At 61.2% G+C, this 55023-nt stretch carries 62 protein-coding genes and 1 pseudogene (2 of these 63 only partly in view); 38 read left to right on the top strand and 25 right to left on the bottom strand.

Annotated elements, in window-relative coordinates; all coding sequences use genetic code 11:
• The 8 genes from V6F78_RS08915 to tkt all read right to left on the bottom strand — a co-directional run.
• Nucleotides 1–1796, bottom strand: partial view of a TonB-dependent siderophore receptor gene (locus V6F78_RS08915; RefSeq protein ID WP_332726976.1) — the 5' portion only. 643 nt of this gene lie to the left of the window's left edge; 1796 of the gene's 2439 nt are visible here — the first part of the coding sequence; its start codon is at nt 1794–1796; its stop codon lies off the left edge, out of view.
• A 100-nt stretch (nt 1797–1896) separates the two neighbouring features.
• Complete coding sequence (locus V6F78_RS08910; protein WP_332726975.1) at nt 1897–2844, bottom strand: FecR domain-containing protein; 948 nt, start codon at nt 2842–2844, stop codon at nt 1897–1899.
• Nucleotides 2841–3344, bottom strand: coding sequence for a sigma-70 family RNA polymerase sigma factor (locus tag V6F78_RS08905; protein WP_094991362.1), 504 nt, complete (start codon nt 3342–3344; stop codon nt 2841–2843). Before V6F78_RS08905 ends, V6F78_RS08910 begins: the two co-directional genes overlap by 4 nt.
• 246 nt (nt 3345–3590) lie before the next feature.
• Nucleotides 3591–4655 (bottom strand): class II fructose-bisphosphate aldolase, encoded by a 1065-nt coding sequence (gene fba, locus V6F78_RS08900; RefSeq protein WP_047278209.1) that lies wholly within the window; start codon nt 4653–4655, stop codon nt 3591–3593.
• Between the two features lie 180 nt (nt 4656–4835).
• Complete coding sequence (locus tag V6F78_RS08895) at nt 4836–5054, bottom strand: hypothetical protein (protein ID WP_048375396.1); 219 nt, start codon at nt 5052–5054, stop codon at nt 4836–4838.
• A 32-nt stretch (nt 5055–5086) separates the two neighbouring features.
• Entirely contained in the window at nt 5087–6250 is a 1164-nt protein-coding gene (locus V6F78_RS08890; protein WP_332726973.1) for a phosphoglycerate kinase, read from the bottom strand.
• Nucleotides 6251–6270: 20 nt separating this feature from the next.
• A complete protein-coding gene (epd, locus tag V6F78_RS08885) occupies nt 6271–7332 on the bottom strand; it encodes an erythrose-4-phosphate dehydrogenase (RefSeq protein WP_332726972.1) in 1062 nt (353 codons plus the stop codon).
• A gap of 151 nt (nt 7333–7483) precedes the next feature.
• On the bottom strand, nt 7484–9481 hold the full coding sequence (gene tkt, locus V6F78_RS08880; RefSeq protein ID WP_047296015.1) for a transketolase: 1998 nt from the start codon (nt 9479–9481) through the stop codon (nt 7484–7486).
• 260 nt (nt 9482–9741) lie between these two features.
• Here tkt and V6F78_RS08875 point away from each other — a divergent pair, with 260 nt between their 5' ends.
• The 4 genes from V6F78_RS08875 to V6F78_RS08860 all read left to right on the top strand — a co-directional run bounded on the left by V6F78_RS08875 (nt 9742) and on the right by V6F78_RS08860 (nt 14277).
• Nucleotides 9742–10737, top strand: coding sequence for an ArsR/SmtB family transcription factor (locus V6F78_RS08875; protein WP_047279390.1), 996 nt, complete (start codon nt 9742–9744; stop codon nt 10735–10737).
• Nucleotides 10738–10756: 19 nt separating this feature from the next.
• Entirely contained in the window at nt 10757–11947 is a 1191-nt protein-coding gene (gene metK / locus V6F78_RS08870) for a methionine adenosyltransferase (RefSeq protein ID WP_047296017.1), read from the top strand.
• 167 nt (nt 11948–12114) lie between these two features.
• Nucleotides 12115–13797 carry an NAD-dependent DNA ligase LigB gene (gene ligB, locus V6F78_RS08865; protein WP_332726968.1) on the top strand — a complete coding sequence of 561 codons (1683 nt, stop codon included), beginning with the start codon at nt 12115–12117 and terminating at the stop codon, nt 13795–13797.
• A gap of 84 nt (nt 13798–13881) precedes the next feature.
• Nucleotides 13882–14277, top strand: coding sequence for a DUF1090 domain-containing protein (locus tag V6F78_RS08860; protein ID WP_047278226.1), 396 nt, complete (start codon nt 13882–13884; stop codon nt 14275–14277).
• Nucleotides 14278–14350: 73 nt separating this feature from the next.
• On the opposite strand, the gene V6F78_RS08855 is transcribed toward V6F78_RS08860, so the two are convergent.
• Nucleotides 14351–14800 carry a c-type cytochrome gene (locus tag V6F78_RS08855; RefSeq protein WP_047283220.1) on the bottom strand — a complete coding sequence of 150 codons (450 nt, stop codon included), beginning with the start codon at nt 14798–14800 and terminating at the stop codon, nt 14351–14353.
• Nucleotides 14801–14928: 128 nt separating this feature from the next.
• On the opposite strand from V6F78_RS08855, the gene mltA reads away from it, so the two are divergent.
• Nucleotides 14929–16074 (top strand): murein transglycosylase A, encoded by a 1146-nt coding sequence (gene mltA / locus V6F78_RS08850; protein WP_047279394.1) that lies wholly within the window; start codon nt 14929–14931, stop codon nt 16072–16074.
• 72 nt (nt 16075–16146) lie between these two features.
• Here the strand turns inward: mltA and V6F78_RS08845 are convergent, their stop codons facing one another.
• The 3 genes from V6F78_RS08845 to V6F78_RS08835 are packed head-to-tail and all read right to left on the bottom strand — an operon-like array spanning nt 16147 to nt 18695.
• Nucleotides 16147–17049, bottom strand: a complete 903-nt coding sequence (locus tag V6F78_RS08845) for a transporter substrate-binding domain-containing protein (protein WP_047296025.1) — start codon at nt 17047–17049, stop codon at nt 16147–16149.
• A 25-nt stretch (nt 17050–17074) separates the two neighbouring features.
• A complete protein-coding gene (locus V6F78_RS08840) occupies nt 17075–17425 on the bottom strand; it encodes a RidA family protein (protein ID WP_047278234.1) in 351 nt (116 codons plus the stop codon).
• A gap of 28 nt (nt 17426–17453) precedes the next feature.
• A complete protein-coding gene (locus V6F78_RS08835) occupies nt 17454–18695 on the bottom strand; it encodes a D-amino acid dehydrogenase (RefSeq protein WP_047296027.1) in 1242 nt (413 codons plus the stop codon).
• Nucleotides 18696–18804: 109 nt separating this feature from the next.
• Here V6F78_RS08835 and V6F78_RS08830 point away from each other — a divergent pair, with 109 nt between their 5' ends.
• Entirely contained in the window at nt 18805–19713 is a 909-nt protein-coding gene (locus V6F78_RS08830; protein WP_048375389.1) for a LysR family transcriptional regulator, read from the top strand.
• A gap of 81 nt (nt 19714–19794) precedes the next feature.
• On the opposite strand, the gene V6F78_RS08825 is transcribed toward V6F78_RS08830, so the two are convergent.
• The 11 genes from V6F78_RS08825 to sctN all read right to left on the bottom strand — a co-directional run bounded on the left by V6F78_RS08825 (nt 19795) and on the right by sctN (nt 30508).
• A complete protein-coding gene (locus tag V6F78_RS08825; protein ID WP_095007393.1) occupies nt 19795–21783 on the bottom strand; it encodes a pyrroloquinoline quinone-dependent dehydrogenase in 1989 nt (662 codons plus the stop codon).
• Between the two features lies 1 nt (nt 21784).
• Nucleotides 21785–22165, bottom strand: coding sequence for a hypothetical protein (locus V6F78_RS08820; protein ID WP_047296032.1), 381 nt, complete (start codon nt 22163–22165; stop codon nt 21785–21787).
• Between the two features lie 240 nt (nt 22166–22405).
• Nucleotides 22406–23671 carry a cation:proton antiporter gene (locus V6F78_RS08815; RefSeq protein WP_047281453.1) on the bottom strand — a complete coding sequence of 422 codons (1266 nt, stop codon included), beginning with the start codon at nt 23669–23671 and terminating at the stop codon, nt 22406–22408.
• A 163-nt stretch (nt 23672–23834) separates the two neighbouring features.
• Nucleotides 23835–24881, bottom strand: coding sequence for a type III secretion system export apparatus subunit SctU (gene sctU, locus V6F78_RS08810; RefSeq protein WP_332726967.1), 1047 nt, complete (start codon nt 24879–24881; stop codon nt 23835–23837).
• Nucleotides 24878–25666 carry a type III secretion system export apparatus subunit SctT gene (sctT, locus tag V6F78_RS08805; RefSeq protein ID WP_047279423.1) on the bottom strand — a complete coding sequence of 263 codons (789 nt, stop codon included), beginning with the start codon at nt 25664–25666 and terminating at the stop codon, nt 24878–24880. Before sctT ends, sctU begins: the two co-directional genes overlap by 4 nt.
• The gene (gene sctS / locus V6F78_RS08800) at nt 25663–25929 is read right to left on the bottom strand and encodes a type III secretion system export apparatus subunit SctS (protein ID WP_047279175.1); all 267 of its coding nucleotides are present in this window, start codon (nt 25927–25929) and stop codon (nt 25663–25665) included. The genes sctT and sctS overlap by 4 nt, the downstream gene beginning before the upstream one ends.
• Complete coding sequence (sctR, locus tag V6F78_RS08795) at nt 25926–26585, bottom strand: type III secretion system export apparatus subunit SctR (protein ID WP_047278251.1); 660 nt, start codon at nt 26583–26585, stop codon at nt 25926–25928. Before sctR ends, sctS begins: the two co-directional genes overlap by 4 nt.
• Complete coding sequence (gene sctQ, locus V6F78_RS08790; protein ID WP_332726966.1) at nt 26582–27508, bottom strand: type III secretion system cytoplasmic ring protein SctQ; 927 nt, start codon at nt 27506–27508, stop codon at nt 26582–26584. The genes sctR and sctQ overlap by 4 nt, the downstream gene beginning before the upstream one ends.
• Complete coding sequence (locus V6F78_RS08785) at nt 27505–28725, bottom strand: type III secretion system needle length determinant (protein WP_332726965.1); 1221 nt, start codon at nt 28723–28725, stop codon at nt 27505–27507. The genes sctQ and V6F78_RS08785 overlap by 4 nt, the downstream gene beginning before the upstream one ends.
• Nucleotides 28722–29189, bottom strand: a complete 468-nt coding sequence (gene sctO / locus V6F78_RS08780) for a type III secretion system stalk subunit SctO (protein WP_047279425.1) — start codon at nt 29187–29189, stop codon at nt 28722–28724. Before sctO ends, V6F78_RS08785 begins: the two co-directional genes overlap by 4 nt.
• Nucleotides 29186–30508, bottom strand: a complete 1323-nt coding sequence (gene sctN, locus V6F78_RS08775; protein WP_047296281.1) for a type III secretion system ATPase SctN — start codon at nt 30506–30508, stop codon at nt 29186–29188. The genes sctO and sctN overlap by 4 nt, the downstream gene beginning before the upstream one ends.
• Nucleotides 30509–30715: 207 nt before the next feature.
• Between sctN and sctW the strand changes: the two genes are divergently transcribed.
• The 32 genes and pseudogenes from sctW to V6F78_RS08615 all read left to right on the top strand — a co-directional run bounded on the left by sctW (nt 30716) and on the right by V6F78_RS08615 (nt 53524).
• Entirely contained in the window at nt 30716–31591 is an 876-nt protein-coding gene (gene sctW / locus V6F78_RS08770; RefSeq protein ID WP_047296036.1) for a type III secretion system gatekeeper subunit SctW, read from the top strand.
• Nucleotides 31572–31847, top strand: coding sequence for a TyeA family type III secretion system gatekeeper subunit (locus tag V6F78_RS08765; protein WP_332726964.1), 276 nt, complete (start codon nt 31572–31574; stop codon nt 31845–31847). The genes sctW and V6F78_RS08765 overlap by 20 nt, the downstream gene beginning before the upstream one ends.
• 9 nt (nt 31848–31856) lie before the next feature.
• A complete protein-coding gene (gene sycN / locus V6F78_RS08760; RefSeq protein WP_332726963.1) occupies nt 31857–32228 on the top strand; it encodes a type III secretion chaperone SycN in 372 nt (123 codons plus the stop codon).
• A complete protein-coding gene (locus tag V6F78_RS08755; protein WP_048375378.1) occupies nt 32225–32590 on the top strand; it encodes a YscX family type III secretion protein in 366 nt (121 codons plus the stop codon). Before sycN ends, V6F78_RS08755 begins: the two co-directional genes overlap by 4 nt.
• A gap of 5 nt (nt 32591–32595) precedes the next feature.
• Nucleotides 32596–32928 carry a tetratricopeptide repeat protein gene (locus V6F78_RS08750; protein ID WP_047278264.1) on the top strand — a complete coding sequence of 111 codons (333 nt, stop codon included), beginning with the start codon at nt 32596–32598 and terminating at the stop codon, nt 32926–32928.
• Complete coding sequence (gene sctV / locus V6F78_RS08745; protein WP_094990212.1) at nt 32921–35044, top strand: type III secretion system export apparatus subunit SctV; 2124 nt, start codon at nt 32921–32923, stop codon at nt 35042–35044. Before V6F78_RS08750 ends, sctV begins: the two co-directional genes overlap by 8 nt.
• A complete protein-coding gene (locus V6F78_RS08740; RefSeq protein ID WP_047278268.1) occupies nt 35041–35475 on the top strand; it encodes an LcrR family type III secretion system chaperone in 435 nt (144 codons plus the stop codon). Before sctV ends, V6F78_RS08740 begins: the two co-directional genes overlap by 4 nt.
• Nucleotides 35476–35511: 36 nt before the next feature.
• Entirely contained in the window at nt 35512–35796 is a 285-nt protein-coding gene (locus V6F78_RS08735; protein ID WP_094990211.1) for an LcrG family type III secretion system chaperone, read from the top strand.
• Nucleotides 35797–35805: 9 nt separating this feature from the next.
• A complete protein-coding gene (locus V6F78_RS08730) occupies nt 35806–36750 on the top strand; it encodes a virulence-associated V antigen (protein WP_169838879.1) in 945 nt (314 codons plus the stop codon).
• 10 nt (nt 36751–36760) lie between these two features.
• Nucleotides 36761–37258, top strand: a complete 498-nt coding sequence (locus V6F78_RS08725) for a SycD/LcrH family type III secretion system chaperone (RefSeq protein WP_047296042.1) — start codon at nt 36761–36763, stop codon at nt 37256–37258.
• On the top strand, nt 37239–38405 hold the full coding sequence (gene sctE / locus V6F78_RS08720) for a type III secretion system translocon subunit SctE (RefSeq protein WP_332726962.1): 1167 nt from the start codon (nt 37239–37241) through the stop codon (nt 38403–38405). Before V6F78_RS08725 ends, sctE begins: the two co-directional genes overlap by 20 nt.
• A gap of 9 nt (nt 38406–38414) precedes the next feature.
• Entirely contained in the window at nt 38415–39305 is an 891-nt protein-coding gene (locus V6F78_RS08715; protein WP_332726961.1) for a YopD family type III secretion system translocon subunit, read from the top strand.
• Between the two features lie 123 nt (nt 39306–39428).
• Nucleotides 39429–39872 (top strand): type III secretion system chaperone, encoded by a 444-nt coding sequence (locus V6F78_RS08710; RefSeq protein WP_332726960.1) that lies wholly within the window; start codon nt 39429–39431, stop codon nt 39870–39872.
• A gap of 7 nt (nt 39873–39879) precedes the next feature.
• Nucleotides 39880–40125 carry a T3SS regulon translocated regulator ExsE family protein gene (locus V6F78_RS08705; protein WP_047279435.1) on the top strand — a complete coding sequence of 82 codons (246 nt, stop codon included), beginning with the start codon at nt 39880–39882 and terminating at the stop codon, nt 40123–40125.
• Nucleotides 40122–40526, top strand: a complete 405-nt coding sequence (locus V6F78_RS08700; RefSeq protein ID WP_047296046.1) for a YscW family type III secretion system pilotin — start codon at nt 40122–40124, stop codon at nt 40524–40526. Before V6F78_RS08705 ends, V6F78_RS08700 begins: the two co-directional genes overlap by 4 nt.
• A gap of 259 nt (nt 40527–40785) precedes the next feature.
• Nucleotides 40786–41598 carry a helix-turn-helix domain-containing protein gene (locus tag V6F78_RS08695; protein ID WP_047279436.1) on the top strand — a complete coding sequence of 271 codons (813 nt, stop codon included), beginning with the start codon at nt 40786–40788 and terminating at the stop codon, nt 41596–41598.
• Nucleotides 41599–41783: 185 nt separating this feature from the next.
• Nucleotides 41784–42551, top strand: coding sequence for a T3SS regulon anti-activator ExsD domain-containing protein (locus V6F78_RS08690; protein WP_277620517.1), 768 nt, complete (start codon nt 41784–41786; stop codon nt 42549–42551).
• Between the two features lie 22 nt (nt 42552–42573).
• Nucleotides 42574–42996, top strand: coding sequence for a YscB family type III secretion system chaperone (locus V6F78_RS08685; protein WP_047296050.1), 423 nt, complete (start codon nt 42574–42576; stop codon nt 42994–42996).
• A pseudogene (gene sctC / locus V6F78_RS08680) lies at nt 42984–44786 on the top strand (type III secretion system outer membrane ring subunit SctC). Before V6F78_RS08685 ends, sctC begins: the two are co-directional and overlap by 13 nt.
• 1 nt (nt 44787) lies before the next feature.
• Complete coding sequence (sctD, locus tag V6F78_RS08675) at nt 44788–46056, top strand: type III secretion system inner membrane ring subunit SctD (protein WP_332726959.1); 1269 nt, start codon at nt 44788–44790, stop codon at nt 46054–46056.
• Nucleotides 46053–46259, top strand: coding sequence for an EscE/YscE/SsaE family type III secretion system needle protein co-chaperone (locus tag V6F78_RS08670; protein ID WP_047296055.1), 207 nt, complete (start codon nt 46053–46055; stop codon nt 46257–46259). The genes sctD and V6F78_RS08670 overlap by 4 nt, the downstream gene beginning before the upstream one ends.
• Nucleotides 46259–46513 carry a type III secretion system needle filament subunit SctF gene (gene sctF, locus V6F78_RS08665; RefSeq protein WP_047296056.1) on the top strand — a complete coding sequence of 85 codons (255 nt, stop codon included), beginning with the start codon at nt 46259–46261 and terminating at the stop codon, nt 46511–46513. The genes V6F78_RS08670 and sctF overlap by 1 nt, the downstream gene beginning before the upstream one ends.
• A 2-nt stretch (nt 46514–46515) precedes the next feature.
• Complete coding sequence (locus tag V6F78_RS08660) at nt 46516–46872, top strand: YscG family type III secretion system chaperone (protein ID WP_088500184.1); 357 nt, start codon at nt 46516–46518, stop codon at nt 46870–46872.
• The gene (locus V6F78_RS08655) at nt 46869–47282 is read left to right on the top strand and encodes a YopR/YscH family type III secretion effector (RefSeq protein ID WP_053069959.1); all 414 of its coding nucleotides are present in this window, start codon (nt 46869–46871) and stop codon (nt 47280–47282) included. Before V6F78_RS08660 ends, V6F78_RS08655 begins: the two co-directional genes overlap by 4 nt.
• Nucleotides 47282–47620 carry a type III secretion system inner rod subunit SctI gene (sctI, locus tag V6F78_RS08650; RefSeq protein WP_047278294.1) on the top strand — a complete coding sequence of 113 codons (339 nt, stop codon included), beginning with the start codon at nt 47282–47284 and terminating at the stop codon, nt 47618–47620. Before V6F78_RS08655 ends, sctI begins: the two co-directional genes overlap by 1 nt.
• The gene (gene sctJ / locus V6F78_RS08645) at nt 47620–48375 is read left to right on the top strand and encodes a type III secretion system inner membrane ring lipoprotein SctJ (protein WP_047279190.1); all 756 of its coding nucleotides are present in this window, start codon (nt 47620–47622) and stop codon (nt 48373–48375) included. The genes sctI and sctJ overlap by 1 nt, the downstream gene beginning before the upstream one ends.
• Nucleotides 48372–48998, top strand: a complete 627-nt coding sequence (locus V6F78_RS08640; protein ID WP_047278295.1) for a SctK family type III secretion system sorting platform protein — start codon at nt 48372–48374, stop codon at nt 48996–48998. The genes sctJ and V6F78_RS08640 overlap by 4 nt, the downstream gene beginning before the upstream one ends.
• Nucleotides 48977–49594, top strand: coding sequence for an HrpE/YscL family type III secretion apparatus protein (locus V6F78_RS08635; protein WP_047281463.1), 618 nt, complete (start codon nt 48977–48979; stop codon nt 49592–49594). Before V6F78_RS08640 ends, V6F78_RS08635 begins: the two co-directional genes overlap by 22 nt.
• Nucleotides 49595–49751: 157 nt before the next feature.
• Nucleotides 49752–51797, top strand: coding sequence for a patatin-like phospholipase family protein (locus tag V6F78_RS08630; RefSeq protein ID WP_332726958.1), 2046 nt, complete (start codon nt 49752–49754; stop codon nt 51795–51797).
• Nucleotides 51798–51803: 6 nt separating this feature from the next.
• Nucleotides 51804–52214, top strand: a complete 411-nt coding sequence (locus V6F78_RS08625) for a CesT family type III secretion system chaperone (protein ID WP_047278298.1) — start codon at nt 51804–51806, stop codon at nt 52212–52214.
• 76 nt (nt 52215–52290) lie between these two features.
• Nucleotides 52291–53124 (top strand): DMT family transporter, encoded by an 834-nt coding sequence (locus tag V6F78_RS08620; protein ID WP_047278299.1) that lies wholly within the window; start codon nt 52291–52293, stop codon nt 53122–53124.
• A 13-nt stretch (nt 53125–53137) separates the two neighbouring features.
• On the top strand, nt 53138–53524 hold the full coding sequence (locus tag V6F78_RS08615) for an MAPEG family protein (protein ID WP_047278301.1): 387 nt from the start codon (nt 53138–53140) through the stop codon (nt 53522–53524).
• Nucleotides 53525–53542: 18 nt separating this feature from the next.
• On the opposite strand, the gene V6F78_RS08610 is transcribed toward V6F78_RS08615, so the two are convergent.
• Together V6F78_RS08610 and V6F78_RS08605 are read right to left on the bottom strand one after the other, a co-directional pair.
• Nucleotides 53543–54262, bottom strand: a complete 720-nt coding sequence (locus tag V6F78_RS08610) for a 16S rRNA (uracil(1498)-N(3))-methyltransferase (protein WP_047278302.1) — start codon at nt 54260–54262, stop codon at nt 53543–53545.
• Between the two features lie 119 nt (nt 54263–54381).
• Nucleotides 54382–55023 carry the final stretch of an adenosylmethionine--8-amino-7-oxononanoate transaminase gene (locus V6F78_RS08605; protein ID WP_047296067.1) on the bottom strand. The gene runs 765 nt beyond the window's last position, so 642 of the gene's 1407 nt are visible here — the last part of the coding sequence; its start codon lies beyond the right edge, outside the window — the gene reads right to left on this strand; its stop codon occupies nt 54382–54384.

Genomic DNA, 55023 nt, shown 5'->3' with positions numbered 1-55023 from the left:
AGGTTGTAGAACTCCTGCGGCATGAACACGTCGGTGTAGCTGGCGTACGCCGTGAGGGAGTCGGTCAGGTCATACGTGATGCCCGCATAGGGGATCACGCGGCCAGATTCATGGTAGGTCGTGGTGGTGCCGGTCAGGGTGTAGTCCACCACTCGCGCACCGAGAAACACATTCAGGTCGTCGGTGATAGAGAGCCGAGTGGTCCCGTACATGCCCGTCTGACGCACCGTGTCATCGCTGATTTGTGATGCCCTGCCCCAATCAGGTTTGGCCAGGTGCCCGTTCCAGTTGAAGTAATCGACCAGGTTGGGCGTGGAGAACTTAACGTCCCAGAAACCTTTGCCTTGCCAGTTTGCTTTGCTGATCGAGCCGCCCAGCACCAGTTGGTGTTCACGCCCCATCATGCTGTAAGGGCCACTGATATAGAGGTCAGCCGCATCGCTGGTGGTTTCACCCTTGTAGCGTTGCGCATTGATGGTCGCTGTGCCATCAGCTGCCGGCTGGTTGAACTGGATGGCGCCCAACTGGGCGTCGTAGCCATTGAGCTTGTGATCGAGTTGCAGCTTGCCGACCCAACCACCGCCGAGGTCTTGTTCGAGCGTGGCAAAGACGGTGCGGGTGTATTGCTGCCAACTGCTCCAGTCGGTGGCATTGCTGAATGAACGCTTGGCGTCGTTGATCTCGCCAGCGTAGTTGTACAGTGGAAAACTCCCCGACCAGGTTGACCCCTGAGGCCGGTTGTCCTGATAGTCGGCGCCCACGGTCAGCAATGTGTCAGGCGTGAGGTCGGCTTCGAGGATGCCGTAGAACACCGAACTCTGGTTGGAGTAGCGGTCGATATAAGACTGGCGGTCCTGATAGGCCGCCACTGCGCGGCCACGTACGTTGCCGCTGTCGGTCAACGGTCCGCTGACGTCCGCTTCCGTGCGGTAGTTGTCCCAGGAGCCGGCGCCCGTGGTGATATGGCCATGAAAATCATGGGTGGGCTTCTTGCGCACCAGGTTGATGGTGCCGCCCAGCGAACCGGCGCCGCTCAACAATCCGGAAGCCCCCTTGAGCACCTCGATACGGTCATAGATCGCCATGTCGCTCAGGGTGTTGCCCGCCGAATAGGCAACGTTGCGCACCGCCGAAGGAATGCCGTCGTACTGGAAGTTGTTGATCGAGAAACCGCGCGAGTAGTAATTGGTCCGGTCCGTGTCGTACGCCGAGACGGTAATGCCAGGGGTGTGACGCATCACATCGTCAACGTTGTCGAGCGCGAAATCATCCATATGCTGGCGGGTGATGACGCTGATCGATTGCGGTGTCTCGCGGGGCTTGAGCACCATGCGCGTGGCCGTGGCGATGTAGCCCGGCGTGTAAGAGCCAGTGCCTTCGGTCACTGAACCCAACTGGTTGGTCACCACTTCAGTGGCACCCAGCTCCAGGCCGGACTGAAGGCTGCGCGCGACCAGCACATAGCCCCCGTTCGTCTGACGCTCGGCGTGCAGCCCGCTGCTGGCCAGCAAGCGGTCCAACGCCTCTTCAATGCTGTATGACCCTTCAAGCCCGGCCGTGGTGAGCTGACGAGCCTGCTCGGTATCAAACGAAATCGTCACCCCCGCTTGCACGCCAAATTGGGTCAAGGCGCTGCCCAGCGGACCAGCCGGTATCTGGTAGGTCGTTTGGCTGTGCGCATAACTCAGCGCGGGCATCATCGCCAGCGCAGACAGGCTGGCCAGGGACGCGCCCAGCAGCGACAGGCGCACAACGCGGGTGATTTTATGGGTGGCAGTGAGGGGGAGCGGGTGCATTGGGTGATCCTTGCGTTGTCATGGCAGTAACTCGCTGCGTTCGCGGCTTATGTCATTGACGGATGAGAATCAAAATCAGCAAGGTTCAACAGAAAACCTTTTAAGCGGGCTCGATGCTGGCCCAATAGCGGGTCATAAAACGCACCTTTACCGGCAGGGTTTTACTCAGGTTCTCCAGTACGGTTTCGGTGTCATCGATACGAAAAGCGCCCGATATGCGTAGGTCCTGAACCGCTGTCGCACACTGCAACACGCCGGGCCGATAGCGGTTCAGTTCCTCGACAAAGTCCCCCAGCCGCCAGTCGTCCACACGCAGCATGCCGTGGACCCAGGCCGTCGACCCTGCTGCTAAAGGGCTAATGCCCTCGATCGCCTCGGGATCAAACGTCACTTGCTGCCCAGCCTCCACCCGCACAGGCTGACCGGATGACCGACGGGCCGTCACTTCAACAACGGCCTGCAACACGCCGACACGGGTGCGCCCGGGCAGTTGGCGCACGCTGAATTGCGTGCCCAGTGCCCGCACGCGCCCTTCTCCGGTATCCACAATAAAAGGCCGCAGGGCCGAGTCCTTGGCGGTCTGAACCAGAATTTCCCCACCGTGCAGCTGGATCAGGCGCTGGGTTGAATCGAAGCGGATGTCCAGCGATGTGTGGGCATTCATCTGCACCTGCGAGCCATCGTCCAGGCGCAGCGAACGCCGCTCGCGGCTGCCCGTACGTTGCCCGGCGAGCATCGAACGGTAGGGCAGCTCTTCAACCGCCAGCCAGGAACAGGCACCTGCGGCCAGCAGCAGACTGAGTATTTTCAAGACCTCCCGGCGCTGCGCCTTGGCTGCACTGAGGCTGGACAAGGCCGTTTGACGGGGCACGCGGGCCCATTGTTGCTGAATTTTCTCGACACGTGCCCACGCCGCCGCATGCTGAGGGCTGGCGTGCAGCCAGGTTTGCCAGGCGCGGGACGTGGCGTCGCAGCATGTGTCGTCATTCAATTGCACGTACCACGTTGCGGCGGCCTCAAGGACCTTGAAGTCGGGAGCACCGCTCATTCGTGCGCCATCAGCAACAGGCAGCGGGTCATGGCCCGAATCAAATGATTTTTCACTGTGGTGACGGATACGCCGTAGCGTTCGGCCGTCGCCACGTAGCTGAGTCCTTCAAGTTGTACCGCGAGGAAAATATCCCGTGTCCGGCTGCCCAGTTCATCGAGCAGCGTATCGATTGAGACCAGCATTTCGATGATCGACAGCCGCGTTTGCGGCGAAACATCGACCGGTTCAGGGCGCAGCGATAAAGCCTGCAAATAGGCCTGCTCGATGGTGCGGCGACGGGATTTATCGATTAACAGCGACCGCGCGATGGCGCTCAGATAACCGCGTGGCTCGCGGATTGGCGTGTCGATCCGGGCCGTCATGACCCGCACAAACGTATCCTGCGCCAGATCGGCGGCATCGGCGGCATTACCCAACCGCACCCGCAACCAGCCCTTCAGCCAACTGTTGTGGTCGCTGTACAACTGATGAAGTGCTGAGCGATCAAGCGCCGACATGAACATGCCACCCATGCGTAAATGGTAATCGCTCGCATTGTCGTGATGGCAAGCTGATTATGCAAGGGTCATTTGATGGCAGGGTGACTTGAGGCAGTGGCCAGAACGCCGCTGATGAAACGCTACGGGTTGGGTAAAACCCGAACAACAGGCAAAAAAAATCCGGCGCCCCTGAGAGACGCCGGATGTTTTTGCTGACTGAGCACCGACCAACCGGCCTTCACTCAACAGCAGGACGCGCAGGTCTTAGTTGACCTTGGCGTTCAGCTCACCTTTGAGGTAACGCTGGTACATGGCTTCCAGAGAGATCGGCTTGATCTTCGAAGCGTTACCGGCGGTGCCGAAGGCTTCGTAACGGGCGATGCAGACATCACGCATGGCCGTTACTGTGGCGCCGAAGAATTTGCGCGGGTCAAACTCGCTCGGGTTGGTGGCCATCAGGCGGCGCATGGCGCCCGTCGATGCCAGACGCAGGTCGGTGTCGATGTTCACCTTGCGCACGCCGTGCTTGATGCCTTCAACGATTTCTTCAACCGGCACGCCGTAGGTTTCTTTGATGTCGCCGCCGTACTCGTTGATGATTTTCAGCCACTCTTGCGGCACCGAGGACGAACCGTGCATCACCAGGTGAGTGTTCGGAATGCGCTTGTGGATTTCTTTGATGCGATCAATCGCCAGCACGTCGCCAGTCGGCGGCTTGGTGAATTTGTACGCGCCGTGGGACGTACCGATGGCAATCGCCAGGGCATCCACTTGGGTGCGTTTTACAAAGTCAGCGGCTTCTTCAGGATCGGTCAGCATTTGGCTGTGATCCAGCACGCCTTCCGCGCCGATGCCGTCTTCTTCGCCGGCCATACCGGTTTCCAGCGAACCCAGGCAGCCCAGCTCGCCTTCTACCGACACACCACAGGCGTGAGCCAGGGCCACGGTTTGCTGAGTCACGCGCACGTTGTAGTCGTAGTCAGTCGGGGTCTTGCCGTCTTCACCCAGCGAGCCGTCCATCATCACCGAGCTGAAGCCCAGCTGGATCGAACGCTGACACACGTCAGGGCTGGTGCCGTGGTCCTGGTGCATGCACACCGGGATATGCGGGAATTCTTCGATCGCGGCCAGGATCAGGTGACGCAGGAACGGAGCACCTGCGTATTTGCGCGCACCGGCCGAAGCCTGAACGATCACCGGGGAGTCAGTCTTGTCAGCGGCTTCCATGATGGCGCGCATCTGCTCAAGGTTGTTGACGTTAAAAGCTGGAACGCCGTAGCCGAATTCGGCGGCGTGGTCCAGCATCTGGCGCATGCTGATAAGTGCCATTGTGCGTGTCTCTCCCGGACGAGGGTCGTTAATCGTGCAAGCCTGCCGGAGCGGCGGCTGCTATTCAAGTTTTTGCAGATCGGGGGTAACCGCTCTGCGCGTCATTAGCATCATCTGTAGTCGCTGCCGCAGTCGGCTCAAAGCCCATCACTGAATCAGCCACGCCTACAGCTCAAAGCGTCACGGGCACCCGCGCTCTTTAGAAGGCGTGGGTGACTCGTATTTCTCCAGTGCCTCAGGCCCTGATCGTTTATTGACCAATGGCACACTCTGCGCCTGCCAGTCAGCCTGGTAACAGCCGCTCTCTTCAGGCGTGGCCGCTTCAGGCGCGGGCTTGTTCGAGCCGGAACACCCGGCCACCAAGCCTGCAATCATCAACAGCGGTAACAACTTGAGCATGTCCATGCTTCCTTTCAGGGCCTGATTCACGTTCAGGCTTTCGCGCGGCTTTCCAGAACGTCCACGGCAGGCAATACCTTGCCTTCAACGAATTCCAGGAACGCACCGCCACCGGTCGAGATGTAAGAGATTTTGTCAGCAACGCCGTACTTGTCGATGGCGGCCAGTGTGTCACCGCCGCCTGCAATCGAGAATGCAGCGCTGTCAGCGATGGCGTGGGCCAACACTTTGGTGCCATTGCCGAACTGGTCAAACTCAAAAACGCCGACCGGACCGTTCCACAGAATAGTCTTGGATGATTTCAGCAGCTCGGCGAAGTGCGCAGCCGTCTGCGGGCCGATGTCCAGAATCATGTCGTCTTCTGCCACGTCAGCAATTAGTTTGACAGTGGCTTCAGCGCTTTCAGCGAATTCCTTGGCCACCACCACGTCGGTCGGCAACGGCACATTGACCTTGGCGGCGATGGCGCGCGCGGTGTCCAGCAGGTCGGGTTCGTACAGCGACTTGCCCACCGGGTGGCCGGCCGCCGCGAGGAACGTGTTGGCAATGCCGCCGCCCACGATCAGCAGGTCACAAATCTGGCTCAGGCTGTTCAGGACGTCGAGTTTGGTCGACACCTTGGAGCCCGCGACAATCGCAGCCATGGGTTTGGCCGGGGCGCCCAGGGCTTTGCCCAGCGCTTCCAGCTCGGCAGCCAGCAACGGACCTGCCGCTGCAACCTTGGCGAACTTGGCCACGCCGTGGGTCGAACCTTCGGCGCGGTGCGCGGTGCCAAAAGCGTCCATCACGAACACGTCGCACAAGGCCGCGTATTGCTTGGCCAGTTCATCGGCGTTCTTCTTTTCGCCCTTGTTGAAGCGCACGTTCTCGAACAACACGATGTCGCCGGCTTTGACGTCAACACCATTGAGGTAGTCGCTCACCAGCGGCACTTCACGGCCCAGCGCCTTGCTCAGGTAGTCAGCCACGGGCTTGAGGCTGTTTTCAGCGCAGAATTCGCCTTCAGTCGGGCGGCCCAGGTGCGAGCAGACCATGACCGCTGCGCCTTTTTCCAACGCCAGCTTGATGGTCGGCAGCGAAGCAAGAATGCGCGCATCGCTGGTGACAACACCGTCCTTGACGGGGACGTTGAGGTCTTCGCGGATCAGTACGCGCTTACCTTGCAGATCGAGGTCGGTCATCTTCAACACGGTCATGGGTCGCAGTTCCTGAGTTTCTAATGTGAGAGAACGGTTTTTGGGTGAGTTACATGCAGATAGTGCTCTGCCACATCGATCATTCGATTGGCAAAACCCCATTCGTTGTCAAACCAGGCCAGCAGGTTAACCAACCGCGGGCCGGACACACGGGTCTGACTGGCATCGACAATCGCCGAATGCGGGTCATGGTTGAAGTCACAGCTGGCATGGGGCAATTCGGTATACGCCAACAAGCCTTTGAGCGGGCCGCTGCTCGCGGCCTCGCGCAACATCTTGTTCACTTGCTCCGCAGTGGTGTCGCGCGCGGTGACCAACGTGATATCAAGGCACGACACATTCAAGGTCGGCACCCGTACGGCTTTGGCTTGAATTCGGCCCGCAAGTTCCGGCAGTAAACGTTCAATACCTTTGGCCAGACCGGTGGACACCGGAATCACTGACTGAAACGCCGAGCGTGTACGACGAAGGTCTTCGTCATGGTAGGCATCAATCACCGGCTGATCGTTCATCGCCGAGTGAATGGTGGTGATCGACACGTACTCCAGACCAAACGCCTGATCCAGCAGACGCAACAGCGGCACGCCGCAGTTGGTGGTGCATGACGCGTTGGAAATCAGGCGCTCGGCGCCGGTCAGGCTGTGCTGGTTCACGCCGTACACGATGGTGGCGTCGGCATCGGCCTCGCTGGCCATCGGTTGCGAGAACAATACAGCGGGGGCCCCGGCGTCGAGAAAACGCTGGCCGTCCGTACGGGTGTTGTAGGCACCGGAGCATTCCAGAACCAGATCAACGCCCAGCGCGGCCCAGTCAATTCCTTCAGGGGTGGCACTGCGGAACACTTTCACGCAGTCGCCATTGATATGCAGGCAGTCGCCTTCGATCCGTATCTCGCCGGGAAACCGGCCATGCGTGGAGTCGAAGCGCGTCAAATATTCGAGGCTGGCCATATCGGCCAGGTCATTGAGGGCAACAATTTCAAACCCGGCAGCCGCTCCCCGCTCACACAACGCACGCAAGACGCAACGACCAATGCGGCCGTAGCCGTTGAGTGCAACTTTGTAAGGACGCGGTTGAGGCATGGGGTTCTCTTATTCTTCAAAACCTGCAGTCGCTGCCCAAAGCTGCGATCAGGCCCGCAGGCCTTCAGCAAAGGGTTGCACAGCGCCCCTTCACAACCGTGGGCAACGACGACGGGAAGCGCGGCAGCCAAAGGGCCGCCGCGTCGGGCGTTTAGTCTTCCAGCAGTTCTTCAGCCTGACCCAGGATGTTTTCCAGGGTGAAACCGAACTCTTCGAACAAGGCAGGCGCAGGCGCCGACTCGCCGTAGGTGGTCATGCCGATGACGCGACCTTCCAGGCCAACGTACTTGTACCAGTAGTCTGCGTGGGACGCTTCGATGGCAATACGCGCGCTGACCTGCAACGGCAGAACCGATTGCTTGTAGCCTGCGTCCTGCGCTTCATACACGCTGGTGCACGGCATCGACACAACACGTACCTTACGGCCCTGCTCGGTCAGTTTGTCGTAAGCCTGAACCGCCAGACCGACTTCCGAACCGGCCGAGATCAGGATCAGCTCAGGCTCGCCTGCGCAATCTTTGAGCACGTAGCCACCGCGGTTGATGTCGGCAATTTGCGCGGCATCACGGGTTTGGTGGTTGAGGTTCTGACGCGAGAAGATCAGCGCCGACGGACCGTCTTTACGCTCCAGTGCGAACTTCCAGGCCACTGCGGATTCCACCGCGTCCGCCGGGCGCCAGGTGTCCAGGTTCGGCGTGGTGCGCAGGCTGGTCAGTTGCTCGATGGGCTGGTGGGTCGGGCCGTCTTCGCCCAGACCGATGGAGTCGTGGGTGAACACATAAATCACGCGCTGCTTCATCAAGGCCGACATGCGAATGGCGTTGCGGGCGTATTCCATGAACATCAGGAAAGTCGCGCCGTAAGGCACCAGACCGCCGTGCAGGGCGATGCCGTTCATGATTGCGCTCATGCCGAACTCACGTACACCGTAGTACACGTAGTTACCGCTGGCGTCTTCAGCCGTAACGCCTTTGCAGCCTTTCCACAGGGTCAGGTTAGAACCGGCCAGGTCGGCCGAACCGCCCAACAGTTCTGGCAGCATCGGGCCATAGGCATTCAGTGCGTTCTGGCTGGCTTTACGGCTGGCGATCGTTTCGCCTTTGGCCGCGACCTCAGCAATGTATTCGTTCGCACGGCGATCAAAATCGAGGGGCAAGTCACCGTTCATACGGCTGCCAAACTCATTGGCCAGCGCCGGGAACTCGGCCGCATAGGCAGCAAAACGCTTGTCCCATTCGGATTCAGCTTCAGCACCGGCTTGCTTGGCGTCCCACTCGGCGTAGATATCAGCCGGGATTTCAAACGGGCCGTGGTTCCAGTTCAGCGCTTGGCGGGTCAGGGCGATTTCGTCGTTACCCAGCGGAGCACCGTGGCAATCTTCTTTACCCTGCTTGTTCGGCGAACCGAAACCGATGGTGGTCTTGCAGCAGATCAGTGTTGGCTGATCGCTTTTGCGAGCGGTTTCAATGGCGGTCTTGATCTCTTCCGGATCGTGACCGTCAACGTTACGGATCACTTGCCAGTTGTAGGCCTCGAAACGCTTTGGCGTATCGTCGGTGAACCAGCCTTCGACTTCGCCGTCGATGGAAATGCCGTTGTCGTCATAGAACGCGATCAGCTTGTTCAGGCCCAACGTACCGGCCAGCGAGCCGACTTCGTGGGAGATGCCTTCCATCATGCAGCCATCACCCATAAACACGTAGGTGTGGTGATCAACGATGGTATGGCCTGGGCGGTTGAACTGCGCGGCCATGACTTTTTCAGCCAGTGCAAAACCTACGGCGTTGGCAAAACCCTGACCCAAAGGACCGGTGGTGGTCTCAACGCCCGGGGTATAGCCCAGCTCCGGGTGGCCCGGGGTACGGCTGTGCAACTGGCGGAAGTTTTTCAGGTCGTCGATCGACAGGTCGTAGCCGGTCAGGTGCAGCAACGAGTAGATCAGCATCGAACCATGGCCGTTGGACAGCACGAAGCGGTCACGGTCAGCGAACGACGGGTTGCTCGGGTTGTGCTTCAGATAATCGCGCCACAGTACTTCGGCGATATCCGCCATGCCCATCGGGGCACCCGGGTGGCCGCTGTTGGCTTTTTGCACGGCATCCATGCTGAGTGCACGAATGGCGTTGGCACGCTCACGACGGCTGGGCATCGCTGTTCTCCTGGGAATGGGTAAATAAAAACGAATCGGAAAAAGGCGAGCATTTTCCCTCAGGCAGCGCCCTCGGGCAATGACAGATAGTCACTTGAATCATTTTTCCTGCGCTTAACCGTTCAATCTGTTGAGGATTGGACCGCTACGCTCGTCATTACACTTAAGCCGTCCGACCAACGTGCCAGTTATCGACCAATATCAAAATGTTTTGATATTGGCCTTGCGACGACAGAACGGGGTAACTAGACTGCGACCCCATGAACTTACGCGTGCCTTCAATTCGCCATGACGATTGCGATGAGCTCTCCGCCTTGTGCAAGGCTGGAGGCGATCCGCTGCGACTGAATGTGCTGCGCGCGTTGGCCAACGATTCATTTGGTGTGCTGGAGCTGACCCAGATCTTCGCGACCGGCCAATCTGGCATGAGCCATCACCTCAAGGTGCTGTCCCAGGCCGGGCTGGTGGCTACACGGCGTGAAGGCAACGCGATCTTTTATCGCCGCGCCCTGCCCCACACCGAACAATTGGGCGGCACGTTGCACGCCGCGTTACTGGGTGAGGTCGACAACCTGACCCTGCCCGCCGACGTACAGGCACGTATCAGCGCCGTACACGGGCAACGCGCTGCCGCTAGCCAAGACTTTTTCTCGCGCATTGCCGAGAAATTTCGCGCCCAGCAAGACCTGATTGCAGGCTTGCCGCAGTACCGGGACAGCGTATTGGCATTGCTCGACAAACTGAGCTTCACTGCGCCCGCCACTGCGTTGGAGGTCGGCCCCGGCGATGGCAGCTTCTTGCCTGATCTGGCCCGACGCTTTGACCAGGTCACGGCACTGGACAACAGCCCGGCGATGCTTGAACTGGCGCGTCAGGTGTGTGAGCGCGAATCACTGAACAACGTCAGCCTGATCCTGGCCGACGCGCTCAACGGTTCGCAGATTCAAGTCGATTGCGTGGTGGTGAACATGGTCCTGCACCATTTCGCCGCACCGGCCGAAGCAGTGAAGCAACTGGCCACCTTGCTGCAACCTGGCGGTAGCCTGCTGGTAACAGAGTTGTGTAGCCATAATCAGGCGTGGGCCCGCGAGGCGTGCGGCGATTTGTGGCTAGGTTTTGAACAAGATGATCTGGCCCGTTGGGCCACCGCTGCGGGACTCGTTCCCGGGGAAAGCCTCTATGTAGGCTTACGTAATGGTTTCCAGATTCAGGTCCGCCACTTTCAGCGACCTTCTGGCGACACTCACCATCGGTAAATATTAGGAAACCGTCGAGATGAGCGAATACTCCATTTTCACCTCCGAGTCCGTGTCTGAAGGGCATCCGGACAAAATCGCCGACCAGATTTCTGACGCGGTGCTGGACGCCATCATTGCTGAAGACAAGTTCGCCCGTGTGGCGTGCGAGACTCTGGTGAAAACCGGCGTAGCGATCATCGCCGGCGAAGTGACCACGTCGGCCTGGGTTGACCTGGAGCAGATCGTTCGTGACGTGATCACCGACATCGGCTACACCAGCTCTGACGTCGGCTTCGACGGCGCTACCTGCGGCGTGATGAACATCATCGGCAAGCAGTCCCCTGACATCAACCAAGGTGTTGACCGCGCCAAGCCTGAAGATCAGGGCGCCGGCGACCAGGGCCTGATGTTCGGCTACGCCAGCAACGAAACTGACGTGCTGATGCCAGCGCCGATCACCTTCTCGCACCAGCTGGTTCAGCGCCAGGCCGAAGCCCGTAAATCCGGCCTGCTGCCTTGGCTGCGTCCGGACGCAAAATCCCAGGTCACGTGCCGTTACGACAATGGCAAGGTGGTGGGCATCGACGCAATCGTGCTGTCGACCCAGCACAACCCGGACGTCAGCGCTGCCGACCTGCGCGACGGCGTGATGGAGCTGATCGTCAAGCACGTACTGCCTGCCGAACTGCTGCACAAAGACACCCAGTTCCACATCAACCCGACTGGCCAGTTCATCATTGGCGGCCCGGTGGGTGACTGCGGCCTGACCGGTCGCAAGATCATCGTTGACACCTACGGCGGCATGGCCCGTCACGGCGGCGGCGCATTCTCGGGTAAAGATCCTTCCAAGGTTGACCGTTCGGCGGCTTACGCGGGTCGTTATGTGGCCAAGAACATCGTGGCTGCCGGTCTGGCCGAGCGTTGCGAGATTCAGGTTTCCTACGCAATCGGCGTCGCTCAACCGACTTCGATCTCGTTGAACACCTTCGGCACTGGCAAAATCTCTGACGAAAAAATCATCAAGTTGGTGCGTGACGTGTTCGACCTGCGTCCTTATGCCATCACCAAGATGCTCGACCTGCTGCACCCGATGTACCAGGAAACCGCCGCTTACGGCCACTTCGGCCGCACGCCGCAGACCAAAACGGTCGGCGACGACACCTTCACCACGTTCACGTGGGAGCGCACTGACCGCGCTGAAGAGCTGCGCGCTGCCGCTGGCGTGTAACCGCGCCCCGCTGCACCCAAAAGCCCCGGACAGGCAACTGTCCGGGGCTTTTTTGGTGCTGCGCCCGGTGAACGTGTTGCCCGCGAAACATGCGGTAAAGCTGCGGCACGGTCCGACTGAGAACCTGCACTAGCCTTAAGCATTCTTACCGGGCAAGGATGCTCATGATGCTGGTCACACTTCGTCTTCTAAGCGGGCTTGCGCTCGCGTTTCTCACGACCTCTGCAGGCGCCGCCGCCTGCCCCGACGGGTCACCGGCCCAGGCCAACCTGTCCATCAGCCGTCTCGAACAACAAGTGCAGATCTGGGATGACAGCTACCATCGCCTAGGCGTTTCCCTCGTGACGGATGCTCAATACGATCAAGCACGAGCGCGCCTGGAACAGTGGCAACGTTGCGTCGGCGCAACGCCTGCGAGTGACCCGCTGCACACAGCACGGGGCAAGGTGGCGCACCCCGTGCCCCACACCGGTCTGAGCAAACTGCCCGACGACCAGGCCGTTAAACGCTGGCTGGCCAACCGCCGGGGGATTTGGGTGCAACCCAAGGTCGACGGCGTGGCCGTGACGCTGACCTATCGTGAAGGCCAACTGCAACACGTGATCAGCCGGGGGGACGGCGAGAAAGGTCAGGACTGGACCGCCTCGGCCCTTACCCTCAATGCCATTCCCCGCACCTTGGCGCACCCTGTCACGCTGGTGCTGCACGGCGAACTCTACTGGCGCTTGCCCGGCCATGTCCAAGCCACCTCTGGCAGCCTGAATGCGCGCAGCCTGGTTGCAGGCCTGATGGCACGCCACACCCTCGCCCCTGAGCATGCCGAGCGTATTGGCCTGTTTGTCTGGGACTGGCCCGACGGCCCGGCCACGCTGACCGAGCGTTTGCAGCACCTGACCCGCCTGGGGTTTGTCGACAGCCAGACCTACAGCCAGCCGGTCGAACACTTCGAACAGGCGCGAGATTGGCGCCAGCGCTGGCACACCACGGCGTTGCCGTTTGCCACCGATGGCGTTGTGTTACGCCAGAGCGAACGCCCCGACGCCAAGCGCTGGCAGGCAACCCCCCCGAACTGGGCCGTCGCCTGGAAATACCCCCACGCCCAAGCCATCTCCGAAGTGCGCAGCGTGACGTTCAATATCGGCCGCACCGGGCGCATCACGCCGATGCTGACGCTGGCCCCCGTGACACTCGACGACCGGCGCATCCAGCGCATCAGCGTCGGCTCACTGCAACGCTGGCAAACCCTGGATATTCGCCCCGCAGACCACGTGGCTATCAGCCTCGCAGGCATGACCATTCCACGCCTGGACAGCGTGGTGCTGCGCGCACCCGAGCGCCTTGAAGTCAACGCCCCCAACCCCCAAAACTTCCACAGCCTGAGCTGCTGGCAGTCGACGCCGGGCTGCGAAAGCCAATTTTTGGCGCGACTGAACAGGTTGAGCAGCAAGCAGGGTCTGGCCCTACCGTTTGTCGGGCCCGGAACGTGGAAAAAGTTGATCCAGAGCGGACAAATCAACAGCCTGACCGATTGGTTGACCCTGGATGCTTCCCGGCTTGTTAAGATTGCGGGCTTCGGCGAGCGCAGCAGTGAACGTTTATTGACCAGTTTTCAGCGCGCCCGGCAACAACCGTTCGAGCGCTGGGTCAAAGCAATCGGGTTGCCGCCCACGGGGGACGCGGCGTTGGGCCACTCGTGGCAGGCGCTGGTTGCGCGTGATACCGACGCCTGGCGGGCAGAGCCGGGCATTGGCCCACGCCGTGCCGAACAATTGAGTGCGTTCCTGCAAGACCCGAACGTACGGGCAATAAGCGAAACATTACGGGCTGCTGCAGTGCCGGGCTTCGACTAGCCTGCTTCAGACTTATTCAACACCCATGCTGCGTTTCGCATTTTTGAACTGTGTGTATTGTCACTTTTTGTTATGGAGCTATTCATGAAATTTCTTTCACCGCTCGCCCTGTTTACTGTTTGCGGCCTGATGGCTGCTCCGCTGATGGCTGCGGATCAAGCGCCCGAGTTGAAGGGCTGCGCTGCCAAGATCAAAGAAATCGAAACTCAGCTGGAATACGCCCGCGCTCACAACAACAGCGGGCAGATTGCCGGTCTTGAAACAGCCCTGGAAAAAGTCAAAAAGTATTGCACCGATTCAAGCTTGAAGAAGGAGCGCGAAAGCAAGGTGCTCGATGCCAAGCATGAAGTCAGCCGGCGTCAGGCCGATCTGGACAAAGCCATGAAGAAAGGCGACCCGGAAAAAATCAACAAGCGCAAAGACAAGCTGGCTGAGTCGCGCAAAGAATTGCAAGAAGCGCTGGATCAACTGGACCAGTAAGCCTCACGCCAGCCTCGCACGGCCCTTTCACGCAGTGAGATGGCCGTGCGAGGCTGGGAATGTGAAGGCGTGATCAGTGGTTGCGAAATTCCTTGTGACACGCGCTGCACGTGTCTTCGACTTTCTGCACCGCAGGCGCGAGGTTGCTGGCCTTGTACGGTTGAACCTGACTGGCAATGACCAACTCCCCCGTGGCCGCTTCCAGTTGACGGGCCAGGTCTTGAAAACGTGCCTGTTTTTGCCACACATCATCGGTCGCGCTGGTCTGGTCGGACTCTTTGACCTGCGGGAAATGCTTCCACGGCTCATGGGCCAATGCATCCAGCTTGATCGCGCCCTCGGTAAAACGCGGGCCATCAAACGGAATTCGCCCACGCAACATGCCGCCCAGGTCTTCGCTGGTCTTGAGCATTTGTTTGAAAATCGCTTTGCGCTGGCCCAGCGGCGAATTGGGATCAACCCCACCACACGCCGACAGCGTCAGGCAGGCCAGCAGTACAACAGTCAATCGTTTCAGAGTCATGGTCGCTTCACATCACGAAAATCGGTCGCCAGTATCCTCGCGTCACCTGTAAAGACCAATACCCCTAATGAATATAAGGATTGCCCTGACGGTTCTCGAACCCCGGCAACCGCAAAGGAACATCGCAGATGAGTCGTCTTTTAAAGCCATGGGTGTGGGCCTTGCCCGTCGTCATGTTGTTGGCCGGCTGCAACGGCACCGATCAGGACGCCAAACAGCCTGAAGCCCCTCACACCACGTACAGCAAAGCTGACTGGAGTGCATTGCCCGAAGTGACCGGTACGGATCTGCAAGGCGGGTTCGCCTCTTGGCGCAGCGCCTGCACCCGGCTCAAGGCCGACGCCAACTGGGGTCGCATTTGCAGCGAGGCGGCCCAATTACCGGCCAGCCCGAGCGTGGCCCAGATCAGCGATTTTCTGCAAACCCACCTGGATGTCTACAGCCTGCGTTCGGCGCAGGGCAGCAGCGACGGCCTGATTACCGGTTATTACGAACCCGTCTACCCCGGCAGCCTGACAGCCAACGAGGTCGCCAAGGTGCCGGTTTACGGCGTGCCGTCCGACCTGATCGTGGTCAACCTCGACAGCCTCTACCCGGAACTCAAGGGCAAGCGTCTGCGCGGTCGCCTTGAAGGCCGTGTCATCAAACCCTACGACACCGCGGCCACCATCAATGCCCAAGGCCTGAACGCGCCTGTGATTGCGTGGTTGACCGACCCGATGGACCTGCAATTCCTGCAGATCCAAGGTTCGGGCCGCGTGCAACTGGATGACGGCCGCCAATTGCGCATTGGCTACGCCGACCAGAATGGCCATCCCTACAAACCGATCGGCCGCTGGCTGGTGGAACAGGGGCAATTGAAGAAAGAAGACGTGACCATGGGCACCATTCACGCCTGGGCCATGGCGCACCCCGAGCGCGTCAACGAACTGCTGGCCAGCAACCCGAGCTACGTGTTCTTCACCCAAAACCCCGACAGCAACGAAGGCCCGCGCGGCTCGCTGAACGTGCCCCTGACCGCAGGCTACAGCGTGGCGGTGGACCGCAAGGTGATTCCACTGGGTAGCCTGTTGTGGCTCTCCACCACTCAGCCAGATGGCCAGCCCATCGTGCGCCCGGTAGCCGCACAAGACACCGGCGGTGCGATAGCAGGTGAAGTACGTGCCGACTTCTTCGTCGGCACAGGCCCCGAGGCGGGCAAACTGGCGGGCGACATGAAGCAGAAAGGCAATATCTGGCTACTGTGGCCCAAAGGTGCAGCGCTGCCGGAGTGAAACCGGCGTTGACCCACCGTCTGTATCGCTGTCGAGCACTCGCTGATGCCGCTCGACAGCGACAGATCGGCGTTACTCCACCGGATCGCTCACGGGCTTGGCAATGATTTGCTTGAGTTCTGCGGTCATCGGGAACTCCAGGTTCAAGCCATTGGGCGGGATCGGTTGCTCGAACCAGCGCTGATAAATACCCGTGATGTCACCTGAGCTGTAGAGGTCGGCCAGGGTTTGATTCACCACGGCCAGAAATTGCGGGTCATCTTTGCGCACCATGCAGCTGTAGATTTCCCGCGATTGTTCGTCCCCGACCACCACCCAGTTATGCGGGTCACGCGCCTTGGCGCGTTCGCCGTACAGCAATGCATCATCCATATAAAACGCCACGGCACGGCCGGTTTCGAGCATTTTGAACGCTTCGCCATGGTCTTTGGCGCTGATGACGTTCATGCCCATTTTGTGATCGGCGCTGTAGCTTTTGATGAAACGCTCATTAGTGGTGCCCGCGGTGGTCACTACGTTTTTCTCGCGCAGGTCATCAAACCCCTTGATGCCACTGTCCTTGGCGGTCAGCAACTGGCCTTTGACGTAGATAAACCCGTAGGAAAACGCCACCTGCTTCTGGCGTTCAGCCGTAACGCCGGTTGAGCCGCACTCCAGATCCACCGTGCCGTTTTGCACCAGCGGGATGCGGGTTTGCGACGTCACCAGGTTGTATTTGATGTTCAGGGGCTTGTCGCCCAGCTTCTTTTGCACGTTTTCGACGATTTTATTCGCCAGATCCACGGAGTAGCCCATGGGCTTGCCCGAGTTGTCGCCGACATACGAGAACGGCACCGAAGCGTCCCGATAGCCGAGGGTGATGCGCCCCGAATCCGCGATCTTTTTCAACGTGCCCTGCAACGGTGCGTCATTGGCGGATACTGCCTGACTGATCAACAGGCCCAGCGTGCAACTGATCAAGGTGAGTTTTTTCATCTTCTTATTTCCCCTTTAAAACAGATTAACGACGTACAGCAATCACGCTGATTTCCACCAGCACTTCGGGCCGCGCCAGCTCGGCTTGCAGCGTGGTACGGGTCGGCGCCTTGCCAGCCGACAGCCAGGCCGACCACACCGCATTCATGGCCGCAAAATCACGCTGGATGTTTTGCACATAAATAGTGGCGTTGAGAATGTGGTCTTTGTCACTGCCTGCTTCGGCCAACAGCGCATCAATCTTGCCCAGCACTTCTTCGGTTTGCGCGGCAATGTCCTGAGTGTGCGTGGGAACTTGCCCGGACAAAAACACCAACGCCTCAAACGTCGCGGCGGCGCTCAAACGGTCATTGCTGTTAATTCGGTGAATCGTCATCGGGTGATTCCTTGTTGTGGGTACAGATTCAAGCGGCATGGGGCGCAAGGCCCTGCATGTCGATGGAAGGTTGGCGCTGCGCGATCAATTCCGTCAGCAACCGGCCGCTGCCACAGGCCAGCGTGAAGCCCAGGGCGCCGTGCCCCAGGTTGAGCCACAAGTTGCGATAGCCGCTGGCCCCCAGGATCGGCACACCCGTCGGTGTTGCAGGGCGCATGCCAGCCCATTCGATGGCGTCGCCATAGTCACCGGCCTCAGGGAAGGTGCTTTGCGCCAACTGGCGCATTTGAGCCAGGCGCTTGGGGTCCGGCGCTGCGTCGAACCCGACGATGTCGACCATCGCGGCGATACGCAACTGGTCGCCAATGCGTGCGTACACAATCTTGCGGTCGTAGTCGGTGAGGCTCATATCCGGGGCTTTTTTCACATCGGCCAAGGGCAAGGTCAGGCTGTAGCCCTTGAGCGGGTACATCGGCAGGTCCAGTCCGGGCAAGCGCAGCGCAGGGCTGTTATGGCCCGCAGCCAGTACCAGCTGACTGACCGGCAACACGTCATGCCCCATCTCCACCGCGGTCACGGCGCCCTGATGGTGCACGAGACGCGTCACGGTTTTGCCCAACAAAAACGTGCAACGGCCAGAGGCGTGCAAGCGCGCCACCAACTGCTGACAAAACAGATGGCAATCGCCCACCTCCTCGTCCGGGGTGTAAATACCGCCGACAAAGGGAGCGCCTTGCAGACCCGGCTCCAGCGCCGCGCACTCACTGGCTGACAGCGCCTGTTGAAACGAGCTGTGGATAACCTTTTGCCGCGCCTTATCGAAGTGCGCGGGTTCACGAAAGGCCACGAGTTTGCCATTGCGCCGCCACTCGAAGCCGTCGAGCTGATCTTCTTCGCGCCACTGCTGCAAGGTGGCCTGGCTAAGCAGCGCCAAGCGCAGCAGGTGCGCACCGTTGCGCTGATTGACCGAGCCCCGGCAAGCGCCGACAAACGAGGCCAGCCAACGCCATTGAGCCGGGTCCATGCGCGGGCGAAGTTTGAGTGGCGAATCGGCGCGCAGCATCCACCCCAAGGCTTGCCACGGCACCCCGGCATCGGCCAGGGGCGCCACATAGCGATACGACAACTGGCCACCATTGGCGAAACTGGTCTGACTGCCGAGGGTGGGCTGGGCTTCGATCAGCGTCACGTCAAAACCTTCGCGCACCAGCGCATACGCTGTTGCCAGCCCGATAACGCCGCCGCCGATGATGCAAACCCGCTGTGCCATGTCAGTCCTTAACCCAAAGTTATGCGGCTTTCAGATTAGGGGCAGGTGACAGGCCACGAACAATGAATAAAGATGCTCACCCCATAAACAAAGGTTATGGACGACTGCCATGCGTTTGCGACATATCGAGGTTTTTCAGGCCATCCGCCAAACCGGCTCGGTGAGTGCCGCTGCCCAGTTGCTGCACGTCTCGCAACCGGCGGTCAGCAAGGTGTTGCAGCACGCCGAATTACAACTGGGGTTTGCGTTATTCCTGCGGGTACGCGGCAAACTCCAGCCCACGCCCGAAGCGCTGTTGCTGGAGCGTGAGGTTGATAAAGTCACCGAAAGCCTGCAAGGCGTGCAGCGCCTGGCCGCCAGCCTGCGCCGCGAGCCGGGGCATCGTTTGCGCATCGGCAGCACCCCGGCGCTGGCCCTGTCGCTGATGCCGCCGGTCATCAATGAATGGACCCGGCGCTACCCCGACACCCGGTGCGAACTGGCCAGCGCGCATACCCGCGAATTGGTGCAAAACCTGCTGATGCGCGAACTCGACGTCGCCCTGACCTTCAAACAACCCGATCACCCCGGCATCAAGGCGCAGGCGCTGGCTCACGGCGTGCTGGTGGCACTGGCACCACGGGATTACTGGCCCGACGCCGAGCTCGGGTTGCCGCTGGCACTGGATGAGTTGGCGAATGCACCACTGATTGGTCTGAGCAGTGCAGACCCGCTGTTTGCGCGATTTGAACGTTACCTGCAAGCCATCGAACCGCCGCCCCGTATCCGGCTGGCGGTGCAGACCTATTCACTGGCCAGCGCCATGGTGGAATCGGGTGCCGGGCTTGCCGTGATTGACCCGTTTACCGCTTTGGGGGCATCACGCGAACGCACCAGGATCCGGCCCCTGACACCCGCCTTGCCCATCACGCTGTACGCCCTGACCCGAGCCGACGAACCGGGCCCGCATACGCTGGAGGGATTGCTGCAATTGTTCGCGCAACACGCCAGCGAACAGTTGCAGCGTTTGTCGCTGTAGACGTACTGCCACCCCGCGACGGGCTTTAAACCTCAAAGCCCGCCGCAGGGCGGCAGCCACTGCGCATGCAGGTGTCAGGCATTACTTAGGCAATGCGTACACCACCACCTGATCGCCCACTTGATCCTTGAGGATCGAGTTGCCCCCCGCGACGAAGGCCACGTATTGCCGGCCTTTGTATTCGTACACCGCAGGGTTGGCCACGGCGGGGGCCATGACGATGTCGGACCACAGCTCCTTGCCGTCATCCAGCGCGTAGGCACGGACTTTGGCGTCCATCGAGGCACCGATGAAGATCACGCCGCCCGCCGTCACCGCCGGGCCACCGATGGTGGGTGAGCCCATGTCTTGCGGCATGTACCAGCCCCACTGCTGAACCGCGCCCATCGGGCGACGCCACTTCACGTCGCCGGTGCGCATGTCCAGGGCCACGATTTCGCCGAACGGCGGCGCCCAGCACGGCATGCCGGCCCAGTTCTGCGCGTTCAGCAAGGACATGCCATACGGCGCGCCGATCTGCGGGTAGAAGCCGTTTTCGTTACCGGCGTCCTTGGGCTGTTTGTCGTACGCGGCGCGGTCCCACAGTTTGATCATCTGCACGATGTGCGAGGTGTTCACGATGGCCACCTGGTTGACCGGGTCAAACGCAACCCCGCCCCACTGCACGCCACCGGCACTGTCCGGGTAAGCGAGCACGCCGTTGCCTTTGGTGGTCGGCGGTGAGTACATGCCGTTGTATTCCAGACCGTCCCACATCTTCGAGCACTGGCCAAAACCAACGATGTCCGCGACTTTCCAGATCGCCGGTTTCTTGGACTGGTCCATCAACGGCGCAGGTTTGGTCGGGAACGGCTGGGTCGGTGAGTACACTTCGCCATCGGCATCGCCCTGCGGCACCGGACGCTCCTCGATCGGCCACACGTCTTCGCCGGTACGCCGGTCAACCGTGAACAGGAAGCCCATCTTGGTCGCTTGCACCAAGGCAGCCACCGGTTTGCCATTCACCGTAATGTCCATCAACGTCGGTGCCGAGTTGATGTCGTAATCCCACAGGTCATGGTGAACCCACTGACGCGACCAGACGACTTTGCCGGTGTTGATATCCAGCGCGGTGGTAGATGTGCCCAGCGGGATCGGCTTGGTGCGGTTGCCGCCCCAGTAGTTGGGCGACGGCGAGGACACCGGGATGTACAGCAATCCCAGCGCCGGGTCGTAAGACATGGCCGTCCAGATGTTGGCCGTACCGGTTTTGCCCTCTTCTTCAGGCGGAATCGGTTTGAACTCCCATTCCAGCTCGCCGGTGCGGGCGTTCAGGGCGAACAGCGAGCCCGGTGATTCGACTTCGTATTCCCAGTCTTTGCCCGCCCAGCCCACGATCAGTTTGTCGCCAATCACGGTAGGCGGTTGCAGGACCGACAGCGGCCATTTGGCGTTGAGGGTGTTCCACTGGTTGATGTCTACGACGCCATTTTTGCCGAAGTTTTCGCACGGCTTTCCGGTGTCGGCATCGACCGCAAACAGCTGCGCCGTCATGTTGCCCAGGTACACGACTTTCTGGCAGGCCACGCCCGCTTGCGGGGTTTTCTCCTGCCAATAGGCCACGCCCCGGGATTTCAACGCGGGCTGGGTTTCGGCCACCAGAGGCGACTTGGTATCAAACACCCATTTCTCTTTGCCGGTCTCGGGTTCGAGGGCAATGATTCGGTAAAACGGCGTGCCGATGTACAAGGTGTCATTGGCAAAAATCGGCGTGGCCGACCAGACAGACGGCGGGATTTTGCCGGTGCCGGTGGACATGTCCCCGGTGAAGTACTGCCAGACTTTGGTCAGGTTGCCGACGTTGTCCTTATTGATTTGCGTGAGGGGCGAATACTTTTGCGCACTCAACTGACCGTGAAAGCTGTCCCATTCCTTGCCGTTCGGCGTCGGCAGCTTGGCGCTCTCGGCCGATACGTTCGACGGGGCCAGCAGCGGCGCGGGTACGGTGTAGGTGTCGGCCTGGGCCGTGGAAATGCCCGCGAGCATGCACAAGGCCGGGGCGCTCAAAAGGTGTTTTTTCATTCCAGTCATGTCACGCGCTCCTGGTTGCCGGGGTGAAGGTTTCAATCACGACACCCACCGCGCCCACTGCCAGCACGGCGGCAGTCCACCACCCGTGCAAAAACAGGGCGGCGATAAAGGTCCCGATAATCCCCGCCCAACTCAAAAACAGGAGAAAGCCTCGCAGCCCGCCTGCATGGCTTTTGAGCAGTAACAGCCCGAGTACAACCATCACCAGTTCGGCAAACATCGCCGTCATCGCTCCGCCCGAGCCATCAATGCCCGACAGCGGGGTGAAGAAGCGCCACGCCGTGATGACCAGTGCCACCAGTGCCGCGACGATCAAAATATAAGCACCCACGTGACGCCTGGGCGTTGCCGCGGGTGACGCATAAGCTGCAGATGTACTCATCCCTTTCCCCTTTTCCGTTATGTACACATTGGGTATGTAAGGAAAACCCGAACGAACAGGCGCACTCAGGCCATTGCCGAAAGCGCCTTCAGCCAAACGAGATTCAGTGTAGTCAACGTGCAGGGAAGCACCCACAAGGATGCAAGAAGGGTCTTACGTAGTCGCTGTTGAGGGGCGAGGCTGCATTGGCAGCCTCGCACGGCTCGTCAGCGCCCAGAGGGTCTGTGCCGGGTGGCGGGGTTAATGCGCGCTGTCGGCCGCGGCGGGGGCAGGCGCATCTTGGGTCACGTGTCTGACCAGTTTGCCGATGGTCAACCCTTGGAACAGGATCGACGACAGCACCACGATGTAGGTGATACTCAGGATCAGGTCGCGCTCCGGGCCCAGCGGCAACGCCAGTGCCAGAGCAACCGACACCCCGCCCCGCAGGCCGCCCCAGGTCAGGATGCGGATGGTGCCCCGGGGCACGGCGCGCCAGCGGCGCAGCAACACAATGGCCGGGGCGACGGTCAGCAGGCGCGACAGCAGAATCGCCACGGCCAACGCACTGGCCGCCAGCAAATGCAGCCACGAGAACGGCAGCAGCAACAACTCCATGCCGATCAGCGCAAACAGCAGCGCGTTGAGCATGTCATCCAGCAACTCCCAGAAACCGTCCATGTAACGACGGGTCATCTCGTTCATGGCTTTGTTACGGCCCAGATTGCCGATAATCAGACCGGCCACCACCATCGCAATCGGCGCCGACACGTGCAGCTCGCTGGCCATGGCCGAGCCGCCGATCACCAGCGCCAGGGTCAGCATGACTTCGATCTGGTACTGCTCAATGCTTTTGATCATCCGGTACACCAGATAACCGATCAGCCCGCCAAACACCACGCCGCCAATGGCTTCATGGGCGAACATCATGGCCGTGGCGCTGACACTGGGGGTTTCGCCCAATTGCACAATGCCCAGCAACACCGTGAACACCACAACCGCAGTGCCATCATTGAACAGCGACTCGCCCACGATGGTGGTTTTCAGGGGTTTGGAGGCGTTGGCGGTGCGCAGCACACCGAGTACTGCAATCGGATCGGTGGGGGAGATCAGCGCGCCGAACAGCAGGCAGTAGAGGAAGCTGATGTGCCAGCCGAACAGGCCAAAAATCCAGTACGCCAGGCTGCCGATCACCGTGGTGGCAATCAAGACACCCACGGTGGCCAACAAACCGATCGGCCAGCGGTAGCTGCGCACGTCGTTGAAGTTAACGTGCAAGGCGCCCGCAAACAGCAAAAAGCCCAGCATCCAGTTCATGAGCAGATCGCCAAAATCGATCTGGCCGATCAACTGTTGCACGCGGTCTTCGAGGCCCGGGTAGCCGAGTACGCTCAACCCTTGCAACAGCAGGGAAAATAAAAGGGCGGTGACCATCACGCCAATCGTGGGCGGCAGGCCGATAAAACGGTAATTCACATACGTCAGCAACGACGTCAGGCAGATAAACGCAGCAACAAGCTCAAGCATCCGAGTTCCTGTGGTGGCGAGATGGAGGGAGGCCCGATCAGGCCGGGCGTTGGTTTGATGCAAAAGCCGGGGGCAGCGGCACATTGCCGAGCGTGACAAACCGATGCAACGCCCGGCCGGCATTGACCACAAAAGGCGTGCCAGGTTGCACGATCAGCCGGATTTACGGTTCTTTGTGCAAGTCGGCCAGCCAGCGCAACACTTCGGCCATGGGCTCGATCAAATCGGCCGGAATGTACTGATCCACATGACCGCCCTGATACAACGCGCGCGCCAGCGGGATGCGCTGCAAAACCGGGATGCCTTCTTCCTCGGCGATGCGCCGCACCTGAAGCGCTTGGGCGTCGGTGTATTTGAGAGTAATCAGCGGCAACGGCGTCTCGCCCCGCACATATCGAATGCCAATGGCGATGTGCGTAGGGTTGGCGACGATGACCGACGAGCGCTGCACGTCAGCGCGCAGGTTGCTGGTCTGCAGCTCCTGGTGAAACTGCCGCCGTTTGCTCTTGATCTCGGGGCTGCCTTCCATTTCCTTGTACTCACGCTTGATCTCGTCCTTGCTCATGCGCAACTGCTTGTTGTGCTGATAGCGCTCAAACGCATAGTCCGCGGCTGAAATCAGCACAAAGCCGACACCGCACACCAGCATCAACTGCTCAAGCATCAGGCCGATGACCGGTGCAATGCAGCCCAGGCCGCAGGCGGGCAAGCGAATCAACGCGTTGAGGTTGCCCTCCAGGGTGACCCACACCAACAGCGTCAACAGCGCAACCTTGAGGGTGGACTTGAGAAACTCCACCAGGCTGCGAACCGAAAAGATCTTCTTCGCCCCTTCCACCGGGTTGATCTTTTTAAGGTCGGGCTTGATCGCGTCGCCACTGAGCAGAAAGCCGTATTGCGCCAGGTGCGAGGCGATCACCACCAGCGCGGCCACGGCCAGTATCGGCAGGCACAGGTACACCAGCTCCTGCATGAGGTTTTCCAGCACCAGCTCGAAGGCCTGGCCAAAGGGCAGGTTCAGGTAGGTGGCGGGCATCAGCATCAGGCCGCCCAAGTGTTCCATGTAGTACGACGAGGCGCCCATGAACAACGCGACCAAGGCCAGAATCAACGCCGTGGACACCACTTCACGGCTTTTGACCACCTGACCCTTGACCCGCGCATCGCGCAGTTTCTTGGGCGTGGGCTGTTCGCTTTTTTCGCCGCTCATCGCCCCTCCAGCACCGGCGTCAGTAACTGCACCGGGTCCAGCGCCAGCAACAGGCTGTCATAGGCGTGGGTCATCAGGACGTTGAGGTAAATCACCAGCAAAAAACTGGCGATGATGCTTTTGATCGGCATGGCCAGAATGAACACGTTGAGCGACGGCGCAAATCGGCTGATCAGGGCCAGTCCGAACTCTGCCAGAAACATCGCGATCAACAGCGGCGCGGCCAGCAGCACGCACAGGCTGAGCAACTGGCTGAACTGGCTGTAGAAAAAAACCACCCATTGCTCGCCCACGTACGGAAAAAACGTCGCCACCGGCCAGCTCACGTAGCTCTGGAACAGCGCCCCGAGCAACATCAAAAACGCGCCGCCGGAGAAAAACAACGTGATCAGGGTTTGCGTCAGCAATAACCCGGTGGGGCTGGTCTGGCTGCCCAGCGTCGGGTTCAGGGTCGAGGCAATCGAGGCACCGCGCTGGTTGTCGATGATGAAACCGGTGGCCTCAATGGCCCAGAACGGAATGGTCGCCACAAAGCCGATCAACAGCCCCAGCAGGATTTCCTTGCCGATCACCAGCGCCAGCTCCAGCCCCGTCAGGGTCGCAGGCAGCGTGCCGGCCACGGCCGGGTAGATGAACAGCGCCAGCGAACAGGCCACGCCGTTGCGCACCAGCCCGCCACCGAGCATCTGTTTGCTCAGGATCGGCATCACCACAAAACAGCACAGGATGCGCGGCAACAGCAGCGTGTAGGCCAGCAGCAGCTGTTGCAGGTCCTGAATGCTCATCGGACCAGCGCCACCTTGTGCAGCGTCATGTCCGCGAACGTGAACAGCTCGTTGCCCATCCAGCCCGCCGTGGCAAACAAGGTCACCACCACCGCCACCAGCTTGGCGACGAAGCCCAGGGTTTGTTCCTGGATTTGCGTCAGGGCTTGCAGCAGCGACACCAGTGTCCCGACGGCGGCGGCAATCAGCACCGTGGGCAGCGACAACACCAGCACCAGCCACAGGCTCTGGCTGGTGAAGTGCAGGATATCGGCGTTGTTCACGGCCACACCCCATAACTGATGACCAGCCCATGGGTCAGGCGCGCCCAGCCGTCGAGCAATACAAACAGCAACAGTTTGAACGGCAGCGAAATGGTCATCGGCGACACCATCATCATCCCCATCGCCAGCAGGATGTTGGAGATGATCAGGTCGATGGCAATAAACGGCAGGTAGATCAAAAAGCCGATTTCAAACGCGCGGGTCAGCTCACTGACGGTGAACGCAGGCAGCAGGATCAGCAGGCTGTCGGGTTCCAGACGGTCGGCGTATTCGGCGGGCCAGATCTGCCGCGTGCTGTCGACGAAAAACGCGTGCTCGCGGGTCTGGATCTGACGCTTGAGAAAATCGCGGTACGGCTGCATGCCTTCATCGAGAAACAACTCGACCGATTCGGTTTTACTCAGGCTCACCTCATGGGTTTTCAGGTAGTCGCGGGTGGCGAACCCCACGGGGGCCATCACGTACACACTCAAAATAATGGCCAGCCCGTACATCGCCATGTTGGGCGGGATTTGTTGCACGCCCAGCGCGTTGCGCAACAGCGAAAACACCACCGTCATTTTGATAAACGATGTGGCCATCACCGCGATAAACGGCAACAGGGCCAGCAAGGCCAGCCCCATGATGAGGCTGAGTTCGTCCGGTAACTGAATCATGCGGCGCTGCCCGGCAACAGGCGGGTGACGCGCACCCCCAACCGGTCCTGAATGCGCACCAGCTCACCGGTGCCGACGCAGCGCTGATTGGCCAGGATGCGCACCTCGCCTTCCAGCCCGCAGGCCAGATCAATCAGCGCGCCCGGCTCCAGCGCTGCCAGCGTGTGCAGGTCGAGGGTTTGACGACCCACCTCAAAACTGACCTGCACGTCTAGTTGATCGAGACCCGCCAGGGCGTGGTCGGGGTCAGTCGGGGGCGGTGTGTGCATGGCGAGTACCTTGAGGTGAGAGTCTTCAGGAAGAACGTGCGCCCACGGGCGCCCTTCGATATGGGCCAGCAACGGGCTTTGCGCGTCGTGGTGCGGGGGCAACAGCAGCACATCGCCGGGGCAGACCGAATTCAACAGCGCGGGGGTCAGCGCCACGGGGCCCCACTGCAACGACAACACCAGCGCCACAGGCTGCATTTCGCGCAATGGCCGGGGCGCGAGCATGGCCAGCAGCGCGCCGGGATCTTCCTCAAGCCACCCCACTAACTGCTCGCTGCCACGGGACAGGCTGAGGCTCAAGCAAGGGGTTCGTGCGGTCGGCACACACGGCTCGACGGCCTCCCACACCAGGCCGGTGAACGACGCCGCCTCCACTTCCAGCAACGCCAGTTGCAGGGCGGGGGGCAACCTGGCGAAAGCCGCCTCCTGCAAGCGCGGCGCCAGCCATTGCGCCAGACAGGCGCGGTGGCACAACCAGCGCAGCGGCACGCCGCGCCAGTGAACCCGCAGCGCCATATCAAGACCCGCCGGAGGATGGCTGACCGCCAATTGCGCGTGCCCGTCCTCAAACGGGTAGCGGCTGCGGCACACCGCCAGGCGTTGCTGCAACGCCCACTCCTGCGGCTCGACCGCCTTAAGTCCCAAGCCGTTCATGGCTGCGGCTCCCACTCGTCATACACACTGCGCCGCTGACGCGAGCGCTGATCGCCGTCCTGGGCATTGCTGAATGACAGGTGCACCGGTTGCTCCGGGCTGACCCGTTGCAGACGCTCCAGCAGCTCATGGCGCGCCAGTTGCAACTGCAACAGGCTGCCGGGGCTGGCCTGAATATCGACTTGTAACTGACCGTGAATCGTCACCAACTGCACCTCCACATGCCCGAGCTGCGGCAAATGCACCTGCACCACACTGGCGCTGCCGGTGGGGGTGACAGCGCACTGGATGTGCGGCTGCAACGCGCTGAGCAACTGCTGCATGTCCCGCATCAAAACGGGGGGGGCCGGGGTGGGCTGTAAACGGGCGAGCAGCTTGTCGCCGGGGGTCATCAAGGCGGCGAACGCGTCAGGCGGGTCATCCCCCAGGGGCAGGTCGCGAGTCGGCTCGTCCTGAGGCGCGTCATCCTGAGCGCGGCTGTCGTTCGCAGGCGCAACCGGGGCCGCTGCGCCGTGGGAATCGACAGGGTGAGCGTCACCTGCGGCGGTGGACACGCCGGTGTTCAACGCCTCCGGCAGCGTCGGCGGTGCGGCGGTGAGCGGCTGGGTATCGCCTTCAGGCTTGACGTGCTTCGCCGGTTCGGCAGCGACGGCAGCGACGGCAGCGGTGTGAAAGGGCGGTATCTGCGCCGGTTGTTGGCCAGCAAAAGGGAGGCTAACGCCCTCGGACATGACGTGTCTGGCAGGTTCGGCAGCGTCCGCAACGGTGTTTAACGTGTCGATGGCAGGGTGTCGGGCAGGCAGTTGCGCGGCGGTGGGGGGCTGAGCATGATCGTGCGTCTTGGCGTGTACCGCTGCAGGTTCGCAGCCCTCGGCAACGTCGACAGCAGGTTTTAAGGTCTCCATCGCACGCACGGGCGGGCGCTGCGCCCTGTCCTCAACATTGAACGCTTCTGCAGCGTGCTGCCTGTGCTGTTCGTCGGCCGGGGGCGCAGGTGTCGCTTGGGGTTCAGGCCCTCTGAGCAACAGGGCGAACGCGTGATGAGCCTGTTGAAAGGAACTGCCCAGCGCCGACAGCGTCGGGCGCATCGGTGTCGGCACGTTCACTCGCGGTGCAAGCAGTGCCTGTTCAAAGTGCTGTTGCAGCGCTTTTTCAGGGGTCATCGGGGTTGGCGTCTCCCCCGGCAGCGAAGGTTCGACCGGGCTGATGCGGGTCATGACACCACGTCCGGACGACGAAATTCATCGAGTTCCATTTCTTCTTTCAACTCATTCATGTGGCGTTCTTCGTCCAGTGCATGGCGGCTCAATTCGGTGAATTTTTCCACCTGTTGCTGCGCGTCCAGCAGCTTGCGCTGGCTCAAGCGCCACAACTCGCGCTCTTGCACCAACACATGCGTGCGCTCGGCAATCGCTTGTTCGAGGCGGGCTTCTTCTTCACGCAACAGGGCCACCTGTTGCTGCCACCGCTCCAGTTTTTGCCGGTTGAACGGCTGCTCCTTGCACTGCTCGAACAGGCGCGCTTCCTCGGCCTGACGCCACTGTTGGTACTGCTGATGCTCGGTCACGCTCAAGGCCTGGGCGTGTCGGCAGGCCTGTACCCGCAGTTGATGCCGATGTTGTTCCTGCTCCGCCCGCCGGGCGCGCAAGGACTTGATGGTTAACAGCGTGTGCAAGGTCACTGGGCAAGGGCCTCCAGTTGGGCAAGGCTGTGCGGCAAGTTGCTGAGTTCGTGAGTCCCCTGACGCAACCAGTCCCGGATCGCAGGCATCTTGTCGATGGCGCGGTCGGCAATCGGGTCCTGGCCTTTCTGGTACTCACCGATCTTGAGCAGCAATTCCACTTCTTCGTATTTGGCCATCCACTCGCGCACCTGACTGGCCGCGTGCCGATGACCGGGGGTCACAATCTGATTCATTACCCGGCTCACCGAGCGCAACACATCGATGGCCGGGTAGTGATTGGCCGCCGCCAGCTTGCGCGACAGGATGATGTGCCCGTCGAGGATCGAGCGGGTTTCATCGGCCACCGGCTCGGTCATGTCGTCGCCCTCCACCAGCACCGTGTACAGCGCGGTGATCGAGCCGGTGTCCGATTGCCCGGCGCGCTCCATCAACCGCGGCAAGGCGGCAAACACGGACGGCGGATAGCCACGGCGCGTGGGCGGTTCGCCCGCTGCCAGACCGATCTCCCGTTGGGCACGGGCAAAGCGGGTGACCGAGTCCATCAGCAGCAACACCCGCTTGCCCTGATCGCGAAAGTACTCCGCGATGCTGGTCGCCACGAAGCCCGCCTTGGCCCGTTCCATGGCGGGCCGGTCGGAGGTCGCCACCACCAGCACCGAACGCCGCAGGCCCTCTTCGCCCAGGTCGGACTCAATGAATTCGCGCACTTCGCGCCCGCGCTCACCCACCAGCGCGAGTACGATCACGTCCACTTCAGCGTTACGCATCAGCGTCGCCAGCAACGTGCTTTTGCCGCCGCCCGCCGCTGCAAAAATCCCCATGCGCTGGCCTTCGCCGCAACACAACAGCCCGTCCAGGGTGCGCACGCCCAATGAAATCGGGCGGGTAATCAGTTGGCGGCTCATGGGCGCGGGCGCGTCGCGATACACCGGATACCAGGCGGCCGGTTCGCCCAAGGGCGCGCCTTGCAAAGGCTGACCCAAGCCATCGAGCACCTGCCCGAGCAAATGTTCGCCCACGCCCACTTGGTGCATGGTGCCGGTCGGGCTGACCTCGGTGTTTGAAGAAATCCCGTGCATTTCTCCCAGCGGTGTCAGCAACGCCTGATGCTGCTGAAAACCAATGACCTCCGCCATCAATGACAACGAATGGTCCGGGTTGCGCAGGTGACACAACTCGCCAATGCGCACGCCCGGCACCACGGCCTTGAGCAGCGTGCCGGTGACTTGCGTCACCCGGCCACGGATCTGAATCAGCCGGCATTGCTCAATGACGTGCTGCATCTGATCGGCGATGGGGTCAAAAGAGAGGGGCATGGTCGGCTTGGGTGTGGGGCTGGCCGCCATTTTAAAGAGAAGCTTCTGTAGGAAATTTCAGTCTCGGCCGAGAGTTTTTATAAATTGGTTGGGCCAGTCGTTTAAACGGGCAGCCTAAAAAAATGCGACGGATTTTGGCAGCCGCCGCCAGCCGCGCATTTTTACAATGGCGCTCTTCTTCACAGCTGCACGAGAGCGAGTGCCTCTATGGCCAACATCCAGAACCTGCTGGCACCCACCGCGCCACGGGATCGCGAGGTCGAACCGTCGCGCAGCCCCGACCCACGCTTGAGCGGCAGTTTTCAGGGCGAGCGGGTGCACTACGTGTCCACCAGCCAGTCGATGGCCGATGCCGCTGAAGAACTGACGTTCGCGTTTTCCGAGCGGGTGGAAAAGTCACTGGCCAAACGCAAGATCAGCGACGGGCAAGCGCGCCTGAGCGAAGTTCAGGAGATGCTCGAAGAGTACCTGCACAAGGTGCCCGACCTCGACCGCCAGCAAAAACTCGACACCCTGGTGGCGCAACTGTCCAGCGGGCAGCTCACCCACATGGCGCAGCTCAAGGCCTACCTCAACAGCTTTTCCGGCGAGGTCAGCCACCAGTTTGTGGCGCTGTCGTTTGCGCGTCAGACGCTGGCCGCCAAAACCGACGCCCGCGCGCTGTTGGCGTTGATCGATCAAGCCCTGTTGCAGATGGCCGAAGAACACGGCGCCGCAATTGAAACCGGCCTGAGCATCGGCCCGCTGGCTTGTGAGGCACACGCCCAAGGGCTGGGCGAGGTGCAGGCGCTGCGCGACACCTACCGCGATGCCGTCCTTGATTACAAAGGCCTGTCTGCGGCCTGGCAGGACATTCAGACGCGCTTCGCCAGCTCCGCCATCGAAGGCGTGACGGGGTTCATGATGAAAGCCCTGAGTGCCGATCTGGACAGCCAGCAAGCTCACCTCGACCCGGTCAAGCTGGAGCGGGTGATGAGCGACATGGCCAAGCTGCGAGTGCTGTGCGGCCTGTCAGATCAGGTTCATGCGCTATGGAAAGCGTTGGTCACGGGAGAGCAAGGGCATGGCATACGGGCCTTCTGAACTGATGGGCGATCTGGTCTCACTGGTGGATAAACGCTGGGGCACGGTGCAGGACATTCAGCGCATGGGCCAGTCGATGCCGCTGCACAGCGTGGCCGAACTCATCACCTTCTACCGTGAAATCAAACGCCTGCTGCGCCTGTTGCCCATCGAAACATTTGCCGATGAGGAACAGCGGCACAACCTGCTCAACGCCTGTCAATTGGCCATGGATCTGGCCATCGATCAGGAAGAGGACGAATGGCAAGCCCAATGAGAACACAGCATGCAGTGGATTGATCAGGCGCTGACCCGGTTCTGTCAGGACATGGGCGTGGCGTTGCCGTCGCCGTTGAGTGACCTGGTGCAGCTGGAATTCGAGCACGCAGGCACCCTGCAACTGGAGCGGCATGCCCACGGGCTGACGCTCTGGCTGGCGCTGGAGCTGCCGTGGCATCAGGCGCATCAGGGCATGCTGCGCGCCCTGTCGCGCTGTTACAGCCGGGCCGCACCCCCGTTGCCGCTGCGCTGTGGCTGGGCGGGCGAATCGCGCCTGCTGCTGTTAATCACCCTGGAGGCGCGGCGGGTCACGGTGCCGGTGTTGCATCAAGCACTGCGCACGCTGATCGCCGTGCGTGAAGAAGTGCTGGCCCCGTGAGTCGCATCAGCGGCCTGCATATCGGGATCGAGCACCTCAGCGAAGTCGACAGCGCCCATGACCTGGCCGGGCTGCCCGAGCGCTATGTGTTGCCGCCGGACGGGCACAGTGTGCAGGCGCATTTCGATGCCTTGTACCCGGCCCGTCGTGCCGAACAGCAATGGCTGGATCTGGCACGCCCCTCCGGGCATTTTCACGAACTGCTGCGCCCCCAGGCGTTTCGCCAGGCCCTCGCCCAATTACGCCAGACCCTGGAAGCGTCGCCGGACCCCCACCTGCACGCGGCGGCACAGCTGATTGCCGCGCGCAGTGACGACGAGCAACTGCTGCACGTGGCGCTGAATTTGTTGCACAAGGTATGAGTGACATGAGCTTGAAACCGGTTGAGCAAACCCTGCTGTTGCTGCTCGGATGGGTGCAACTGCAATGCGCCCAACCCGGCCGCGCCCGCACGTTTTTTGAAGCCCTGCTCAGTGCAGAACCCCGCCAACGCGACGCGCGCAAGGCGCTGGTGGTGGCATTGCTGCAACTGGACCTGGGCGCCCAGGCCCAACAGCACTGCGAGCAATTGCTGGCCGACGGCGAACAGGACCCGGCACTCTGGGCCTGCCTGAGCCGTGCGCGCCAGCTGCAGGGCCAACTGGAACAGGCCCGCGCCGATTACGAGCACTTCCTTGCCCTGCGGGATACCCATGCCTGAACTCACGGAGTTTCTGACCCGCCTCGGCGCCCGTAAAGACATCATGCTGGCAATCATGCTGCTGGCGGTGGTGTTCATGATGGTGTTGCCGCTGCCGCCGTTTTTGCTGGACATCCTGATCGCGATGAACATCACCATTTCGGTGGTGCTGATGATGATGTCGGTCTACATCAACTCACCCTTGCAGTTCTCGGTGTTCCCGGCAGTGCTGCTGATTACCACGCTGTTCCGGCTGGCGCTGTCGGTCAGCACCACGCGGATGATCCTGCTCGAAGCGGACGCCGGGAAGATCGTCGAAACCTTTGGCAACTTCGTGGTCGGCGGCAACCTCGTGGTGGGCTGCATTCTGTTTTTGATCATCACCATCGTGCAGTTTCTGGTCATCACCAAAGGCGCGGAACGCGTGGCCGAAGTGAGCGCACGCTTCTCGCTGGACGCCATGCCCGGCAAGCAAATGAGCATCGACGGCGACATGCGCGCCGGGGTCATCGACGTCAACGAAGCCCGCGAGCGGCGCTCGATGATCGAGAAGGAAAGCCAGATGTTCGGCTCGATGGACGGCGCCATGAAGTTCGTCAAAGGCGACGCCATCGCCGGGCTGATCATTATCTTCGTCAACATCCTGGCCGGCATCACCATCGGCGTCACACAAAAAGGCATGACCGCCGCCGATGCCTTGCAGCTGTACTCGGTACTGACCGTGGGCGACGGCATGGTCACGCAGATCCCGGCGCTGTTGATCGCCATCACGGCGGGGATCATCGTCACCCGCGATTCGTCAGACACGTCAACCGATCTGGGCAGCGACATCGGCGATCAGGTCGTGGCGCAGCCCAAGGCATTGATGATCGGGGGCGTGCTGTTGGTGCTGTTCGGGCTGATTCCGGGCTTCCCGACCGTGACCTTTTTCGCCCTGGCATTACTGGTGGGCGGCGGCGGTTACTGGATGGTGCTGCGCCAGCGCCGTGCCGCGGCGGCAGGCGAAGCCCACGACCTGCCCACGCTGCTGGCACAAGGGGCGGGCGCGCCTTCGGTCAAGCCTCGCGGCAAGCCTTCGCCCGGCAAAACCAAGGGCGGGCGCCTGAGTGACAAGGAAGAGTTCGCCATGACCGTGCCGTTGCTGATCGACGTCGACGCCAGCCTGCAGCAGAGCCTGGAAGGCTACTCGCTCAATGAAGAACTGGTGCGGATACGGCGCGCCCTGTACCTGGATTTCGGCGTGCCGTTTCCGGGAATTCACCTGCGTTTCAATGAAGGTTTGAAGGACGGTGACTACCTGATCCAGCTTCAGGAAGTGCCTGTCGCGCGGGGCCGCCTGCGCCCGGCGCAGCTGTTGGTGCAGGAACGCAGCAGCCAGTTGGAACTGCTGGGGGTGCCGTTCGAAGAAGGCGACCCGGTGCTGCCGGGCCAGCCCACGCTGTGGGTTGGCGAAGAACACCGGCCACGCCTTGAGCGGGCGGGTTGCAGCGTGTTGAGCATGGACCAGGTGCTGACCTGGCACTTGTCCCACGTGCTGCGCGAATACGCCGAAGACTTTATCGGGATTCAGGAGACCCGCTACCTGCTCGAACAGATGGAGCACAGCTACGCCGAACTGGTGAAAGAAGCCCTGCGCATCATCCCCTTGCAGCGCATGACCGAAATCCTCCAGCGGCTGGTGGGCGAAGACATTTCCATCCGCAACCTGCGTTCGATCCTCGAAGCCATGGTGGAGTGGGGACAGAAGGAAAAGGATGTGGTGCAGCTCACCGAATACATCCGCAGCAGCCTCAAGCGCTACATCTGCCACAAGTACTCGAGCGGCAACAACATCTTGCCCGCCTACTTGCTCGACCAGCAGGTGGAGGAACAGATTCGCGGTGGCATCCGCCAGACCAGTGCGGGCAGTTACCTGGCGCTGGACCCGGCCGTGACCCAGGCATTTTTACAGCAAGTGCGCCAAACCGTGGGCGACCTGTCCGGCATGCAGAGCAAGCCGGTGCTGATTGTTTCAATGGACATTCGCCGCTACGTACGCAAGTTGATTGAAAGCGATTATTACGGGTTACCGGTGCTGTCGTATCAGGAGCTGACGCAGCAAATCAACATTCAGCCCTTGGGCAGGATTGCCCTGTGAACCGCGACCCGCTGTGTGACTGGTTCGAGCAAAGCGGCCGGGGCGTGCGCCCGCATTTTCTGCGCAACACAGGCCTTCAGTTGGGCTGGCAATTTATGTCTGGCGGTTGCGAAGTCGCGTGGCGCTGCGAGGGCGCGCGGGTGTGGATTGTGATGTTTCGCCGCCTCGACGAACGCCTCGGCCTGGCCAACCCCTTTGCACCTTTGTATCTGCTGGCCGAAGCGGCGCGCTGCGTACTACCGCCCCCGGCCTCGCTGTACGGGAATGTCGAGGTACTGGCCCACAGCCCGCTGGCGGCTGCGCGCCTGGGCCGTTTCTATCAGCGCTGGGCGGGCGCCCATCAACCGCAACCCGGCTGGTTCGAGCTGGACGTAAGCCGCGTGTGCTCGCTACAGCACATGCGAAAACGACAAAAACTCGACCGTGCCTGACAGGAAGCCGTGCGCGCTATCCCTACTATAGAGCGCATGAACAAAGACCCTGCCCCCCTCGCCACGACCGTCCAGGCCGCCCGGCTGGCCATTGAAAACAATGCCCAGCGCGGCCGCCTGCTGTCTGAAATGTGGGAAGGCCTGGGGCTGTCTCCCGAGGTGCTTGACCGGGTGTTTCGTCCCGGCCACGACCGTTTGATACAGGCCGCCGAGCAAGAGCTGCTCAAGGAAGTCGAGCGCATGCGCGCCGCCCAACGACCTGTCGCCCAAGCAGGCAGCCGCGTGCGGCGCCCTGCCCGGATGCGCGGGCTTATGGTTTAAGGACTCAGCATGAGCATTTCCCATTACAGCAAAACCACGCCGTTTCTCAGCGACCTGAACGGTGCGTCGCTGGACCAATTGCGCGGCAAAGACACCCGCGCGCTGGCCGACCTGCAGCAGACACTGGGCAGGCTGAATATCCGCGTCACCCATGACGGCACGCCCCTGACCCCGGAGCAGATGACCAAAGTGCTGGCGTATCTGTTGCCACCCCAGGCGCAGGTTGCCAACGGCTGGTACGCGAGCCAGACCCAAAGCGGGCTTGAGGCGGTGAAAAAGACCCTGGCCGCTTACGCCAAGGCGCACCCTGCCACGCCATGGCCGCTGAGCGATTTTCTGGCGCTGACCCATGCCGACCTGACATCCGACACGCTCGACGATGACGTGATTGACGTGTACGTCGCCGTCATGGAGCAACAGGACGCCAAGCGCCTCACGCTGCGCGACGAGTTGACATCGCTGACCGGCGAGCTGTCGATCTACAGCGTGGTGCAGGCGCAGATCAACGCGCGCTTATCCTCCAAAAGCGCCATCAACATTGAAGACACCTCAGCCACAACCGGCCTGAACCTGCTGGACAAGACGCTGTACGGCTACAGCGAGGACAGCCGCTGGCTGAAAAGCGCCGAGTACGCCTTGTTGACCGGGATGGACACCGGCAAAGGCAAGACCCGCATCAGCATCAAGGACTTTTTGAGCGGCGTGCCCAAAGAAAGCGGCGCCATCAAGGCCGTCGATTTGAAGCGCGACTACCCCTTCGAAAAAGACAACAACCCGGTCGCCAACCTGGCCACGACGGTGGGTGATCGCGCGCGGCCGCTGAACGACAAAGTGAGCGAAAAAACCACCCTGCTCAATGATGTCAGCTCGCGCTACAACGCCGCCATCGAAGCGCTTAACCGCTTTGTGCAAAAGCACGACAGCCTGCTGCGCGACATTCTCAATGCCATTTAAAGGAACGCCCATGACCCAGCCCACCCAAGACGCCTGCGAGCAGGAAATGGAAGCGTTTTTGCGCGACGGCGGCACCCTCGCCATGCTCAAGGACGTGTCGGCCGACAGCCTGGAGCAACTCTATTCGCTGGCGTTCAACGACTATCAGGCCGGCAAATGGGACAGCGCCCACAAGGTGTTTCAGGCGCTGTGCATGCTCGACCATTACGACGTGCGGTTCTTCCTCGGGCTGGGCGCATGCCGTCAGTCCATGGGGCAGTTCGAGCTGGCGTTGCAGAGTTACAGCTATGGCGCGGTGATTGACGTCAACGAGCCACGATTCCCGTTTCACGCTGCTGAGTGCCACCTGCAACTGGGTGATCTCGACGGAGCCGAAAGTGGCTTCTATTCGGCCCGGGCCCTGGCCGCAGCCCAACCTGCACACGCGGCGCTGGCCGAGCGTGCAGGCGCATTACTGGAAGCCGTCCTCATCAGAAAGGATCAACACCATGATTCCATCAGCGATTGATCGCGTCGGGCTTAATCCGGGGGCAGTTCCGGCTGCCGAACCGGTCAGGCCCCCACGTGCAGAACGCGAACACGACGTCACCGTCAGCCGGATCCAGGCTCAGGCTTGGTCCGCTGTCCCGTCGCAGGGTGTGCAATTGCCCGCCCCTGCTCCCGGCGTTGCCCAAAGCCTGCAACCGCAGACGCTGGCCAACATCAAACAGTGGGTCAGCACGGTCATTCACGACAGTAGCCGCCTGACACAACACCTGCTTGTCGAAGTACCCCGCCTGGCCGCGGCGCACCTGAGCTCGCCGCAAGCGTTCGAGATTGAACTGTCACGCATCACCGGCGAGCTGGAAAGCGCGCAAAAAGCCAACAAACTGGAAGACATCAAGCGGGCGCGCGAGCAGAACCTGCAGAAGATGGATGACAACCAGAAGAAGATTCAAGAGTCGCAAGACGCTGCCAAAGAAGCCCAGAAATCGGGCCTTGCAGCCAAGATTTTTGGGTGGATCAGCGCTGTGGCCTCGATCATCGTGGGCGCAATCATGGTCGCCACCGGCGCGGGCGCAATCGCCGGCGCCTTGATGATCGCCGGCGGGGTCATGGGCATGGTGTCCCAGTCCGTGCAGGCCGCTGCGGCGGCGGGCTTGATCAGTAAAGAGACGATGGAAAAACTCGGCCCGGTGTTGATGGGCATTGAAATCGCCGTGGCCCTGATGGCCGCCGTGGCCAGTTTTGGCGGCACAGCAGTGGCGGGCGTGGCCAAACTGGGCGCCAAGATGGGCACCAAAGTGGCAGAACTCACGGCCACGATTGCCAGCAAAGTCACTGCATTTGGCAGCAAGTTCGGCACCGTGGCGAGCCTGTCCATGTCCCATGGCGCCAAGCTCGGCGTGCAAGTGGCCGACGTCACGCTGGACGTGGCCAACGGCGCCTCTCAGGCCGTCAACAATGGCTATCAGGCCCACGCAGCCTTGCGTCAGGCCGACGTGCTGGAGAACCGCGCAGAGCTGACCGCGTTTCAAGCTGCGATCGACACCCTGCGCGAAGAACTGACCCGCATGATCGAGGCGTTTACCCAGGTCATGGAACAGATTTTCCAGATGATCAACGCCAAGGGCGACCTGCTGCATAACTTGTCCAGCCGCCCTGCGGCCATTTGAGGAGCCCCCATGATGATTGATATGAGTGTCAGCCCTCGGGCATTGAGTAACGTCGCTTCCAGCGGCCCGGTTGAAAAGAGCGCTGCCCCGGTGAGCCGCGAGACGGCTCACCGGGCCGCCGATGTGTCGGCCCCTGCCACCTCACCGGCGGGCAGCATCGAGCTGGTCAAACCCGCACAACAATTCAACCCGGCCACGTTGGGCAAAGTCACCCGCGAACTGGACACCACCATTGAGCTGATGGTGTTGCTGTTTCGTATCGCGCAAAAGGCCCGCGAACTGGGCGTGCTGCAACGCGACAGCGAAAACACGGCGATTATCGAGGCACAGAAATCCCAGGTCACCGAGATGCGTTCGGGCGCCAACCTGATGATTGCCATGGCAGTGATCTCCGGGATCATGGCCGTCGGCACGGCGATCATCGGCGCGGTGGGCGCGAGCAAAAATGGCAAGGCCATCAAGCAGGAAGGGCAACTGGAAAAGTCCATTGCCGGGCGCAACGAACTGATCGACGCCAAGATGCAATCACTGGGCAAAACGTCGGACGCCGATCGCAAAACCGTCGGCGCTGTTTGGGCGCAGGCCCAAGAGTTCGATAGCAGCCTGCTGACTAAAACCGGGAAAAAAATAGACACCCGCAATACCACATACCAGGCGATGAACAGCGTTAATCAGTCACTGGGGCAGATGGCCAATACTTCGGTACAAGTCAGGCAAGGTGAAGTTCAGGCCAACGCCAAAGAGGACGAAGTTGAGGCTTCAATTGCACAAAGTCGCAAACAGATAGTTGATGAACAATTGAGTTATAACTCTAACTCCATGAAAGAGCTGATTCAGACACTTCATGAACTTTCTCAGAACTACGTAGCCGCCTGGAAAGCAGCGGCGGCGATTGTTTGATCGATTGATGCGAGTAAGAAAAAAGCCACTGAGATGTGGCTTTTTTCTTAAAAGATAAGTCTACCAGTGACAAAATCAGGTTGTGGCCTGGTGCTAGCATTCGCCTGGTACGAGGAGACAAGCATGGATTTAACGATCAGGGTTAATCGGCAGCTGGCCGAATTTGCCAATCGCAGTGGGTTGCCCGCCTTGTCGCTCGACGCAGACGGGGTCGCGACGTTGCTGTTTGATGAACAGTTACACGTGACGCTGGTGCTTTTGGGTGGCCGTGATCGGCTGGTCATGGAAGCCAATGTGGCCGGTCTGGACACACTGGGGGAAGGCATCTTCCGTCAATTGGCGAGTTTTAATCGCCGCTGGTATCGGTTCGACCTGCATTTCGGGTTTGACGAGCAAACCGGTCAAGTGCAGTTGTACGCCCAGTTGCCAGCCGCCGAGCTGACGCTGGAAAACTTCGAGCGCACGTTGGCCAACCTGCTTGACCACGCCGAGTTCTGGCAGCAATTGCTGCCCGGCCACGTGTGTGTCACGCCGCCGCCGGCCCAGCCTGCAGGCATGCGAGTGTGAGCCTGTGATGAAGATCGAAAGCGCGGGCATTGCGCCGTTATCCGCGAATGAAGGCCCGACAGAGGCGGGACATTTCAACGGCCGTGCGCTGACGCCGGGGGCCAACCCCGCTCAGGCGCAGATCACGTTGGCCGAGCTGCTGGACTGGCTCGGCACCGAGTTGCAGACCAGCCCTCACAGCGAGCAACGGCTGCAACGGTTACTGGACGGCGACATCACGCCCTTGCATGAGCGCCGGGTTCGGTTGCCATGAAGCGCGCGGCGATGGGCGCACTGCTGGTCAGTGCCTTGTCGGGGTGTATCAGCCAGCCCGCCGCCCCTGCACACACGCTGGACCTCACAGGGAACGTGAGCAGCCGCCTGGTGTTGACTCGGGCGGCTTATGTGCGTGTTCGCCTGTATGAAGTGGTGGCCGGGCAACCGCGAATGGTCGCGAAGTCGGACTATCGGGTCAGTGCCCTGCCGCTGGGGTTCAGTTTTCACGTCCCCGCTGCGACGGATCGCCAGTGGTTGATCAGAAGTGAGTTGGCGTGGTCCGAGGCCGGTTCGGTTCAGGCACGCGGGTGGCGGCAGGTTGTGCCCGGCCAAGCGGCGCAGCTGCAGTTGACCCCTTTAACGTGCTATCCGAACTGCCGGATACACACACCTTGGTAACACCGTGTTGTAAGTCTGGTTATAAATAATTAAACGATTTCGGCACGCAGCCGAAACACCAACAGTTCGAATCATATTGAGCGGTTCATTGAATAAGAGTAATTATTCTAAATTTGAATAATTACTCTTATTCATGACCTGGCTTGCTTTCAAGAATTTGCTCTATGCGAATGACCGCATGTGCATGGAGATAGAGTGTGCTCATACGTCTGTCAGTAATGACGCGTCAATACGCCGCACACGTTCAGGATCACTACCTATGCAAGGTGCCAGTTTACGTGGCCAACGAATAACGCAGTGTCGATGGTGTATGCCCACCTTCGAATTCAAGTCCAACCCCGAAGAAGGAATTGCCGTACTTATTGAAGGTGAACTGATTGTTCAAGATGTCTGCACCACGTTGCGTATTGCGCCCGGTGAAATGATATTTGCCCGACGCGGTAATTACGTCGTGAGCACTGAAGGTCAGGAGAGTCGCATTCTGTGGATTCCGTTAACGGTTACGCGCTTGCAAAGTTTTATACAGCGCTTCGGCGCGTTGCTCAGCGAAGTTGAGCGCTGTGAAGAACCCAGCAGCGGGATGATCGCGTTTGCCAGCACCCCGTTGCTGGCCGACTGTGTCAAAGGGATCAAAGCATTACTGGAACACGAGCACCCGCCCGCTCTGGCGGTGTTGCGCATTGAAGAGTTGTTGATGCTGTTTGCATTCAGTCCGCAGGGCCCGGCCTTGATGGCCATGTTGCGCCAGCAGGGCAACCGGCAAGTGGAGCGGTTGCAGGCGTTCATGGAGGCCAATTATTTACAGGAGTGGCGCCTGAGCGAATTCGCCCGCGAGTTCGGCATGGGCCTGACCACGTTCAAGGAGTTGTTCGGTTCGGTCTACGGCGTCTCGCCCAGGGCCTGGATCAGTGAGCGGCGCATTCTGTACGCGCACCATTTGCTGCTCAACAGCGAGATGAGCATTGTCGACATTGCCATGGAAAGCGGGTTTTCCAGCCAGTCGTATTTCACCCAGAGTTACCGTCGTCGATTTGGCTGTACCCCCAGCCGTTCGCGGCAGGGCAAAGAATAGCCCCGGACTAAAAAAAACTGACGTTTATTGCAAGTCACTCGCGCCACTCACCCGTAAGATTGACCCGCAACGCAGGCCCCTGATGTGCGTGTCACGAAACAAAACAGTCAAGGCAGAGAATGAGCCAGGAAGACCCTAATCAAAGTCCCCGCCAAGGGATGTTCGCCGGCCGGCGCGTCTCTGTCGTGAGCCAGGATGCTCGTGCGCGGGGAAGTGTCGCCGGTTGTATTTCGGGCAAGATTTACCGTGATAGCGACATCATCAGCGCCCGGCAACTGATGCTCATGCAACGCCTGTTGCCCCGCGAGCAATTGGAGCAACTGTTTCAATCCCATTGGTTACAGCAGCGTCTGGCCCGCGGTATGGCCCTGGAACGCGGGGATGTGCAGTTGGTGTTGCGCAAGGCCAGCGAACAAGGCGAGAACTGGTGTAACTGGCTGGGCGACCGCATCAACCTGGCCTGCCCGCAAACCCTGATCGACTGGGTATTGCTGCCGGTGTACAGCTGGTGGGAAAGCCTGTTTGACGAAGCCATTCCCAGCTGGCGCGCTTCGTTGATCGAGTTCGAAACCCAGTCGCGGCAATTGCGCATCAAGGCGCAATTCTGGCGTCAGGCCACCGATGCCGACCCGCAACTGGTCGACGAGGAGCTGCAAGCCGTCGCTCGCCGCCAAGCTGAAACCGAAATCGAAATAGCCGCGCTGGCACGCAAGCTGGGCGCCATTTCCGAACAGGCCCGCGCAGCGTGGCCCAACTGGCATCAAGGCGTGGCCGTGCTGCTGGCCGATGGCAAGCTGGACGGTTTTTCACCGGTGCCGCTGGCGCTTATTTCCCTGTGGGAACCCCTGATCAGGCTCGACGCAGACGCCAACGCTGCCGACGCCGTGCAGCACTGGCTGCACGAACGCAGCCTGTGTCAGGCCCAGGATCACTTTTACTGGCAAGGCGCCTGACCAACCGCGGCACTGAGGACTCATGGAACGTTTACTGACTGGATTGGCCGCGCGAACCGGCCAAGGGCCTTTTGTTGCCGATCAAACGGGTGCCTACCACCTGCGCATCGATGGCCACAGCCTGTTTCTGGCCCGCCAGGGGACAGACCTGATCGTCCATAGCCCGCTGGACTGGCAAGCCCGTGCCGACGCAGCGGGGCAGCGCGAGGTGTTGCGCGACGCGCTGGAACACGTGACCCGCTGGAGCCGCCACTACCCTCAAGCCCTGGTGCTGGACGAGAACGACCACCTGCTGCTCGAAGCCCGCCTTGAGTTCGCCTCCCTTGAGCTGGATGAACTTGAGCGTGTGCTGGCAGCGCAGGTGGGCATTCTTGAGTCCCTCAAGCCCGGTTTGCAGCAGGCTGAGCGCCCACCGCAGTGGACACCCACCTTATGGCGCCCATGAAGTGGCTGCGCGTTGCCGCCTGGCTGCTGGTCAGTGCCGCCTGCCCCGCCACGGCTCAGGAACTGGACTGGGCGCCGGTGCCTTATCACTACGTGGCGCAGGGTGAAAACCTGCGCGATGTGCTGATTAACTTCGGGGCTAACTACGACAGCCCGGTGATTGTCAGCGACAAGGTCAACGATCAAGTCAGCGGCCGTTTCGACCTGCCTACGCCACAAGCCTTTTTGCAACAGATGACCGCGCTCTACAACCTGATCTGGTACTACGACGGCGCGGTGCTGTACGTCTTCAAAAGCACGGAAATGCAGTCGCGGCTGATCAAGCTCGAACAGGTCACCGAGTCCGACCTGCAAGAGGCGTTACAGGCCGCGGGCGTGTGGGAGCCGACATTCGGCTGGCGTTCGGGCGGCGATGGACGGCTGGTCTATGTGTCAGGCCCGGCCCGATACCTGGAACTGGTAGAGCAGACCGCGCAGGCGCTGGAACAACAATCCACCCTGCGCAGCGAAAAAACCGGCGACGTGTCGGTGGAAATCTTCCCACTCAAATACGCGTCGGCCGAAGACCGCCAAATCAAGTACCGCGAAGACGACATTCAGGCGCCGGGCGTGGCCACCATTCTGGCCAACGTGCTGGGTGACGCCAATGTGGTGTCGGTGGACGGCCAGGCGAACGGCAGCCGCGCACCGCTGCGCTCCGGGCGCGCGGTGATTCAGGCCGAACCGTCATTGAACGCGATCGTGGTGCGCGACAGCGCCGAACGCATGCCCATGTACAAACGCCTGATTGAAGCGCTGGACCGGCCTTCGGCGCGCATCTAAGTCGCGCTGTCGATTGTCGACATCAACGCCGAAAACCTTGCCGAACTCGGGGTCGACTGGCATGTGGGGATTGGGCTGGGGCCAAAGAAAGTCATCGACATCCGCACCAGCGGCTCCGGCGCACCCGGCGCGCAAGCCCCTGGCGCAAGCCTGGTCGACAGCCGCGGCCTCGACTTTTTGATGGCCCGCGTCACCCTGCTGCAAAGTCAGGGCCGCGCTCAGGTGGGGTCGCGCCCGACCTTGCTGACGCAGGAAAACACCCTCGCGGTGATCGATCACAGCGAAACCTATTACGTGAAAGTGACCGGCGAGCGCGTCGCTGAACTGAAGTCCATCACCTACGGCACCCTGTTGAAAATGACCCCGCGGGTGGTTCAGCTAGGGGAAAAACCGGAGATCAGCCTGAGCCTGCACATCGAAGACGGCAGCCAAAAACCCAATAGCTCCGGCCCCGAAGGCATCCCCACCATCAACCGTACCGTGGTCGACACCGTGGCCCGCGTCGGCCATGGCCAAAGCCTGTTGATTGGCGGGATCCACCGCGACGAACTCAGCGAAGGCGTGCGCAAAGTGCCGTTACTGGGGGACATTCCGTACCTTGGCGCCTTGTTCCGGTTTCAGTCCAACACCGTGCGGCGCTCGGTGCGCCTGTTTCTGATCGAACCGCGCCTGATTGACGACGGGCTGGCCCATTACGCAGCCCTGGGCAGCCAACGGGGCTACCTCGACGGTTTGCTCAATGTCGATCAACTGTCCAACCAGAGCCTGGAGCTGGCCAACGCGATTGGCGCCACACAGTGCCAGGCGCTGGCCACCGCGCAATGGCTGCAAAACACACTGCAACAGGCGGGCAAAAGCTCACGGTTGTCCGCGTGTCGCATGGACGGCGAAAGCCGCGGCTGGCGCGTGATTGAAGGCGCGTGCGATGACGCGGCAACGCACTGCGTTCGCCCGCTGAAGCGCCCCTGACATGGGCTGGAAAATCCGGTTCTACAGCGGCTTGAATCAAGGGGCCGAAGTGCCCCTGAGCGCCGGTCGGGTGGTGATCGGCTCAGACCCGCTGAGCGCCGACCTGGTGCTGGTGGACGACGGTATCGCGGCCATGCACCTGTTGCTGGAGGTCGACCCGCAAGGGGTGCGCTTGCTGGAATGGGACGCCGCGTGTGAGCCGACCCAGGACGGCCTGCCCGTGCAGCCGGGCACGGTGTTGCACGCCTTGGCCATGCAGCAATGCGGCCCCTTGAGCTGGGCGTATTGCGCGCAGGAACGCGCCTTCGCGCCGCTGCAACCGGCGATCGGCCGGGCGCAGGAACGTCGGGCCCCACGCCACCCTGCGCATTGGAGCGGTCGCGTGATGGCGGGGTTGAGCGTGGTGCTGGTGGTGCTGCTGATCGGCTTGATGAGCGACCCGTGGTCCAGCGTCAACCGCAGCACGGCCGATGAAGATCCGCTGCTGGGGTTGCAGACATTCTTGAGCGACAAGCCGTATCAGCACGTGCAGATTGAAGCCCCGCAAGCCGATGGCGGTGTGTTGCTGACCGGGTATCTGGATGACAACCGCAGCCGCTTGCTGCTCACCCAATACCTTGAAAAAAGCGGGCTGAGTTATCGGCTGGAATTACGCAGCATGGAAGAAGTGCGTCAGGGCGTGGACTTCATCCTGCAAAAATTCGGCTACTCGCGGGTGCGCAGCACGCTCTCGTCAAAAGCCGGCTGGATCATGCTCGAAGGCGAACTGGCCGAACAGGACGACCACTGGGCCAACATCGACACCCTGCTGATGGCCGACGTGCCCGGTCTCATGGGCGTCGAGAACCGCGTGCGGCTCGCCGGTTCGCACATCAAGCGTCTGGAACAACTGCTCAGCGACGCACACCTGACCTCGGCGCTGAGCTATCGCGATCACGGCGAGCGCATTGAGCTGCGCGGCCAGCTGGATGAGCGCCAGTTGAATGACTTTGCACAACTGCAACGCACGTTCCGCCGCGAGTTCGGCGCCAGCCCGACGCTGGAACTGATTAACCGCTCACGCCGTGGCAGCGCTGAAGAACTGGCCTTCGTGGTACGCGGCGTGTCACTGGGCAAAGTGCCCTACGTGGTGCTCAACGACAGTCAGAAATACCCGGTAAACGCTTCAACCCCCAACGGCGTTCGCGTGTTGTCGATCACAGACGAAGCGATTGTGGTCAGTCGCGGCAAACAGCAATTCATCATCCACCTCAAGGGACAAACGCAATGATGACCGCATTGGAGGAACGCCTGAGCCGTGAAGGCGCGGGCTATCACGCGCAGGTGCGCGCTACGCTGCAAAGCGCTCAAAACGACTGCAAACAGCGCCTGCAAAAAGGCGCGACGCCTGCGCAGTACCAGCAATGGCAACAGGAAGCGCAGGCACTCGAAGCCGCCCTGAGCATCCTCGACACCCTCAAAGGAGCCTGCTGATGGCCGCCATTTTTGCCCACGACACCACCAACACCCTCGATCAGGTCGCCGAGCAGATCAAAGCGCAGGCGAACACCGCCAACACGGACGTGAAAAACGCCATTACGGCGCTCAACAACGACAACGGCGATAACCCGGCGGTGTTGGCCGACCTGCAACACAAGCTCAACAAATGGTCGGTGATCTACAACATCAACTCCACCGTGACCCGCTCCATGAGAGACCTCATGCAGAGCATTTTGCAGAAGATTTGATTATGGACAGTTCATTGAAAGGGCTTTTGGCCGAAGTCGCGCTGGCGGGCACCGGGCACCATTGTCATGCGCAGGCCCTGCACATCGCTGAGTGGCTGGATCAGGTCGAAAAACACGCCGAAGCCGCGTGCCTGATCCGCCTCTGCAGTCTGATGAACCGCGGTGATTATCAACAGGCGTTGCTTGAAGGCCAAGGCAAGGATCAGGACTGGCCCTCGTTGTCGCCCTGGCTGGCGCTGTGCGAATGGCGCCTGGGCATGGGGTCAGCACTGGACCGGCGCCTGGCGCACCTGGCGCTCAGCGATGACCCGCGCCTGGTGCAGTTTGCCGAGGGTATGCGTCATCCGGAGCACGCATGAACCCGCTCGACCCCCTGACGCTCAATCGCGGTCTGTCGCCACCGGCTGCCCCCCCTGCGCGGTCGGCACAAACGGCCGACACGCACGCCTTTGAACAAGCCATGCACGCGCCCGCCGAGGTGGCGAACCCCGTGAGCCCGGTGGCGCTGCGGGTGCTGAGAACCCTGGACGCCCACCGTGACAACGAGCGTCAGGCGCGTGCGGCACTCAAGGACCTCATCAAACAAGAAGCACCGTTTGCCAAGCAACAGCAAGACGCGCTGCTGCGGGTGTTGGGCGAGATCAAACCGCTGCCGGACACCACCGCCGCGAGCCGCGTCATCAACACCGAGCTCAGGCACGTCATCCCGCTGGCCGGGATGATCGACAACCTGATGCGCTACACCCATAAACCCGACCTGGAGTCGTAATGGACATCAGCCAGATCAGCCAATCGGTGGTTACCAGCCTTGAAGAACTCCAACCGGCCGAAGCCAATGCCGCGCAGGTTGCAGACTTTGATCACGCCATGAGCAACGGGGCCGACAGCCTGGGCGGCAGTTTTTTGAGTGAAATCGGGCACATCAAAGAGCAGTTCACCGAGGCCAAAGAAGCGCTGAAAGTGCAGCTGTCGACCCCCGGTGACGACCCCAACAGCCTGATGCAGATGCAGTGGTCGTTGATGCGCATCAGCATGCAGGAAGAACTGATCGCCAAGACCGTCGGACGTATGAGCCAGAACGTCGAAACCTTGATGAAGACCCAATGATGCGCCGTGTTCGAACCGCTTTGAAAACCGTGCAGCGCGGCCTGCTGCTGGCCGCCGTGCTGGCGCTCGCGGGGTGCAAGATCGAGCTGTACGCCGGTGTCAGCCAAAAGGAAGGCAACGAGATGCTGGCCCTGCTGCGCTCCGAAGGCATTTCGGCCGACAAACAGCCGGACAAGGACGGCAAAATCAAATTGCTGGTGGAAGAGTCGGACATCGCTGAAGCCGTGGATGCCCTCAAGCGCAAAGGGTATCCGCGTGAGAGCTTTTCAACACTCAAGGACGTGTTCCCCAAAGACGGGCTGATTTCATCTCCGGTCGAAGAACGGGCGCGCCTGAACTACGCCAAGGCGCAGGAAATCTCCCGCACGCTGTCTGAAATCGATGGCGTGCTGGTGGCGCGGGTGCATGTGGTGTTGCCAGAAGAACGTGACGGGCTGGGCAAGAAGTCCTCACCGGCCTCCGCCTCGGTGTTTATCAAGCACGCCGCGGACATCCAGCTCGACGCCTACATCCCGCAGATCAAACAACTGGTCAACAACGGCATCGAGGGCTTGAGTTACGACCGGATCAGTGTGGTGCTGGTGCCGTCGGCGGACGTGCGTCAGGTGCCCTTGGCACCGCATTACGACACCCTGTTTTCGATTCAAGTCACCGAAGATTCCCGGGGGCGGCTGATCGGCCTGTTTGGCGTGATGGTCGCCCTGCTGCTGGTGAGCAATGCGGCGCAGTTCATGTGGCACCGGACTCAAGCATGACCCGCTGCCTGACGCCCTATCAGCTGCGCTTCTGCCCGGCCCGCTACATTGACGAGGGGCACGTGCCCACGGCCTTGCTGGCGGTGCGCAAGGCGCTGCCGGACTGGCGCCAGCGCAGTGCAATCAACGCCTGGTTGCTCGATGAACTGGGGTTGCCGACTGACTACCAACTGCCTCCCCGGCTCGGCGGCTTGGCGCTGTTCGGGCAGGTCGCGCTGCAGCATACCCTGCGTTGCCTGGGCGGCCTGTTGCATGGGCAGGCGTTGCGCCAGGCGTTGACCGCCAGCGCGGCGCAACGGGTCCGCGCGGCGCTGGGTGAAACCGGTCACCGGTATTGCCTGCAACAGCTGGACGTGATCATCGGCCCATGGCCGACGGGCTGGCAGGGCACGTTGCCGGACGGCGACCTGGGGGGCTATCTGCAAACCTGCGGTCTGGAGTTCTGGCTCAGTGCAGCCGGTGACATCGACAGCGGCTGTGCCCGCCGCTTGCGTGTACGCCTGCCGCCGGGGCCGCCCTCGCGTTACGCCGCGTTACCCGCCGAAAACCCCGCGCTGGCGCAGGCGCTGTGCCTCAAAGTTGCTCGACAGGTGAGTCCGGAATGTTGCCATTTATTGAAATAAAAAGTGATCAAGTGCTCTTGGCGCCCGATCAAGTGGTGCTGCGCAGTGCCGACTATCAGGCCTACCTGACCGCCAATCAGTTGGTGGAACTGGCCCGGGAACGGGCGCAAGCCATCGAGCAAGGCGCGCGGGACGTCTACGAACAACAAAAGGCCCTGGGCTGGCAAGCGGGCGTCGACGAGGCGCGCACCTCGCAGGCAACGCTGATCCAGGAAACCTTGCAGCAATGCAACCAGTACTACCGCGCGGTCGAGCAAAAGATGAGCGATGTGGTGCTGCACGCGGTGCGCAAGATCCTCAAGCAGTACGACAACACCGAGCTGGCGCTGAGCGTGACCCGCGAAGCGTTGTCGCTGGTCAGCAATCAGAAACAAGTGATCCTGCACGTCCAGCCCGAGCAAGTAAGCGCTGTGCGCGAGCGCGTCTCGCACATCCTCAAGGACTTCCCGGAAGTGGGGTATGTGGACGTGGTGGCCGACGCCCGGCTGGACGAGGGCGGCTGCATTCTGGAGACCGAAATCGGCATCATCGACGCCAGTGTCGACGGGCAATTGGCAGCGCTGGCAACGGCCCTGACACAATCCCGTGAGCGCTGAAAACCCGGCGCAGAGCCAGCAGGCGACGTGGTGAGCGTCATTCCTTTTAAGGCGCTCGTGCAAAGTGACAAAAATGCGCCTGATACTAAAAAAGCCCTTCAAACGATTCACTTAAGATTTGCGCCATCAAGGAACTCAGGTCCTCCAAGGAGCGCATATGAAAATTCAGTCCACCCCGCCTGCTGGTCTCAACCCCGCCATCGCCACACCTGCACCCCCTGCCGCGCAAGCGCCCAAAGCCACGTTATCCACTGACCCGGTCGGCCAAAGCCTGACCAGCGCACTGAAGAGCGCGTCGGGGATTGTGATCAAAGACCAACTGCCGGACATCGGCCGTATCAAGCTGCTGACCCCGCTGCCGCAAGGGGCTGCGCACACCGTGGCGCAACAGGTCGGTCAGCGCCAATTGACCCTGCGCGAATTCGACAATGGCGTGGCGCAGCTGGAACTCAGCCGCCCGCCGTTGACCAGCCTGGTGCTCAGCGGGGGCGGTGCCAAAGGGGCCGCCTATCCGGGCGCGATCAAGGCGCTGGAAGACAACGGCGCACTCGACGGCATTCGCAGCATGTCGGGGTCGTCCGCAGGCGGCATCACGGCAGCGCTGCTGGCATCGGGCATGGGCGCGGGCGAATTCAAGACCCTGTCCGATGGCATGGACCTGATTTCACTGCTCGACAGCACCCATAAAAAACACAAGCTGTTCCAGCGCATCTGCACAGAGATAGGCAATCTGGCGCACAAATACCTGCCCAAGGTTGGCAGCTTCACCCAGCTGATTCTCAACGTGCTGCCACGGGTTCAGTCCGAAGCCCTGCCGCTGGAAAAAGTCATTCGCGACGAGTCGTCCAAAGCCGTTCTGAACCAGATCAGCTCCCACCCGCAGGTGGCCAGCCAACCGGCCGTTGCGGCCATTGCCCACAAACTGGAGCAGGGCGGCGCGGTCACGTTTGGCGACCTCAAACTGTTGAGCCAGCACATCCCGCAGATCAAGGAACTGAACATCACCGGCACCGCAATGTACGAAGGTCGCCCACAGATGGTGGTGTTCAACGCCAGCCTCACGCCGGACATGAGTATTGCGCGGGCCGCGCATATTTCCGGCTCCTTCCCGGTGGTGTTCAAGCCGGTGGACGAACAGGCGCAACCGTTCCAGGCCGAAGGTGAACACACGGCATTCAAGGACGGCGGCGTGATGCTTAACGTGCCAGTGCCCGAGATGGTCGACCGGGCGTTCAGCACCAGCCCGCTGCGCCAGTCAGACAACCTGATCCTTAAGTTCGAGGGCGAAGAAGGCGTGGCGCCTGACCGTGGTGCTCGTTTCGGCGGCGCGCTCACGGACTGGATGGTGGGCGCCCCGGTGGCCGCCCGGGTGATTCTGCAAAACGAAGCACTGGCCGCGCACGACGACCAGACCGTGACCGTGCCGCTGAAAACCGACAAAGGCGATTTCAGCACCACGTTTGGCGGCACGCTGAATTTCAGCATGCCGGGGGATATCAAAAATCACCTGCAAGAACGACTCGACCAGGCCGTCAGCGGTCACCTTGAGACCGGTGCCCACTCCCGTGAGCAGTACACGTTCGGGTCGATGGAGGCTGCACTGAACGCATTAGACGATGACATGCTCACCAGCCTCGCCGCTCAAAACTCCGCCCAGGCCGGTGAAGTGTTGCAGTTTCGCCAGCAGGCGCGCGAGGCGTTCAGCGAACTGACCGTGGCGATCGTGGCGCAAAACGGCACGCCGGCCGCACTGACGTTCAACGATCAGATGCGCACTGCCTTCACCCAACTGGACGCGCTGGCCAGCAACCCTGAGCGCAAAGAGTGGCTGGCCAAGGAGTTGAATCACGCCGACAACGTCGACCACCAGCAATTGCTCAGCGCCGTACGCGGGCAGGCCGTCGAGTCGCCGGTGCTCAAGGCCGCGATCGAAGAAATGCAGGTGCGGACCGTGGCCGTGGTGGCCGAGAACATCCGCAAAGAAGTCATCTTCCCGTCGCTGTACCGCGCCGGCCAGCCGGATTCCAACGTCGCCCTGCTACGCCGCGCCGAACACAGCCTGGCCAGGGCCACGACGGCGGCGCAGGTCAATCAGGCGCTCGACGACATCATCGACCACTATGGCGCGCGCAATAAACCGTGGAGCAAGCCGTTGAGCTCCACCACGATTGAAATGGCCAAGGCCTGGCGGATAGCGGAGTAAACACATATGAGCGTGCAACACTGGCTGGACCAATGGGGCATCCAACTGCCCGCGAACAATGCCGAAACCTGCCGCCTGCAAGTCGCGGATGACCCCGAACTGGTGCTGGAGAAAGTGCCGGGCGGCTGGTTGATGGCGATGCGCCTGGGGCGCCTGCCCAGCCCGATGCTACTGGGTGTGCAGTTGCAACTGCTGCAAGCCAACGGGCCCTTTTCAGCGCTGGCGCCGGTGCATGTGGCGGCAGACAGCGCCGGGGATCTGGTGCTGTGGGTCGAGGTTCAGGAAGGGCACGTCGATGTGCCGACCCTGAATAACTGGTACGCCAAGCTGTGTCAGGGTCACAGGCATTTGAGCCCGTTGCTGGAGGCCGTGCCGGATCAGCCCCGGCCTGCGTCGGGCGCACGATTGTTCGTTTGACCCCACACACGGTGCCCGCGCAGACGGCTGTTTGACGTATAAACAGCCGTCGTCCCATCGCATTAAGGAGCACGGGGTGCTGGCCACTTTATTGGTGTTGATCGCGGCCGTGTTGCATGCGGTCTGGAATACCCTGATCAAATTCAGCGGCGAGCGCCTGCTGGTCATCGCCTGCATGGACACCGTGGCACTGCTGGTTGTCGCCGTGCTGGTGGGGTTTGTGTCGTTCCCGCCGCTGGCTATCTGGCCGTGGATTCTGGCGTCCGCACTCTTCGAGTTGCTGTACCGCGTGCTGCTGATCCGCGCCTACCGGGTGGGGGATCTGGGGCTGGTGTACCCGCTGATGCGCGGCCTTTCGCCCTTGGTGGTGCTGGCGCTGACCCTGACTTTTGCCGCAGAAGCACTGAGCGGTCAGCAAATCATCGGCATCCTCCTGATTCCGTGCGGCATGGCGTGCCTGCTGTGGCAGGGCGGCGGCGGTGATCGTCTGCCGTGGTCAATGCTGCCGGTGGTCGCACTCATCGGCCTGTGCATTGGCTGCTATACCTTTCTTGATGGTCAGGCGCTACAGCGCTGGTCGCACCCGCTGGATTATCTGGTGTGGCTGACGCTCATCAGCGCGTGGCCGTTCCCGCTGCTGGCAATCACCCGCAAACGTGCCGCGTTCACGCTGTTCTGGCGCACGCAATGGCGGTTGGGGTTGGCGGTGGGGGTGTGCGTGCTGGTCAGCTATGCGCTGGTGCTGTGGGCGATGCAACTGGGCTCGATTGCCGAAGCCGCGGCCTTGCGCGAGGTCAGCGTGATTTTGGTGGTGCTGTTCGGCATGCGCTACCTCAAAGAACCTTTTGGCGGGCCCAGACTCTTAGCCTGTGGGCTGGTGCTGATCGGCATGCTCGTGATGAAACTCTAAAAAGGAAATTCCAATGACGGTTGCCTTCTGGTGTGTACTGATTGCCTTGTGTCTGCCGTACGTGTGTACCGCGGTGGCCAAGTTCAGCGGCGGCAAGTTCGGGCCTCGACAAAACCATGACCCGCGCGCGTTTCTCGACACCCTCGACGGGTTCGCCAAACGCGCCCACAGCGCCCAACTCAACAGCTTCGAAGTCACCCCGGCGTTTGCCGCCGCCGTGATCATTGCCGACATCGTCGGCAACGCCCAGCCCGTCACGATTGATGTACTGGCCGTGCTGTTTATCACCAGCCGCTTGCTGTACATCATTTGCTACCTGGCGGACTGGGCACTGCTGCGTTCGCTGGTGTGGTTCATCGGCATGGGGCTGATCGTCAGCTTTTTCTTCGTGTCGATGTAAACACTTGACGCCTGCGTGTCAGAAGTCGCCCCACAACTGCTGAGCCACGGCCAGCGCGACCACCGGGGCGGTTTCGGTACGCAACACCCGTGGGCCGAGGCGCGCCGGTTGATAGCCCGCCGCCTGGGCCTGGTCGACTTCAGGGTCGGTCAAGCCGCCTTCCGGCCCGATCAGGAACGCCAGGCGTGACGGTTTGGCATGGCTGGCCAGCGGCGCGGAGACCGGATGCAGCACCAGCTTGAGATCGGCTTGCGTGCTGTTGATCCAGTCAGTGAGCAGCATCGGCGGATGAATCACCGGCACCCGTGAACGCCCGCATTGCTCACATGCACTGATCGCCACCTGACGCCAGTGGGCCAGGCGTTTGTCGGCGCGTTCGTCCTTGAGCCGCACTTCGCAGCGCTCGCTCATGATCGGCGTGATTTCGTTGACCCCAAGCTCGGTGGCTTTCTGAATGGCCCAGTCCATGCGCTCGCCACGGGACAACCCCTGGCCAAGATGGATTGCCAGCGGCGACTCGACTTGCCCGGCGAAGGTTTCTTCCAGCAGCACGCGCACGCGTTTTTTGCCAACTTCCAGCAAGCGCCCAAGGAACTCGTGACCCGAGCCGTCGAACACTTGCAGGGCATCGCCCTCGGCCATGCGCAGCACGCGGCCTATGTAATGCGCCTGAGCCTCAGGCAATTCATGCTCACCGAGGCTCAACGGCGCATCGATGAAGAAACGGGACAATCTCATGTGTTTTCTCTGAAAAATGTGCGTTTCAGGCGCGAACGTGCGCGCATCTGAAGAAAATAACCCGAGGGTCTGTTCCCCGTTTCATTGCAAGCCGCGTCGCGGTGACACGGGAACAGTCCCTAGCCCGGGTCGCGGAAGTCCGGGTGAAAGTTCGCCGGTACGGCCACGCTGATGTCGCTGCGGGTCGCGATGTCGATGCCTTCGCTGGCCACGTCGGCCAGAAAGTCGATTTGCTCCGGGGTGATTACGTAAGGCGGCAAGAAATACACCACGCTGCCCAGCGGACGCAACAACGCGCCACGTTCCAGCGCATGCTGGAACACTTTGAGCCCTCGGCGTTCCTGCCACGGGTACGCCGTTTTACTGGCCTTGTCCTGGACCATTTCAATCGCCAGAACCATGCCGGTCTGACGCACTTCCGACACATGCGGGTGATCCGCCAAATGCGCCGTCGAGCTGGCCATGCGCTGCGCGAGGGCCTTGTTGCGCTCGATCACATCGTCTTGCTCGAAGATGTCCAGCGTGGCCAAGGCGGCCGCACACGCCAGCGGGTTGCCGGTGTAGCTGTGGGAATGGAGGAAGGCGCGCAGGGTCGGGTAGTCGTCGTAGAAGGCGCTGTAAACCTCGTCGGTGGTCACACAGGCCGCCAAGGGCAAGTAACCGCCGGTCAATGCCTTGGACAGGCACAGGAAGTCCGGGGTGATACCGGCCTGCTCACACGCGAACATCGTCCCGGTGCGACCGAAGCCCACCGCGATTTC

The sequence above is a fragment of the Pseudomonas sp. ESBL9 genome (genome assembly GCF_036668715.1).
GTDB lineage: Bacteria > Pseudomonadota > Gammaproteobacteria > Pseudomonadales > Pseudomonadaceae > Aquipseudomonas > Aquipseudomonas lundensis.
Note: the sequence above shows the minus strand (reverse complement) of the source record. Positions and strands in the feature narration are given on the sequence as shown.

Coding starts and splice junctions, on each gene's coding strand:
- V6F78_RS08910 (WP_332726975.1), bottom strand. CDS start 2,844: ATGAGCGGTGCTCCCGACTTCAAGGTCCTTGAGGCCGCCGCAACGTGG.
- V6F78_RS08905 (WP_094991362.1), bottom strand. CDS start 3,344: ATGTCGGCGCTTGATCGCTCAGCACTTCATCAGTTGTACAGCGACCAC.
- fba (WP_047278209.1), bottom strand. CDS start 4,655: ATGGCACTTATCAGCATGCGCCAGATGCTGGACCACGCCGCCGAATTC.
- V6F78_RS08895 (WP_048375396.1), bottom strand. CDS start 5,054: ATGCTCAAGTTGTTACCGCTGTTGATGATTGCAGGCTTGGTGGCCGGG.
- V6F78_RS08890 (WP_332726973.1), bottom strand. CDS start 6,250: ATGACCGTGTTGAAGATGACCGACCTCGATCTGCAAGGTAAGCGCGTA.
- epd (WP_332726972.1), bottom strand. CDS start 7,332: ATGCCTCAACCGCGTCCTTACAAAGTTGCACTCAACGGCTACGGCCGC.
- tkt (WP_047296015.1), bottom strand. CDS start 9,481: ATGCCCAGCCGTCGTGAGCGTGCCAACGCCATTCGTGCACTCAGCATG.
- V6F78_RS08875 (WP_047279390.1), top strand. CDS start 9,742: ATGAACTTACGCGTGCCTTCAATTCGCCATGACGATTGCGATGAGCTC.
- metK (WP_047296017.1), top strand. CDS start 10,757: ATGAGCGAATACTCCATTTTCACCTCCGAGTCCGTGTCTGAAGGGCAT.
- ligB (WP_332726968.1), top strand. CDS start 12,115: ATGCTGGTCACACTTCGTCTTCTAAGCGGGCTTGCGCTCGCGTTTCTC.
- V6F78_RS08860 (WP_047278226.1), top strand. CDS start 13,882: ATGAAATTTCTTTCACCGCTCGCCCTGTTTACTGTTTGCGGCCTGATG.
- V6F78_RS08855 (WP_047283220.1), bottom strand. CDS start 14,800: ATGACTCTGAAACGATTGACTGTTGTACTGCTGGCCTGCCTGACGCTG.
- mltA (WP_047279394.1), top strand. CDS start 14,929: ATGAGTCGTCTTTTAAAGCCATGGGTGTGGGCCTTGCCCGTCGTCATG.
- V6F78_RS08845 (WP_047296025.1), bottom strand. CDS start 17,049: ATGAAAAAACTCACCTTGATCAGTTGCACGCTGGGCCTGTTGATCAGT.
- V6F78_RS08840 (WP_047278234.1), bottom strand. CDS start 17,425: ATGACGATTCACCGAATTAACAGCAATGACCGTTTGAGCGCCGCCGCG.
- V6F78_RS08835 (WP_047296027.1), bottom strand. CDS start 18,695: ATGGCACAGCGGGTTTGCATCATCGGCGGCGGCGTTATCGGGCTGGCA.
- V6F78_RS08830 (WP_048375389.1), top strand. CDS start 18,805: ATGCGTTTGCGACATATCGAGGTTTTTCAGGCCATCCGCCAAACCGGC.
- V6F78_RS08825 (WP_095007393.1), bottom strand. CDS start 21,783: ATGACTGGAATGAAAAAACACCTTTTGAGCGCCCCGGCCTTGTGCATG.
- V6F78_RS08820 (WP_047296032.1), bottom strand. CDS start 22,165: ATGAGTACATCTGCAGCTTATGCGTCACCCGCGGCAACGCCCAGGCGT.
- V6F78_RS08815 (WP_047281453.1), bottom strand. CDS start 23,671: ATGCTTGAGCTTGTTGCTGCGTTTATCTGCCTGACGTCGTTGCTGACG.
- sctU (WP_332726967.1), bottom strand. CDS start 24,881: ATGAGCGGCGAAAAAAGCGAACAGCCCACGCCCAAGAAACTGCGCGAT.
- sctT (WP_047279423.1), bottom strand. CDS start 25,666: ATGAGCATTCAGGACCTGCAACAGCTGCTGCTGGCCTACACGCTGCTG.
- sctR (WP_047278251.1), bottom strand. CDS start 26,585: ATGATTCAGTTACCGGACGAACTCAGCCTCATCATGGGGCTGGCCTTG.
- sctQ (WP_332726966.1), bottom strand. CDS start 27,508: ATGAACGGCTTGGGACTTAAGGCGGTCGAGCCGCAGGAGTGGGCGTTG.
- V6F78_RS08785 (WP_332726965.1), bottom strand. CDS start 28,725: ATGACCCGCATCAGCCCGGTCGAACCTTCGCTGCCGGGGGAGACGCCA.
- sctN (WP_047296281.1), bottom strand. CDS start 30,508: ATGCCCCTCTCTTTTGACCCCATCGCCGATCAGATGCAGCACGTCATT.
- sctW (WP_047296036.1), top strand. CDS start 30,716: ATGGCCAACATCCAGAACCTGCTGGCACCCACCGCGCCACGGGATCGC.
- V6F78_RS08765 (WP_332726964.1), top strand. CDS start 31,572: ATGGCATACGGGCCTTCTGAACTGATGGGCGATCTGGTCTCACTGGTG.
- sycN (WP_332726963.1), top strand. CDS start 31,857: ATGCAGTGGATTGATCAGGCGCTGACCCGGTTCTGTCAGGACATGGGC.
- V6F78_RS08750 (WP_047278264.1), top strand. CDS start 32,596: ATGAGCTTGAAACCGGTTGAGCAAACCCTGCTGTTGCTGCTCGGATGG.
- sctV (WP_094990212.1), top strand. CDS start 32,921: ATGCCTGAACTCACGGAGTTTCTGACCCGCCTCGGCGCCCGTAAAGAC.
- V6F78_RS08735 (WP_094990211.1), top strand. CDS start 35,512: ATGAACAAAGACCCTGCCCCCCTCGCCACGACCGTCCAGGCCGCCCGG.
- V6F78_RS08730 (WP_169838879.1), top strand. CDS start 35,806: ATGAGCATTTCCCATTACAGCAAAACCACGCCGTTTCTCAGCGACCTG.
- V6F78_RS08725 (WP_047296042.1), top strand. CDS start 36,761: ATGACCCAGCCCACCCAAGACGCCTGCGAGCAGGAAATGGAAGCGTTT.
- sctE (WP_332726962.1), top strand. CDS start 37,239: ATGATTCCATCAGCGATTGATCGCGTCGGGCTTAATCCGGGGGCAGTT.
- V6F78_RS08715 (WP_332726961.1), top strand. CDS start 38,415: ATGATGATTGATATGAGTGTCAGCCCTCGGGCATTGAGTAACGTCGCT.
- V6F78_RS08710 (WP_332726960.1), top strand. CDS start 39,429: ATGGATTTAACGATCAGGGTTAATCGGCAGCTGGCCGAATTTGCCAAT.
- V6F78_RS08705 (WP_047279435.1), top strand. CDS start 39,880: ATGAAGATCGAAAGCGCGGGCATTGCGCCGTTATCCGCGAATGAAGGC.
- V6F78_RS08700 (WP_047296046.1), top strand. CDS start 40,122: ATGAAGCGCGCGGCGATGGGCGCACTGCTGGTCAGTGCCTTGTCGGGG.
- V6F78_RS08695 (WP_047279436.1), top strand. CDS start 40,786: ATGCAAGGTGCCAGTTTACGTGGCCAACGAATAACGCAGTGTCGATGG.
- V6F78_RS08685 (WP_047296050.1), top strand. CDS start 42,574: ATGGAACGTTTACTGACTGGATTGGCCGCGCGAACCGGCCAAGGGCCT.
- sctD (WP_332726959.1), top strand. CDS start 44,788: ATGGGCTGGAAAATCCGGTTCTACAGCGGCTTGAATCAAGGGGCCGAA.
- V6F78_RS08670 (WP_047296055.1), top strand. CDS start 46,053: ATGATGACCGCATTGGAGGAACGCCTGAGCCGTGAAGGCGCGGGCTAT.
- sctF (WP_047296056.1), top strand. CDS start 46,259: ATGGCCGCCATTTTTGCCCACGACACCACCAACACCCTCGATCAGGTC.
- V6F78_RS08660 (WP_088500184.1), top strand. CDS start 46,516: ATGGACAGTTCATTGAAAGGGCTTTTGGCCGAAGTCGCGCTGGCGGGC.
- V6F78_RS08655 (WP_053069959.1), top strand. CDS start 46,869: ATGAACCCGCTCGACCCCCTGACGCTCAATCGCGGTCTGTCGCCACCG.
- sctI (WP_047278294.1), top strand. CDS start 47,282: ATGGACATCAGCCAGATCAGCCAATCGGTGGTTACCAGCCTTGAAGAA.
- sctJ (WP_047279190.1), top strand. CDS start 47,620: ATGCGCCGTGTTCGAACCGCTTTGAAAACCGTGCAGCGCGGCCTGCTG.
- V6F78_RS08640 (WP_047278295.1), top strand. CDS start 48,372: ATGACCCGCTGCCTGACGCCCTATCAGCTGCGCTTCTGCCCGGCCCGC.
- V6F78_RS08635 (WP_047281463.1), top strand. CDS start 48,977: ATGTTGCCATTTATTGAAATAAAAAGTGATCAAGTGCTCTTGGCGCCC.
- V6F78_RS08630 (WP_332726958.1), top strand. CDS start 49,752: ATGAAAATTCAGTCCACCCCGCCTGCTGGTCTCAACCCCGCCATCGCC.
- V6F78_RS08625 (WP_047278298.1), top strand. CDS start 51,804: ATGAGCGTGCAACACTGGCTGGACCAATGGGGCATCCAACTGCCCGCG.
- V6F78_RS08615 (WP_047278301.1), top strand. CDS start 53,138: ATGACGGTTGCCTTCTGGTGTGTACTGATTGCCTTGTGTCTGCCGTAC.
- V6F78_RS08610 (WP_047278302.1), bottom strand. CDS start 54,262: ATGAGATTGTCCCGTTTCTTCATCGATGCGCCGTTGAGCCTCGGTGAG.